The sequence below is a fragment of the Caballeronia sp. S22 genome (assembly GCF_964261745.1).
Lineage (GTDB): Bacteria > Pseudomonadota > Gammaproteobacteria > Burkholderiales > Burkholderiaceae > Caballeronia > Caballeronia jiangsuensis.
This window is the reverse complement of record NZ_OZ180036.1, coordinates 1,299,040-1,356,078: the sequence shown is the minus strand read 5'-3', so window position 1 is coordinate 1,356,078 and position 57,039 is coordinate 1,299,040. Positions and strand designations below refer to the sequence as shown.

Below are 57,039 nucleotides of genomic sequence, written 5' to 3'. Positions count from 1 at the left end.
CGAAGTCCGGGGAATTGCGCTGGTCAGCGGCACATTGCGGAGCGGTCTTTACGATCTTAACGAGGAGGACGTGTCGAGGCGCGCGGGTGAACAGGTTTATGCGATGACAGGTATCGATCCGGGCGACGTTGATTTTGTGGAGATGCACGACTGCTTCACGATTGCGGAGATCGTTCGCATGGAGGGGCTTGGCCTGATTCCTTGCGGAGCTGGCGCCGCGTGGACGGAAAGCGGCGAGACTTCGCTCGGCGGGAAACTGCCAGTGAATCCGAGCGGCGGTCTGCTTTCGCGCGGACATCCCGTAGGTGCGACCGGCATGGCGCAAATCTGTGAGATGTACTGGCAGCTCAACGGCCAGGCAGGTGGGCGCCAGGTGCAGGGCGCACGGTTGGGTCTGTCCTACTGCAAGGGAGGCACTGTCAGCGGTACCGACGGTGCCTCCGTGACTACCGTGGTGATGTCGCGATGATAGAGCACGCTTCTCATTCTCTACTGGTCGCGGGGCGACCGACATTGACCAGCCCGCTCGGCGCTGCACTCGCGCAGCGCAGCATTCATGTCGAGCGTGCAGTGTATGACCTGGCTGACGAACTACTCATGACTTCTGCGTTCGACGGCGTCGCCGTGGTCCCGACGCTGCTTTCGCACGACGCCGGAGTGGCCTGGGATACCGTCCAGCACGAGTTGACTGGCGTATTCCGACTCGTGCAGCAGTACATCCGGGCCGTGTCGGCCGAGGGGCGTGGCGGGCACATCTTTGGTCTGGTACCTGCAAACGCGGCCATGGGCGATCCAGCGGACTGTCACGGCTCGGCGCTCGCCGGAGGCATGCTCAGTTTCTGGCGAACGCTCGCTCTCGAAGTCGTCAAGTTCAGGATGACCGCGAACATCGTGCTCTATGGCGAGCGGACGGATTGGGGGGATCTCGCCGCCATGATCCATACGCTGATGTCGCAGAATCAAGGGACCATCACCGGCCAGGAAATATATGCTGACGCCGGGCGAGATGGCGGGAGGCTGCATCCATGAACAGACCGCTCATTGGAATAGTCACCGGTGCCGCTGGCGGTATCGGCAGCGCGATTGCTCTTCGACTGGCAGCTGAGGGTGCTCGCCTCATTATTACCGACCTCGACCGTGGCGGGTTGGAACGTGTCGCTGACGAGCACGCCTCGCGCAACAGCGGCAGTGATGTCGGCAAGCTCATCCCGGTTGAAGGCGATGCGACGGATTCCGCTCTTTCTGAGAAGCTTGTCTCGTCCGCGCTTGACGCGTTCGGGCAGATCAATGTTCTCGTCAACTGCTCGGGGTGGCTGAAGGACGATCGGGTTCAGAGTATGTCGCCCGATTTATTTGGCCGTCTGCTCGACATCAATCTTGTCGGGCCTATGCGTCTTGCCGGCGCGGTGCTCCCGCATATGAAGGCGCAGCGCTATGGCCGCATCGTTTCGCTATCGTCCCGTGCCTTTCTGGGGAACTTCGGTTCGTCCGGCTATAGCGCGGCCAAGGGGGCACTGGTCGGTGCGACCCGGAGTCTGGCGCTTTCATTTGCGCCTTATGGCGTCACCGTGAACTGCATTGCGCCGGGATTTATCGACACTCCCATGTCGCGGTCGATGCCGCCGCATATCGTGGAGCGTGTCATCGGCTCGATTCCGGTCGGACGGGCGGGAACGGTCGACGACGTGGGCGCGCTGGTGTCCTTTCTTGCAGGGGAGCACAGCGGATACATCACCGGGCAAACGATTCTTGCATGCGGGGGCAGAAGCATCAGTGGCGCGCTAACGGCGCCTCAAACCCCGCCCAAGGGAGCGAGCAAATGAATGATATTCCATGGCGCGAACGCGTTTTCGAAGACTTCGAGGTGGGTGACCGGTGCGAACATAGGCTGGCTCGGACGGTGACCGGCTACGACAACATGCTCGTCACGTTGCTCACGCAAAATCCGGCCCCTTTGCATCTGAATCATCACTTCGTGGCCCAAGCGGGGCATGAGCGGGTACCCTTGAATTCGACCCTGACTCTTGCACTCGTAACTGGACAGTCCGTGGCAGACTTGACCCCGAATGTTATGACGAATCTGGGGTGGAGCGATGTGCGGCTTCCGGCGCCTGCCTACGAGGGCGATACGATCTACAGCGAGTCGCGGATCGAGTCGCTTCGAGAGTCTTCGAAGCGACCGACCGTCGGGATCGTAGGCATAAAGACGCTCGGGTATACTCAGGACGGCACCGTCGTGATCGAGTTCGTTCGGACGGTGATGATGTACCGCCGCGGGTGCGTGCCCGCGCAGGTGAGACCCCAGCCGAACGAGGCCGTGTCGCGTTAGAAAAGGATTCCCTCCACGGACGCGCTCGGCTGTGGGTCTCGCGAAAAAATGCGCAACATGCAGCCGCTACGTTGATCGAGGAGAGCCACATAGATGTCGAAATCTGCATTGCGCGTGCTGGAAATCATGGAGTTCATCGCCGACAAACGCGATGGATGCACCCATACGGCAATCGCCCAGGGACTCAACATTCCGAAAAGCAGCCTGACAGCGCTTTTGCAAGATCTGTTGTCGAAGGGCTATCTGCAGCGGACGCCCGAAAGCGGTATCTTCACGATCGGGGTGCAGGTGCTTTGGCTCTCGAATTCCTATTTGCGCAATCTGAATCTCGTCAAGCTCGGTCAGCCGTTAGTGGCTGAGATTTTCGCGCAGGTGAAGGAATTCTCGATATTGGCTATCCCGAACGGCACAGAGTACGTGACGATCTGCACGGAGAGTGTGCCGTCGATTTTCGGTCACACGCTCCAATTGGGTTCTCGAGGTCCGCTTTTCTGTTCGGCACTCGGTAAAGCGATGCTCGCCTATATGCCGGCCAAGGAGGTCGACGACATTCTAAAAACCGGTCCACGCATAAAAGCGACACAAAAAACAAAAACTTCCCTGACTGAGATCCGCGCCTCGTTGGAAGAGACGAGAAGCAGAGGCTATGCGGTTTCGTTTGAGGAGGCTTTGCCCGGCGTTGTGGGATTCGCGACACCCGTCTTCGGCGCCACCGGTCTTCCAGTGGCCGCGTTCGGCGTCGGCGTCGCATCGTCGCAGTACAAGGAGAGCACGGCACCGTCGATTATCAGGACCCTCAAGGCCGCATCTCAACAACTTTCTCGGCAGTTGGGATGGGTAGCCCCGGTTGCAGCCTGACGATTGCCCTCTGAAACGGTCGAGATCGATTCAAGGTTAGCTTGTTCCAACATAAGCTGAGTCGATACGTCGACGGGCGGTTGGCTTCCATGCAAGCCTTGCTAGCTTAGCCACGACGTAGAGGCTGTAATCTGGGAGGAGAGACATGGTTGACGAAGATCTCGGCATTTTTCGGTGGTCAACACGCGACTACACGCCCGCCCGCCGGTTCGAGGCGTACATGGACATACTTTGTCGGCAGTTGATCCATGCCACGGGCGACAGCCCGAAAAGGACGGGCTTCTGCGCAGAGATATCGTCGGCACAGATAGGGAGCATGCGTGTTGATTCGATTAGCGGCTCGGCGCAGGATGTGCATCGCACGCGCCGTGACATATGTAGACAAGAAAAGGAAGAGTACTACCTGATCGTCAGTATCGGATGCGCATGGCGCTTCGCGTTCGATGGCACGCTTGTTTCGTTGCGCGCTGGGGATCTCGTGCTTTCTGACTCACGCTACCCACAACGTTTTCATTGGCCAGACAATGCTTTAGCGTTGAGTAAGGGTTTGCCTATCGACTGGGTAGAAACATGGTTGCCAAATCCATCGGCTGTCGTGGGGAAGCGGATCAATGGCGACCATGGATGGGGCAAGGTTCTATCGGCGTACGCATCTCAAATGACGCCGGAGCGTGCAGTCACTGCACCGTTAAGCAGCAGTATCTTGACCGATCAAGTCGGTGCATTGCTAGCTTTGGCGACCGGTGAAATCGCAGCTCCTCGCCAGGAGCAAACCCGGTATAGAGACATGCACGTCCGGATTGTCGATTGCATTAATCAACGCAGCAGCGAGTTGCAGTTGACTGCAACGGATGTCGCCGCCTCGCTTGGGCTATCCGTGAGAACCCTTCATCGCATCCTTGCGGTGCACGGCGATACGTTCGGCCGACGGCTTATCGACGCCCGTATTCAAACTGCCGAACGCATGTTGCGATCGCGCCTGTTCGATCAGGTGACCACGTCGGAGATAGGGAGGCGAGCGGGATTCGTTGACCCGACCCATTTCATCAAGGTGTGCAAGAGCCATTACGGCAAGACTCCAGCCGCGCTGCGCCGCGACAGAGGAACATCCACGATTTGATCGTCCGGCGTGGCTTCAGCCGCGATGCGGGGCGTGGCACGCAAAAGCAGTCCTTCGTCGCACACGGCCGATTCGTCCCGTGTCGAGCGCCCTACCATGGTTGTGACTAGACTTCTTTTCCGGTGCAGATAGCTGCACGGAAGTCGTTCAACCAACCGTGGAGAAAGCGTATGCCCGACATCACTCCAACACCCAACGAAGTTGCAGGAAAGGTCGTGCTGGTCACCGGCGCGGCGAGTGGCATAGGTCGTGCGGTAGCCCTGTTGCTTCATTCGAGAGGCGCAAAGGTGATCGCCGAAGATGCGAGCGCGGACGTTGAAAAGCTCAGTCGTGATGGACTGATTCCATTGAAGGCCGACATCACGGAGGACGGCGCTGCAGAAGCGGCCGTGGCGCTTGCCGTAGAGAAGTTTGGAAGGCTCGATGTATTGGTGAATAACGCTGGCCGCATCCTGTACAAGCCGCTCGTCGAGCTGACGCGCCAGGAATGGGAGTGGCAGATGGACACAAACGTCACGGGCGCCTTCATGCATTCGCGTGAAGCAGCGAAGGCAATGATCCCGAAGAAGAGCGGTGCCATCGTCAATATTGCTTCGTACGCTTCCTATTTCGCGTTTCCCGGGATTTCTGCTTACACGGCTTCGAAGGGAGCTTTGGCACAGCTCACGCGTACTCTGGCGCTCGAGGTTATCGAGCACGGTATCCGCGTGAATGCAATCGGCGTCGGCGATGTGGTGACCAACTTGTTGAATCACTTCATGGAAGACGGCCCGGGGTTTCTCGCAGAGCATGGTAAGGCCGCCCCCATTGGTCGGGCGGCAAAACCGGATGAGATAGCGGAGATCGTTGCGTTCCTCGCTTCAGATCGAGCCAGTTTCATCGTTGGTGCGGTTGTGATGGCCGACGGCGGAATGAGCGTGCCCGTGGGTTAGGACGCGATTCCAGAGCGGGCATTGCTTGACCGATGCCCGCAGTGCTGCATGGCCATTCGGTCTCTCTGCAATTAACAGCGCTCGCGACCCCCTTCAAGCGATGACTCTCGACAGTCCTGAAGATATGTTCTAGGTAAAAAACCTAGTTCGTATACAAGAACACAGATCCTACACTTGTTCCTTATACGGAAGGGACTTAACGCTCGTTGGCTTTCGAGTCAGCAATCTCGGGAGGTGTGGGGTCATGCTCAAGCTGAATTTTTGGACTGCTTTCGCCCGAAGCAGGAAAACACGGGCCAGAGAGTCGGCTTTTTCCTGCCCGGCGATGCGGCTGGACGCCCGGATTCTCGGGCCAGCCGTGTTGACTGGTGCGGGGTTGCTGAGCGCAGTGTTGCCGCTTGCCGCACCGGCATCTGACTTGATGGTCGACGAGTCGCGGATCACGGCGCAGAACCGTGACGGCGCTGATTGGCTCAGTTACGGACGGGGTTATACGGAGCAGCGATTCAGTCCACTCAATCGAATCAATGCCGGGAACGTGTCCAAACTGGGTCTGACCGCGTTCGTTGATTTCGATGAGGGGCGAGGTCTCGAGGCGACTCCGCTCGTTGCTGACGGGACGCTGTTTGTGTCCCTGTCATGGAGCAAGGTGATTGCCGCCGATGCCGTCACGGGCAAGATCCTCTGGAAGTACGATCCACAAGTATTCAAGGGAAAAGCAATCGACACTTGCTGCGATGCCATCAATCGCGGGGTCGCGTTGTGGAAAGGCAAGGTCTTCGTTGGCACGCTCGACGGCCGTCTTGTTGCGCTCGACGCAAAGACGGGCAAGTTGCTGTGGGAGGTTCAGACGACGGATACGACGAAGGCATATACGATCACTGGCGCGCCACGCGTGGTGAAGGGGCGGGTCATTATTGGCAATGGCGGGGCGGACTTCGGAACGCGTGGCTACTTCTCTGCGTACGACGCTGACAGCGGCAAAATGCTTTGGCGATTCTACGTGGTTCCCGGCGACCCCTCGAAGCCCTACGAGTCACCCGAGCTAGCCGAAGCAGCCAAGACATGGAGTGGCAACGTTTACTGGAAGTACGGCGGTGGCGGCAATCCATGGGACGGCATGGCCTACGACCCCGATCTGGATCTGCTGTACGTCGGCACCGGGAATGGCGGTCCGTGGAATAGAGAGATTCGGAGTCCGGGCGGCGGCGACAATCTCTTCCTGTCGTCTATCGTTGCGGTCAAACCCGAGACGGGCGAGCTCGTCTGGCACTACCAGGAGACGCCGGGCGATTCGTGGGACTTCACCTCGACACAACAGATCACGCTTGCGACTTTGCCGATCAACGGAAAAGAGCGGCAGGTCATCTTGCACGCGCCAAAGAACGGATTTTTCTACGTACTGGATCGCAAAACGGGCGAGTTGCTATCGGCCGAAAAATTCGGAAAGGTGACATGGGCGGATCGCATCGACATGAAGACGGGCAGACCTGTTGAAAACCCAGCGGCACGTTACGTCGACAAGCCGGTGACCCAATGGCCCAGCGGTTTTGGTGCGCATAATTGGCATCCGATGTCCTATAGTCCGATCACAAACCTAGTCTACATTCCGTATCAGGAAGTACCCGGCGTGCTGCGAAATCAGAAAGACGAGTTTGTCTACCGTCCCCACCGATTCAACACCGGGAACGGTTTCTCCGACGCGCGCTCATTCCCCAGTGACGTGGTCAGCGGGGCGCTTGTCGCGTGGGATCCTGTCGCGCAAAAGGCCCGATGGAGAGTGCCTTACAAGTACTACTACAACGGTGGCACGCTGAGCACTGCAGGGAACCTTGTTTTCCAGGGCACGGCGGACGGGCGCATGATGGCGTATTCCGCCGACAAGGGCCAGGCGTTGTGGGCGTTCCCGGCACAGACCGGCGTGGTGGCTGGACCGATTACCTATAGCGTAAATGGCGAACAGTACATGGCCGTCATGGCAGGATGGGGCGGGGCGGCGGCGACCGTCGGTGGCGACGCCTCCCTGGCTCCTGGCGTGCGTAACGTGAGCCGTCTTCTGATTTTCAAGCTGGGCGGAACAGCTCAACTGCCTGCACTGCAACCATTGGCCAGAGTCGATTCCCTGCCTGCCTCGGCGATGGATATAAAGGCACGCGATGATGCCGAGTCGATCAAGCAAGGGGCCGTCATTTTCGCCAATAACTGTATGGCTTGTCACGGCGTGGGCGCGGTAAGCGGCGGCTTGACTCCCGACTTGCGCAAATCGGCGAGTCAGACATTCGACGGCTATTCGACGATCGTGCTGGGTGGCGCACTTGAGCCTCTCGGGATGCCGAAGTTCGGTGCCTATCTGAGCGAAGACGATGTGGAGAAGATCAAATCCTATGTCGTCTCTCGCAGGCGGGCCGACCTCGGTCCAAAGACAACCCAATCGACACTGTTGACGAAATAGATCACGTATCCATGCGCGTCCACACAAGCGCGTGGACGCTTTGCAATCCGAAGGAGGGTGCCATGAGTGGGCAGCAGAGAGAGTTGGATCCTCGTGGTCAATCGGACACACGATTGACCGCGGGTGTCTTCGATGTTCTTAAGTCGCCGGGACACCTGTTGATTGACGGTGAATTTGTTCCCGCAGCTAGTGGCCGTGTTTTCGACGTCGTCAATCCGGCTAATGAACGTGTAATCGCAACGGTCGCCGAAGCGGACGTCGAAGACGTCGATCGCGCGGTCAAAGCCGCAAGGCGCGCGTTCGACGATGCCACGTGGGGACGCATGCCGCCGGCGGAGCGTGGCAGGGTAATGTGGCGTCTCGCGGATTTGATCGAGCAACACGCAGAAGACTTTGCACAACTCGACTCTCTTGACAACGGCAAGCCGGTCGCCGCTGCGCGCGCGGGCGACGTGCCCATTGCGGTGGGCGTATTCCGCTATTACGCGGGGTGGGCAACAAAGATCACGGGAGAAACGAATACCCTGTCGTGGCCAGGAGACTGGCTCGCTTACACGCGTCGTGAAGCTGTCGGCGTCGTCGCACAGATTATTCCGTGGAACTTTCCTCTGGTCAGCGCTGCGTGGAAGCTCGCGCCAGCTCTTGCTACCGGAAATACGGTGGTCCTTAAAACGGCGGAACAGACTCCGCTGTCCGCGATTCTGCTTTCACGCCTCATTCTTGAGGCGGGGTTTCCGCGCGGTGTGGTGAACATCCTGTCAGGTTTTGGTGAGAAAGCCGGCGCCGCCATGGCGGCGCACGCGGGTGTCGACAAGATCTCTTTCACCGGGTCGACCTCGGTTGGACGGACGATTCTACGAGCGGCGGCTGACAACCTTAAGAAAGTCACGCTTGAGTTGGGCGGAAAATCTCCCGTGCTCGTCTTCGACGATGCCGACCTCGATCTAACTATTCCGGGAGTCGCGCAAGCCATTTTTTCCAACCAGGGGGAAGTGTGTACGGCCGGTTCCCGGCTTTACATTCATGAACGCGTCTTCGATCGTGTCGTGGAAGGCGTCGCTGAGATCGCCGACAAACTCAAGCTCGGCGATGGATTGAACGAGGACACGCAGATGGGACCGCTTGTGTCCAACGAACAGTTGCAGCGCGTCGCCAGCTACGTCGACGTGGGGCGCAAGGAAGGGGCTGAGGTCGTTGCGGGAGGAAAACGTGTCGGCGATATCGGTTACTTCATGGCGCCGACGGTCTTCGCCAACGCGACCTCGGGCATGCGAATCGTTCGCGAGGAGATATTCGGGCCCGTAGTGTGTGCGATGCCGTTCAAGAAGGAAGATGTGGACGCTGTGATATCTGAAGCGAACGACACGCCTTATGGCCTGGCGGCGAGCGTCTGGAGCCGTGATGTGAGCATGGCGCATAAAGTTGCGCATCGACTTCGCGCTGGAAGCGTCTGGATCAATTGCCATACCGTCATAGACCCTGCACAGACCTTCGGTGGGTTCAAGCAGTCAGGCTGGGGAAGAGAACTCGGTGAGGAGGCACTGCGCAGCTATACGGAAGTGAAGGCCATTACGGCGCAGCTTTGAGGCGCGGCGGCGCAAGGTTTCGCATGGTCATGTCTTGTAGTCCAACCGTTGAAGGAGATTGGAAATGAAGTGGGAAACACTGAGCTACGTTGAAATGCGCTTCGGCTTCGAGATCACGATGTACATCGCCAACCGATAGCGTCCAAGGGCGGCCGGCTTCTGGATTCGCCAGGCAGAGGCCGGCCTGCACCTCTCGAGATGATCATTAAAGTACTTGGTCGTGGAGGGTTTATGAGCAACGCAACGCAAGTATGGTTCGTAACGGGTGCATCGAAAGGCCTGGGGCTTACGCTCGTTCGATGTTTGCTCGCGCAAGGCAGGAAGATCGCGGCGACATCCAGGACGCGTGAGGCACTGGAGAGCACGGTGAGTTCGGAGACGCCGAACTTCCTCCCGCTGCAGGTTGATCTCTCTGACGAAGAGTCCGTGGCTGAGGCGATCAAAAGAACGGTCGCGAAGTTTGGGCGCATCGACGTGGTCGTGAACAACGCGGGATATGGTCAGCAGGGCACCTTCGAAGGACTGTCGGATGAGGAATTCAGAAAGAGTTTCGAGGTGAATGTTTTTGCTCCCCTCAACGTGCTGCGCCATTGCCTCCCTTACCTCATTTGATTACACATAAGTCATTCGCCGAGTTCTTGGGCGTACTTGAGGCCGGCGGCGAAATCCGTCACTCGCTGCAGGCCTTGCCAGATGGTTTTGACTCCGGGTTCGCCGTCGCCTTTGCGCGCCAGGAATCCGCCGAGCATGGCGACCAAGCGCACGACCTCATTCAGACGCGGTGAGTTCTTCGGCGGTTTCTTCTTGTTGAGAATGAATGCCGCGCGCCATTCATCTCGCTCGAACAAGAGCGCTGCATCCAGGTCCGGGCAAGTTCGACCGAGTCGCATCAACCGAGCAATGCGCCATGCCACCACCATGAACAGCGCCAAGGCACGTTCAAGCCGTGCCATCGATGCGAGTTGCAACGCCTCGACCCGACAGCCGTTCTTGAGCACATGAAAGAATAGTTCCACCTCCCAGCGCGCGCGGTACCAATCAATAAGCTGCGCTGCCGCCTCCAGGTCGTTCACATCGCGGTTACTCAGCAGGCGCCATTCGATCGGCTTGACGCCTGCCGGCGGGTCGACCTCGCGGGCGACGATGCAAGTAGCACTCACCACGCCGCCTGCAGCATCAGTCAACGCAACCCGCTGCGCCCACACCTGCTGCCGAACCGCGCGCGCAGGCTGAGCCTGACGGGCTGCCAGCGTAAAGTGAATCCTGCCCGCCGGCTCACCCGCAGTCACTTGGTCCCACAGCTTGCCGCCGTCAGGCAAGGTGCGATTGTGCTGCGAGCGCAGTAACCAATCCGCCGGGTGGCCCAACTCCTTTGCTTTGACCATCAGCGCCATGATGTCCGATTCCCGGTCAGCCACATAAACCAGTCGCGTGGCAGGCAGTGCGGCCGCTTGTTCGGCAACCCTCTCATATCCTTCGGTCCAACGGGTGCTTTCCTTGATGCCGGGGCGCACACCGTCCGCACCCTTCGGCTCGCGCGCCCACATGTACGCGTCAAGCACGCCCAGCGGTTCGCGCGATGGCGTCACCGCGTAAGTCGGGTGCAGATACAGCCCGCGTTGCGCCTCATACGACAGCGGTCCCAACCCTGTGATGGTCTGACCGTTAAAGTCCAACTGCGTGGTGTCCTGGATGCATAGCACTACTTCGCACGCCCGCATTCGTTCGGTCGAACTCTGCCAATGTGGCGCCATGATGTCGCGCCAGTCCAACTCATCTTGCGACAGGAAGCGGTACGCTGCTGCCGTTTCCGCCCAGCCGCCGCATGCGTTGGGTATGCTTGCCGTCGGCTTCTCCGCCAGCCGCTCAGCCAATAGCACGGCACGCTTGTTCAGGCGTTGGTCGCCCAAATCGATGCCCTTGAGTTCTGCCGCTGCCCAGCTCGATTTCTCTTGCGTCATGTGCCGCCCAAAATGCAAGAGTTAACGCCAGTCCGAAAGAGTTTACAACCCCACCCGCTATGTCATTGACCGTAAACGACTTTTCGCGGCGTGCCACCGTCGCGACTTATGTGTAATGAGGTGCCCTTACCTGCGTCGCCAGCGGTCCGGCCATATTTTCAATATTTCATCGATCGTAGGCTTTAACGGTGGATACGCGGGATGGGGATGCTACGCAGGGACCAAGTTTGCATTGTCCGGGATGACGGAAGCGTTGGCCGCGGAGGTCAGTGAGTTTGGCGTGAAGGCCACGGCTGTGTATCCGGGACCGATCCGAACGGATTTCCTGTCGAGCGGTTCACTCCTTGTAGCGAAAACGCAAATCGGCGAATACACGCAGGCCAAGGCGTCGCTCGACCTTCACCTTAACGAGCTGGCAGGCAAGCAGGACGGCGACCCGGAGAAGATGGCGCAGGCGATCATCGATGTCGGTGCATCGCCGCGGCCCCCTGTGCATCTTTTCCTCGGGAAGATTGCATCCGACCTAGGCCATGCAAAGATCGAAACGGTCCAGCAGGACTTGCGGGCATGGATGACGACCTCAATCAACGTTGACTATGTCGAGTAGGGACATGACATGCCGAGCGGCATCGGGACAAGGCGGACATGTGCTCCTTCGAGTTGGCCCGGCCGCTGGATGTCGCGAGCAACGAACACGCGATCGCTCGGGAAAGAAAACGAGGCAAAACCGCCGCTCAGCGACCCCGTCGCAGCCGATCCATCGGTAAAGACGATGGATTCCATCGAAATATATAGGCTTCCGAGAAAGCTGGCCATTCTCTAATCTCCAGCCATGTCATCCCCACCAGGAAATCGTCATGGCGCTAGTCACTGATTTACTCGAAGCGGCCGTTTCAGTTACCAAGCCGAGCCGTTTTTCGCGCTCCATTGTGGCGCGTACTCAGGGGCGCCACCACGGGCCGGTCACCCGCATCGTCAGCCCCGGCGACCTGGGCGAACTGATCAAGCCGTTCGTGTTTCTCGACTACTTCGATTTCACTCCGTCGAGCGACGCATTGTTCCCGATGCACCCGCACTCGGGCATCGCGACGATCACGGTCCTGCTCTCGGGCAACCTGAGTTACGAAGACACGACGGGCGCGTCGGGCGTGTTGTCGGCGGGCAGCATCGAATGGATGAACGCGGGCAACGGTGTCTGGCACGACGCCAGCCCGGCGGACCGCGAGCGCTTTCACGGCTACCAGATGTGGGTCGCGTTGCCGCGAGAACTCGAAAACGGGGAACCCCAGACACAGTACCTTCCCGCGCGGGCCATTCCGCATGTTGGGCATGCGCGCGTCATTCTCGGTAGCTACGAGGATGCGCACAGCCCGGTGCTGGCTCCGGAAGGGATCAACTATCTGCACGTACGGCTCAGGGCGGGCGAGCACTGGCGCTATGTGCCGCCCGCCGGACACACCGTGGCCTGGACTCACGTGCATCGGGGCGCGCTTCGCGTTGCTGGCGAACGACTGCTCAACGAACTCGCGGTATTCAGCGAGTCCGAAGACGCCCTCGATTTCGTCGCGGATGGCGATACCGAATTCATATTCGCGTCAGCAGTAAAGCACCCGCATGACCTGGTGCTCGGCTACTACTCGGTCCACACATCGGAGGCCGCGTTGCAAGCAGGAGAAGCCCAGATCGCACGAATGGGCGAGCAGCTTCGCTCTCGCGGCCGCATCCGGTAGTCGTACAAGCAGTCCATTTAATCTTCGCTGTTCTTATCTAAATCCTAAGGAACTCGTCATGAACTCGACCTCTGCATTTTCTTATCAGACCCTTCCACTGATCGGCCGCATTCTCATCGCTGCCATTTTCTTGGTTAGCGGCCTTAGCAAACTCATGGCTCCAGGGGCGACCATCGGCTACATCGGCTCGCTTGGATTGCCCGCACCTTTGCTCGGCTATCTCGGCTCGATGGGTCTTGAACTGGTTGGCAGCATTCTGCTGATCGTCGGCTATCGTACGCGGCTCGTCGCTGTGCTGCTGGCAGCCTATTCGATTGTTACCGCGCTGATCTTCCACCACGCACTCGGCGACCAGAATCAGATGTTCCACTTTCTCAAGAACCTCGCGATGGCCGGTGGTTTGATCCAGGTCGTGGCTTATGGCGCGGGCGCACTCAGCTTCGATAGCCGTCGCGAGGTGCCGGTCGCAAGTATCGCGCACTAACGACGTCGGGGACCGCCTCGGGTCGTCCCGATAAGACACCAGTAGCACTCCCCGCGGCGCTTGATGGCCGCTTTATCACCCTCAGGAGATTTCGATGGCTAAGGTTCTTGTTCTCTACTATTCGTCGTACGGGCATATCGAGCAGATGGCTGAGGCCGTTGCACAAGGCGCTCGCAGCGCGGGCGCGCAGGTCGACGTCAAACGCGTACCGGAGACGGTGCCCGAAGAAGCCGCCAAGGGCGCGCATTTCAAGCTCGACCAGGCGGCTCCGGTTGCAACCGTCGACGACCTCGAGAACTACGATGCGATCGTCGTGGGCACTGGCACGCGCTATGGCCGCATGTCGTCACAGATGGCAGCGTTTCTCGATCAGACCGGGGGCTTGTGGATGCGTGGCGCACTGAACGGCAAGGTCGGTGGTGCGTTCGCGTCGACTGCCACACAGCATGGCGGCCAGGAAACCACGCTTTTCTCAATCATTACGAACCTGATGCATCTGGGCATGGTCATCGTCGGGTTGCCCTACAGCCATCAGGGGCAGATGAACATGAGCGAGATCGTCGGCGGGGCCCCTTATGGCGCAACCACCATCGCTTCCGGCGACGGCTCGCGTCAGCCGAGCGAGATCGATCTGGCCGGCGCTCGCCACCAGGGCGAACTGGTCGCAAAGACGGCGGCCAAGCTGTTTGGCTAACGCGTATCCACACATTCGAACCGTTCTGGAGCATGACATGACTCATGGCAACGCAAGCGAAGAAGCAAAGGCTGTAGTTCGACGCAATACCGAAGAGGTTCAAGGCGGCGGTGACTTCGACTTATTCGAAGTACTCTTCGCAGACGATTTCGTCGACCATACGCCGCAACCGAATTGCACCCCGGACAAGGATGGTGCACGTGGCCTCTATCACGCACTGCGGGCCGCGTTCCCTGATTTCCACGCGGACATTCATTGGCAGGTTGCAGACGGGGATCTGGTGACGACCTACAAGACGTATCACGGCACGCACGAAGGCACATTCCTTGGCGTGCCGCCCACCGGTCGAAAGATCCATTTTGAAACGGTCGACGCGATGCGCGTGCGCAGCGGCAAGATTGCCGAGCACTGGGGTGTCGCCAATCTCTTCTCGCTGATGCAGCAACTCGGCGCTTTTGCCGCCGGTGAAAAGAAGGCGTGAAGGACAGGCCACGCCAGCGCGGGGGCGCCGGTTCAGGCGTTGAAGCTTGCCAATGACCAAGGATGACAATATGAGTGACGTTCTAAAAGGAAAGGTCGTGCTGGTCACCGGTGCGGCCAGCGGAATCGGTCGGGCCATTGCAATTAGTGCGGCTCGGCACGGAGCGAAGGCAGTGATTGTCTCCGACGTCACTGAAACCCCTCACGAGGGTGGCATACAGACGACTGCCGAGATCGAAGCGCTGGGTGTGGCCACTCGATTTCAACGCACCGACGTAACGCAGCACGCGCAAGTCGACGCGCTCGTCGAGGTGGCGGGCGAGTTTGGCGGTGTCGACGTGATGGTTTGCAACGCCGGCATCACGTTGCGCGAGGATGGCCCAGAGGTCGCCGAAAGCGATTACCGGCGCTTGATGGCGGTCAATCTCGACGGCGTGCTTTTCGGTGCGCAAGCCGCGGCACGGCAGATGAAGGCACGCGGCAAGCCTGGCAGCATCGTATTGATGGCGAGCATGGGCGGGATTTCGGGCGCCGGCATGACTGTCGCTTACTCGACCAGCAAAGGTGGCGTCGTGCTGATGGCCAAGGCGCTGGCGGACGCGCTCGGGCCCGACGGTATCCGCGTCAATGCGCTCTGTCCCGGCACGATCGACACACACTTGCTGCGCACGAATCCCGGCATTGCCGCGGCCTCCGAAGGCTTTCGACAGCGCACTCCATTGCGCCGCTTGGGCCGACCGTCCGAAATCGGCGACGCCGTTGCGTGGCTCGGTTCGGACATGTCGAGCTATGTCACTGGTATCGCCTTGCTTGTTGATGGCGGCCTGCTGTCGGTGATCTAACATTTCAAAGCAGCTGCGCCTTTACGGTCGCTTAATCAGGAGTTACCCATGAAAGCAATACTTGCCTACGCCTATGGCGGCCCCGAAGTTGTGACGCTTGAGGATATACCCGATCCGGTACCGGGAGAGGGCGAGGTGTTGATCGACGTCGCGGCAAGTGGCGTCAACCCGGTCGACTGGAAAGTCCTGGAAGGCGGGTTTAAAGCATTCCTGCCGCTGTCAATGCCCTACACACCTGGCGTCGAAGTGTCGGGAAAGATTTCGGCATTGGGCGCCGGAGTCACGGGTTTCGCCTTGGGCGACGACGTCTTCGGTTTCATCGGGATCGTTGGCGGATACGCGACCAAAGTGGTTGCCTCAACGGAGCGCCTTGCTTTAGTGCCGAAGAAACTTTCGCTGCTTGAAGCGGCGGGCGTGCCTGCGACAGCATTGACTGCATGGCAGGCGTTGCATGAGCACGCTAACGTTAAGCCGGGTCAGCACGTGTTGATTCACGGAGCGGCGGGCGGCGTTGGCAGCATGGCGGTGCAGTTGGCGAGAATCGCTGGCGCAAATGTAATCGGAACGGCGTCGTCCGCCAATCTCGACTACGTCAGACGGCTTGGCGCGACACAGGTCATCGACTACCGAACGGAGTCCTTCGAGCACGCCGTATCGTCAGTAGACATCGTCCTGGATCTGGTTGGCGGCGAAACGCAGGATCGTTCGTGGTCGGTGTTAAAGGCGGGTGGCACTCTGGTGTCGCCGGTCAGTCCCCCGGACGTCGAGCGCGCCAATCGAACGGGTGTAGTGGCAAGGCATTTCGCAACCCGCTCCGACGGCCAGCAGTTGGCTGCACTCGCGGCACGCTTCGAATCGGGCGAGCTCAGGGCTGAAGTCGAGACGGTCTTTCCGCTGTCATGTGCCGCCGATGCTCTGAAAAAAAGCTTGAGCCGTCATGCGCGCGGCAAGGTCGTGCTCGACGCGACTCGGTGATCCTGGTTGGGCGGTCTACCGGATTCAACTTCGACGAGGACTTTGGCGACCTGTGTCGCTCTCAATCATGGATCTGCGTAGACTTCGGTATTTCATGGCCGTCGCCGAGGAGTTGCATTTCGGCCGGGCCGCACAGCGAATGCATGTGGTGCAGTCAGCGGTGAGCCATCAGGTGAAACTGCTTGAAGAAGAGCTTGGCTTCTCGCTGCTGGAGCGTTCACGCCACAACGTTCGGCTCACTGGTCCGGGTGAGATATTCTTGCCTGAAGCGCGTGACCTGCTTCGTCGGGCGGATGAGGCCATGCGTCGCGCCCGCGCATCGGCGGATGGTACGGTCGGGCGGCTAGCGATCGCCTTTGTCGACAACGTGCTTTGGTCGATCTTGCCGCCAATACTGCGGGACTTCCGCCAGAGGTGGCCGCAGGTCGAATTGACGTTGCACCCGCTCGATCGAGGCGCGCAGATCGAGGCGCTCCGTACGTCAGTCATCGATATCGGCATCATGCCCTCACCGTTTCCTGGCCATGCGCTCGAGTCTGCAACGCTCGCCGCGGGCCCTTTGATGGCCGCAATCCCGGAGGGTCATCCGCTCGCCGCACGGTCGACGCTGTCGATCGTCGAGCTTGAGCGCGAGCCGTTTGTCCTATTTCCCCGAAGCATGAACAGTCGGATTCTGGAGATCATCGTCGGGTGCTGCGCTTCAGCCGGATTTATGCCTCGAATCGTCCAGGAAGCCGAGCAGCTTCATACGCTCGTGGCGCTTGTTAGCGCGGGCCTTGGCGTTACGCTGGTGCCTCAGTGGGTAGCACGTGTTCAGCAACTCGGCGTCATCTACATACCCATCGACGATCTGGGCACGCCTTATGAGCTGATCGTCGCATGGAATCCCAATCCGGCCAATCCGGCAGTCGCGAACTTTCTCGAGCTCGCAGCCGGGATCGCGGGCGAGATGCCTTTGTAGCCCCTACGCGCTCACCTCAAGTCGGTTCTTCCATCCGAAATGGGGATGCGGTGATCGCTCATCGAGATCACGTAGTTAATTTTAATCGTTAGACAGCGATCACGGCTACACCGATAGTTTCCAGCAATGCAAAAAACAATGCGGAGACAAAGACGGTCGTAAGCCCTCCCATGATGGGCGCTTCAGTTTTGCCTTAAACCCCAAACGCGTCAATTTCCAGATTCCTTGAATACCCGCATCTGACGATGTCCGGGAGGTCCCTGCGCGCCTGAAATAAAGGCCGGTGACGAAGGTTTGCCGCAAGCACTACAACTGCCGAAAGTTTCAGGCGACCGAAAGTGCGCCCGCCACAAAAAAAACTAATACGTGGGATACGAAAAGTTTCGCGTTTGCAATTCCAAATGGAGGGGACATTGATGAAGAGGCAGATGTTAGCCGGTCTGGCGGCGGGGACGTTTGCGGTTTGTGGCCATGCCCAATCGAGTGTAACGCTCTACGGCATTCTCGACACCGCAATTGAGTTCACCAATCATTGGCCAATTAATCCCGACCAGTCCTCGGCGTCAGGCAACCGCTGGTCGATGGCGGACGGGGCTCGCTCCGGTGGCTCCCGGTGGGGCTTTACGGGCAATGAGGACCTCGGAGGCGGTCTTAAAGCGGAATTCCAACTCGAGAGCGGGTTTCTGGTTCCTAACGGCGCTCTAATGCAGGAATTTTTCGGTCGTAGCGCGTGGCTCGGTTTGAAGTCGCCGACGGCTGGGACGCTTCGCTTTGGGCGGCAGTACACGTCCCTCGTGGATGCACTTTATCCGTCGTCGCCTACGGACCTCTCGGGCACATACGAGCCCGTCGTCGCGGAAGTCGGCGCCAACCTTTGGGAAAGCAACGTCATCAAATACAAGAACGCTTTTGGACCGGTGACGCTGATTGGCCACTATTCTCTTAGCAATCTTGCAGGGCAGTTCTCGAATGGTTCGGGATATGGCGGTGCTGCCTCATACGACAACGGCACGATCACCGTAAGCGTGGGTTACGACAACTTTCATCGCTCCACCGGTGTCGACGGCAGCTATACGCGCTTCGAAAAAGCAGCTATCGGCGTCACGTATTCGGCCGCCGCATTCAAGCTCATGGGAGGCTATCGCTATGGAAAGAATGATCCGCTCGCCGGGTACACGGCGCGCGACGATTACTTCTGGGTGGGTGCGCGCTACCTGTTCGCGGTCGACAAGACTCTGACCGTTGCGTACTACTACGACCGCATCCGAACAGCGACCGGTGCCAATGGTGAGGCGACGAGGCCGGCCAGCCCACAGCAGGTTATGGCCATTGGCGATTATTTCCTGTCGAAGCGCACCGACTTGTACCTGGTTGTGGGTTATTCACGCCACTCGGCGCTTAACTTCGACTCGTACAACGGAACGGCTGCTGCGTATAGCACAGCGTCTTCCGATAGCGGTCAGACCGGTGTGCAGATTGGCATGCGGCATACGTTCTAAAGGATGAAAGAAGTCAGACGCTCAGCTTGACGAATGGTGACCTGTTTTGAGGGAGGTGCTGCATCTATTGCGCCTCCATCACGGAAGATACAGGCTTTGAGCTCGCAAGGTGCGGCGTAATCAATCCGCTTTCGAATATTTCCAACATAGAGAAAACGCAAATGAGAGCACATGTACAGATTGGATTTGCTGTCGTATTGGCAGCCGCTATCGCACCGTTCGCTGTGTTCGCCCAGGACGGCGATAGCAGCGGCGTAGTCGCGTCGGCGGACGCCGGCAGCGCACCGAGCGCTAAGTCGGTCAGGGAGGCCAACCGGAGGCTCGCCAAGAGCGTGCGCACCGCAATGGCGAAGGCGAGGGGGATCGACATGACGCAACTGTTCGTCTACGCGAAAAGCGGCGTTGTGACGTTGTCTGGTTCCGTGCCGAAGAGCAATCAGGTGGATCGCGCTGGTGAGATCGCCAAGAACGTGCCGGGAGTCTCGGCGGTCGACAATCGGCTCAGCATATATGCGATAGAGCGGTAATCGCGAGGGTCGCTACAAATCGCTAGCGCGAGGTGCGCGTTGAGTTCGGATATCCGGTAATCGATTGTCGAGATCACGTGGTCGATTTATATCGTTAGACAGTGATCACGTTAGCGTCGATAGTCGGTAGCAACATGATACGAGCAGGAGACGAAGATGATCGATGAACCTCCGGTATCGGACACGGCCGTCCATGCCTACAGTAGAGACGCGTCCCGCTTCGCGGACCGCTTTGCAAGGCTCGTATGTGACCTTGTCTGCGCGCCGGCGCGGACCGACGAATTGCCGCAATTGACGGATTCGATCTCATGAAAGAGCCCGTCACACTTCACGGCTACTACCGGTCTTCCGCATCATTTCGCGTGCGGATAGCGCTTAACCTCAAGGGGATCGCCTACGCAGATGCGTTTCATCATCTGCGGCGCGGCGAGCAGCGGGCACCAGCCTACGTAGAGTTGAATCGTCAAGGGCTCGTGCCAACGCTGCAAATGGATGGCCGCGTGCTGGTCCAGTCGTTATCCATTCTTGACTACCTCGATGAGACGCGTCCCGATCCGCCATTGCTACCTATCGATGCGGCCGCGCGTGCACGCGTTCGTGCGCTGGCACAGATTGTCGCTTGCGACATCCATCCCATCGACAATCTGCGCGTTCTCGACTATCTGCGCAAAACGCTTCATCAGCCGGAAGATGCGATCAGGAGTTGGTACAACCACTGGATAGCGGATGGCTTTGGCGCCATCGAGTCCATGCTTTCCACAAGCCCCGAAACAGGGCGCTTTTGCCACGGCGACAACGTCACCATGGCGGACATCTGCCTCGTTCCTCAGGTGATCAATGCCCGTAACTTTGATCTGGACATGACTCCCTTTCCTAACTTGCAGCGAATCTCGGATGCGGCGCTGGCACTGCCGGAGTTCGAACGCGCGATGCCCTCGAACCAGAAGGATTTCGAATGAACATCAACCCTCCGCTGACGCCCTCTACGGACGCGCCGTCACATGTCGAGCCGTCAAAGAGGTACGAATGGAAGACCGTCACCCTGATGGCCTTCGGAATGGGGCTGGTCGGCATCGATCGTTTTCTGATCGTGCCGTTGATGCCGGTACTGATGCGCGACTTGAAGCTCGACTATCAGGATCTCGGTCATATCACCGGAGCCTTGGCACTCGCATGGGGTTTGTCGGCGCTCCTGACAGGCAATCTCTCGGACAGGATCGGCTTTAAGCGGGTCATCGTACCAGCGATGATCGGTTTTTCGTTGCTGGCAGGTCTCGGCGGACTTGCGACGGGGGTCGGCAGCCTGATCGCGATCCGCGCATTCATGGGGGTGGCGGAGGGCGCGTTCACGCCGGCGAGCATTATTGCGACCATGGATGCGTCGCCGCCGAGCCGGCATGGACGCAATGTCGGATTCCAGCAAATGATGCCGGCCCTGCTTGGACTTGGTCTCACACCGATCGTGGTGACGCAGCTTCTCAAGGTGATGAACTGGCCATGGATTTTCCTGCTCGTGGCACTTCCGGGTTTCATCGTAGCCTTCCTCGCACAACGGGTGTTGCGTCGGCCATCACCGGCTGATATTGCGATGCACACGGCGACGCACGACACTTCCCAACATCGCTGGTACGAAGTGTTTCGTTATCGCAATGTGCCGCTTGGCATCATATGCATGCTGTGCTGGCTCGCTTGCCAGATCGTCATTGCTGCGCTGTTCCCCAATTATCTTGTCGACTACTTGCATCTCGACATGCAGCAGATGGGCTTCGTTCTTTCGTCACTCGGCTTCGGCGGCGCGCTCGGCGCGCTCGTGCTGCCGGCGTTATCAGACCGGGTCGGCCGCAAGCCCGTCATGCTGCTTTCAGCGGCCGGCGTATTTCTGTCGCTATGGCTTTTCCTGCGAACGGGTGCGGCGCCAGTTCCGTTGTTCGTCTGCCTGATGGTCGCAATGGGTTGTCTGTATAGCCTGATCACACTGACTGTCGGCCCGGTCGCGGCGGAGGCCGTGCCGGCGCAACTGATGTCCACGGCATCGGGCATGATCATCGGTATCGGCGAAGTATTCGGCGGCGGCGTAGCGCCTGCTTACGCGGGCTATCTGGCCAAGCATTTTGGCATCGAACATGCGGTGAGCATGCCGCTCTGGACGATCTGCGCGGGAGCCATCGCAGTCGTCGCATTGAAGGAAACGGCGCCTGCGCGGGTATTCGGTAAGCGCGTGAGCGAGTCGGCCGAGAGAGGAGTACATGATGTCCGATAGCACCGGTACGGCAGGCCTGATTGAGACGTCCGAGCGCAAGGCCTTTTACGAACGAATCGGTCAGAAGAATCTCGCGCCGCTTTGGACTTCGCTCAATGACCTGATCACGCCCGAGCCTCGCAGCAAATGCGTGCCGGCCCACTGGAGCTTCGAGGATGTCCGCGAAGCGATGATGGAAGCGGGCACCATTATTACGGCGAAAGAGGCTGAGCGACGCGTGCTCGTGCTGGAGAATCCCGGCCTCCGCGGTGAATCGAAGATCACAACCGATCTGTACGCGGGCGTGCAACTCGTCCTTCCCGGCGAAGTTGCGCCGGCCCACCGCCATGCGCAAACAGCCTTGCGTTTTGTGTTGGAAGGCAGTGGCGCTCACACATCGGTGAATGGCGAGCGCACCATGATGGACGAAGGGGACTTCATTATCACGCCACCAATGGCGTGGCACGACCATGGCAATGAAAGCGACAGGCCAATCATCTGGCTCGACGGTCTTGACATACCCATGGTGCAGTTCCTTGATACCTCGTTCGCCGAGCATCTTGACGAGGACGAGCAACCGATTACGCGCCCCATCGGAGACAGCGATGTCCGCTATGGCGCGAACCTTCTTCCGGTTGATCATCATTCGGGTGGCGGCACTTCCCCGATCTTCAACTATCCATACGCGCGGACGCGCGAAGCGTTGGAACGGATGCGCCGTACGAACGCGTGGGATCCTTGTCACGGGCTGAAAATGAGGTACGTCAACCCGAGTAACGGCAAGTACGCGATGGCGACCATGGGTACTTTCATGCAATTGCTGCCTCGTGGCTTTTCTACTGCCTCATATCGTTCCACCGACGCGACGGTCTTTGTGCCGATCGAAGGACGGGGCCGTAGCCGCATCGGAAAAAACGTAGTCGTGGAATGGTGCAAGCGGGATATCTTCGTGGTTCCGTCCTGGCATCAGGTGAGCCATGAGGCGGACGAAGACAGCGTGTTGTTTTCTTTTTCCGATCGGCCTGTTCAGGAGGCGCTTTATCTGTTCAGGGAGGACAGGGGACCAGCGTGAAGCATCCTGGCTTCAGCACGGTATTGTCATGTTGCGCAGCGGGTCGCGTAACGCGTCGTGAGACGAAAGCGCTTTATAAGGGCCATTGCTATCCGGTAGTCGTCATCGGTTGCGCGGTTCGCGGGTCCTTTCGGTTTCAGTTGAGTCTGCGCCGCAAATCACTAAGGTCGCGCCGCGCTGAGCCTGGACAAGGCTCCGCCGGCCGGTTCCGCGCCGAACCAAGTGCGAGCCTCAAGCGTCTCGGCGACGAGGCTGAAGACCAGTCGGCGCCCTTCACGCAAAGCTTGCGAGTGAGTCCTACTTTGATTCTCGCAGACAGCCCAGGTCATATACATACCACGTATCGGAGCCCATCTGACGGCTGCGCCGAAATCGAGGCCTGTCAGCGCGCATGCTGGAACGACAGTGAACCCCATACCTTTCCTGGCAAGGTCGAGGCATAACGTTAAGGTATCCGTCTCGACCGCCAGGCGAAAGTCTTGCCCCTTCCGAATCAGCGTGTTCTCGATTTGAAGTCTAAGGAAGTTTGGACGACCCGGTAGCACCAACTTTGTACCCGCAAGGCGCGAAATGCTAACCGGTTCGTCCGGCTCAAGCTGCTCTGTCTCTCCTCCTACGAGGACCAAGGGCTCTCGCAAAAGTGGCGTTTGGCGATATCCCGCCGCCGTGTTGTTGTCGAACGGAGCGATACAAAGATCAAGAAGGCCGGCATACATGTAGTCGCGTAGTGTGTTACTGACACCCTCGTAAACCCGCAATGACACTCCCGGATAGCTGGCGGTGATCTTTTCTACGAAGCGAGAGGTAAAGATTCGTTGCCATGACGGTGGGATGCCAACCGACAATTGGCCCGCTGCCCTCTCGCCAACTTGCTCTTTGAGAATTGCGTACTGCCTCAGTAGGGACCGGCTGCGATCCGACAGCAATTTCCCGGAGTCAGTCAAAGTCACACCGCCTTGGGTGCGAACTAACAGCGTTGCTCCCATCTCGTGTTCCAACGCGGCTATGTGCCGCGACAACGCGGGTTGCGATAGACCCAGATCGGCGGCGGCTTTGTTAATGCTCCCTAGTTCGGTCACACGCAGGAAATACTCAAGCAGACGAGAGTCCATCGCCGTTCTCCGTTTTTTGGATAACAAGTATAGCTGCGTAGCATTATCCAATTAACCCGGAGGCCGTCAAGATTCAACCTGAAGCCAGCCACGCTCGTGGTGCAGGCATTATTGGAGACAACAATGAACGCAAGCACAATCGGCGCCGACGTGTCAGGCCGACTGGACAACCTCCGTCTAGAAAATCTTCGGCGATTACTGAGCCCGCGCTCGATCGCCGTCGTAGGCGCCTCATCCGATCCTTCAAAGGCGGGGTCCCAGGCGCTCAAGTCACTCAGTAATTTTCCAGGAACGCTGGTAGCCGTTAATCCGCGCGAACGCGAGGTTCAGGGATTTCCGTGTTACCCGACGCTTGCGGCGTTGCCGGAACCTGTGGACCTGGCCATCTTCGCTATCCCAGCCCAGCACTGTGTGAAAGCGGCGGAGGAGGCCGCCGCAGCCGGCGTCGGAGGAATTTTCATAATCTCGGGGGGATTTAGCGAGATCGGCGGCGCAGGGGTTCACCTTCAGGAGCAATTGGCTCGAATCTGCAGTCAAACTGGCTTGCGTCTTCTGGGTCCTAATACGTCTGGCTTTATTAACCCACATCAAGCGTGTGTCGCCAGCTTTGTTCCGGGCGTGGACCGATTGAGGAAAGGAAAGATTGCCGTTGTTGCTCAGTCGGGCGGGGTCAATCTGACGTTGTCCTTCCTGATACACCGCTTGGGAGCAGGCCTTTCATTGGCAGTAGGGTTAGGAAACGCCGTCGACGTCGGAACGAGTGACGTAGTCAGAATGCTGGCCGACGACCCCAACACAGATGCAATCGCATTGCATCTTGAAGGCGTGCCTCGAGGGCGCGAGTTGTTCGACTTATTGAGGGATGTGACGCGACGCAAACCAACGGTAGCGCTGATCGCGGGCAAGTCCGACATCGGCGAGTTCGCGGTCTCTCATACGGGAAACTTGATGGGCTCACATCAGCGAACCGTTGCCGCCCTTACGCAAGCAGGCGTCGTTGTGGTCGACTCGACCGATGCACTTGCCGAAGCCGCCGTTGTGCTCTCTCAGGGTCGCCTGCCCGCAAAGGCGAATAGCGGAGTCGCCCTTGTTACGGGGCAGGCCGGCCCGGGACTCCTGATTGTCGACGGGTTGAAGGCAGCCGGTTTACATGTTCCGGAGTTCACCCACGAAACCGTCGATCGTCTTCGGACTCTTCTTCCGCCGATGACTTATGTGAAGAATCCGGTAGACACTGGACGACCAGGCTCAAACTTTCCGGATGTCGTTGCAAGCGTCGCGAACGACGAGAAAATCGACGCAGTATTGGTGTTCGCCCTGAGCGAACCATCAGTGCTCGATCCGTTGGCGGCCCTGCAGCCGGCACTAGCTCAGACAAGGAAGTCGATTTTGTTCGGAACGCTTGGCATGCCCGAGGACGTGGAGCCTGCACTCAATGCCCTCGCGAAATCTGGCATTCCTGCTGTCACTGGACCGGAGCGTTTGGCTAAGGCGGCGGCCGCGTTGGTATCAGATTCCAACGCGCAATCTCGTCTCAGCAGGCCACGGTTGAATCATGCGCGACAATCTAATAAGCGGACCGCAAGTCCTTTCAACGAAGACAGTGCCAAGCAGTTGCTCACACGCTATGGCGTTGATAGCCCCAATCGTCGGCTCTGCGCCGATCGGGACGAGGCGTTCACGGCATTTCACGATCTTCGCCAGCCGGTAGTTGTCAAAATTGTCGCAACCGACATTGCTCACAAGACTGAGGCGGGCGGTGTATTCCTTAACGTATCCAACGAAGCTTCGCTCACCGCCGCACTGGACGCCATTGCGCTCATCCCGACTTCAACGCCGGCCCAGGTGCTTATCGAAGAGATGGCGCCGCCCGGCGTGGAGTTAATTGTCGGCGGGGTTCGCGACCCATCGTGGGGGCCTTGCGTTGTTGTCGGGCTCGGCGGAGTAATGGCGGAGGCGCTCGCTGATTCAGCGGTACGCCTCGCGCCGATTGATGACATGGACGCCGCCGAAATGCTGAGCGAGCTTCGAGGAAGACAACTTCTGGATGGCTTCCGCGGGTTGCCTCGATGCGATCGCGCTGCCATCGGACGCGTAATAATCGCCGTCGGCAACATCCTTCTTGACCATCCTGATATATCGGAGCTGGAAATCAATCCGTTGCGGGTGAGCGGAACAAGTGCTCTGGCCTTGGACGCACTGATTCTGGCGGATTCATAGAATTCGAACCTTCGGTTACACGATAAGCTCAGTTTGTCGCGCTAATCAGGTAGACCATTTAATTTTGAGCTACTCGTACCGCTGAATTTCTTCAACCCAGTGCGACTTGCGCAGGCCACGAAGCTTATCCAGTCAGCGGATAGCGGCTATAGCTAGGCGGCATTCCTCTGAAAAGCCAAAAAGCACTACATTCATAGCATACCGCAAGCCATCGCAATGACTTGCAAGGAGACAAGCGAATGACTAAGCCAAAGGTGATCGTTACGGTTGCACCCACCGGTGGTATGGCAAGCAAACGGCAGAATCCCAACCTGCCGACGCAGCCAGATGAGATTGCCAATGATGTGCACCGTTGCTTCAATGCTGGCGCGAGCGTTGTCGCAGTGCACGCCCGCCGTGCAGATGACGAGGCCACTTGCGATCCGGCTATTTATACGAGCATTAATCGGAAGATCCGCGATAAGTGCGACATAGTGTTGAACAACTCGACTGGGGGCGGGATCGACGGCGATATGGTCCATCAAGTCGGTGCCAGCGAGTATTGGGAGATCCGATGGGAAGAACGGCTCAAGGGCATGGAAGGCGAAGGCGTGGAGATGTGCACGCTTGACGCGCAATCAGTCTTTGCGAGCTTCGGAGGCAAAGAGATCATGGTCGCAACTATGCCTTCGCGGATCCGCCAATTGGCAGGAATGCTCAAGGAGCGTGGCATTAAACCGGAGTGGGAAGTTTTTGGTCTCGCTGATATCGTGCAGGATGTCAGTCGGATGATTGCCGAGGGACTCGACGAGGCTCCGCATTTCGTCAACATCGTGCTTGGCGTTAACGCTTTCCAAGGTGCGCTTCCTTACACGCCGCGACTCTTGCAGACAATGGTCGATCACCTTCCTAAAAACTCTGTTTTCAATGTAAGTGCGATTGGTGCCGCACAGCTTCCCGCCGCCATGAATTCGCTGCTCCTGGGCGGTCACGTTCGGGTAGGTCTTGAAGACAATTTGTACTACTCGCACGGAGAATTAGCCACTAACGTAAAGCTTGTCGAGCGATTGGTGCGGTTAGTTCGTGAAATGGGCTTCGAACCGGCAACGCCCACAGAAGCGCGCGAGATCATGGGCCTGCGGCCACGACAGTGACGCGTATCTTGGCTCAACTGCTGTTCAACATAAGCGTTACGGGATGGTCATGTCGGAAACAATTTATACCCCCCCCCAAGACATCCGGTCGGTTGCCGTCATTGGAACCGGATCGGTAGGATGCGGTTGGGCTGCGTTATTCCTGGCACGCGGAATGAGGGTGTTCGCATACGATTCATCGCCACAGGCGGAATCGCGGGTGAGAGAGTTTGTATCCAACGCTTGGGCGGGGTTGTTCAGCTTGGGTATAGCCGGGGTCCGAAGCGCGCCGTTAGATCTACTTCAGTTCGTTTCGACTCCGACAGAAGCGGTTCAGTTGGCCGATCTTGTTCAGGAGAACGTTCCGGAACAGCCCGATTTAAAAAGGACTGTGCTTACCGAACTCGACGCTGCGGCTACACCAAATAAGGTGATTCTATCGAGCACTGGAGGAATGTCACCGACTGCTTTGCAGGCGTCATGTGTACATCCGGAGCGTCTGGTGGTGGTTCATCCATTTCATCCGTCGCATCTAATTCCCTTAGTGGAGGTGATTGGCGGGAAACATACGACGCCTGAGGTCATTGATTGGGCTCTTGAATTTTCACGCCTTATCGGCAAGCGCCCAATAAGACTGAATGCTGAGGCGAGCGGACATTTGACCAATCGCCTGCAATTCGCCTTGGTGCGGGAGGCGGTTGCGTGCCTTTTAGAGGGCATTGCCAGCGCTGGAGATATCGACGCAGCCGTTAGGTATGGCCTCGGTCCGCGCTGGTCGCTAATGGGTAGCCTGCTTACGCTCCACCTCGCTGGAGGGGCTGGAGGTATGCGGGGCATTCTTGATCACGCCGGTGGATCCATTCAGGAATGGTGGACCCCAATGGCTGTCCCGCAGCTCACGCCGGAGGTTAAAGCTCGCCTCGTCGCCGCCAGTGAGGAGCTATCAGAAGGCTTGGGAGTTGACCAATGGGCGGCATGGCGGGATACCAATCTGGTCGATGTGTTGAAGTTGCAAATGGCGCGCGAGCATCCCGACCGCGAGCCGGATCAAGGAGTAACGTATGAATGAGAGCGACGAAGTATGGCCGACCGCACTGCCTTCCTGCTTGCACATCGAACGTCAGGGCCCTATTGCGGTATTGATCTTAAACCGTCCAGCTAAACGAAATGCACTAAGCGACGAACTTGTGCTCGGCCTCCAGAGCTTCTTTTCATCAATTCCTTCCGATGTTAAAGGCATCGTTTTGCACGGCGCCGGCGACAACTTCTGCGCTGGCCTTGATCTCAACGAACTCAAAGATACTGGTGTCGCGGAAAGCTTCGAAAAAGCGCGAATTGGCCAGCGACTAAATGACCTGGTGCAGTTCTGCAAAGTACCCGTGATTGCGGTGCTTCACGGCGCAGTCATCGGCGGAGGCTTGGAACTCGCGGCTGCCGCCCATGTCCGGGTTGCAGAGACAAACGCATACTATGCATTACCGGAGGGAACACGCGGCATTTTTCTCGGTTCAGGTGGGTCGGTGCGTCTCCCCCGGCTTATTGGCGCGTCGACCGTCATCGAGATGATGCTTACAGGCCGGGTCTATGGAGCCGAAGAGGGACATCACCTATTGCGGCTGTCTCATTACTTGACTGAGCCAGGCGCCGGTGTCGCCAAGGCCCTGGAATTGGCTCAAAAAATTGCCGGCAATGCGCCGCTCGCCAATTTCGCGATCATACAAGCCATCCCTCGCATCTCTGAACAGGATCCAAATGGCGGTCTGTTCACAGAAATGCTCATGGCGGGAATTGCTCAGGGAGATGAGGAAGCGAAACTTCGCTTGCGCGACTTCCTCGAGCGCAAAATGGACAAAGTGGTGCGCAAATGACGATCATCGATCACGCCCGTACACTGTCTGATGTATTGCAAGGCCATGCTGCCGCTCGCGCCGATAAGATCGCGTTTGAGACCGTAGACGGCCATGAGGTTACGTTTGGCGACTTCAACAAACGCGTCAATCGGCTTTGCAATGCGGCTTCCAGTCTAGGGCTGCGTAAAGGCGCGCGGGTTGCAATCTTGTCTCTCAATCGGCCGGAGTACGTTGAGGTCTACGGCGTTGCGAAATCGGGATTAATCGTGGTTCCCCTGAACTGGCGGTTAGCACCAGGTGAACTGGTCAAACTGTTGGCGCATAGCGCGCCCGACATGCTGATCGTTGACGAAGCTAACCTCGAATTGGTCGAAAGCATACGCAGTGCCTTGCCGAGCGTGAGCCACTACGTACTGCTGGGTGAAGCACGAAGTGGCTGGACAGGGTTCGAAGCGTTGTTGGCCTGCGGATCGGACGAAGAACCGATAGTGGCTGCTACGCCCGATGACATTCTCTGCTTGATCTACACCAGCGGAACTACGGGAGAGCCAAAAGGCGTGGCCATTACACACTCCGGTGCGTTAGGTAACAGCCGCGCGGCGGCAACAGACATTCTGTCTCTGACCGATCGTGATCGGACCATGGCTGTCATGCCGCTGTTTCACGCTGGGGGTATGTGGTATCACTTATTTCCCAGTTTCTTGAGCGGCTGTACCACGCTCATACTCGCCGAGTTTGAGCCTCCCACCGTACTGCGGGAATTGGAGGCCAGGCGAATTTCTAATGTTCACCTCGTGCCTACGATGATTGGGTCTTTACTGGCGCATCCATCGGCCAAGACCGCCGACCTGAGTCATCTCCGAATTCTCTTTTACGCGGCGTCTTCTATGCCGGCGATACTTTTGCGTCAAGCAATGCAGGTGTTCTCTCAGTGTGGATTCGTTCAGTCGTACGGTTCCACGGAGGCCGGGGTCATCTCTGTCTTTGACTCAGTAACGCACTTGCGCGCACTAACCGCAGATAACGAGCACCTACTTCTTGCTTGTGGCCGTCCCATTGTGGATCGCGAGGTGCTGGTGCTCAATGAGGATGGCCATAGCCTGTCTGCAGGCGAAGTCGGCGAAATAGTGGTGCGAAGCAAAAGCGCTATGAAAGGGTACTGGCACAACGAAGAGGCAACATACCGGGTGATGCGCAATGGTTGGCTGAAGACCGGCGACCTTGGCTATTTCGATAGCGAAGGGTTTCTCTACATCGTCGATCGAACGAATGACATGATCGTGACCGGCGGCGAGAACGTCTTTCCCACAGAAGTAGAAGGACTTCTTTACGGCGACCCGGACGTGCTGGAGGCTGCGGTATTCGGCATTCCCGACCCTGTATGGGTCGAAAAGGTTGTAGCAGCTGTCGTATTGAAGACTGGCTCAGGGGTGTCGAGCGAAGAGATTATCAATCGTTTGCGCGGCCGGCTCGCCTCATACAAATGTCCCAAGACGATTTTCTTTACATCGGCGCTACCGAAGAACGCATTAGGAAAAGTTCTGCGGAAAGAGTTAAGAAAGCAGTACAGCCCGAAAGGCTAAAAACACCCTTCGCGACGATCCTTTTTTGCATACCGCAGCCTGATGGAGCACGCATTGTAGCGCTACTGTTTGCGTCGCTCGCGATGAAGCCGAGAGAACGCCGCTGCGCAAAGCCGGACCCTGTGTCCGGGGGCGAGGACGCGCTCTGATTTTCGGAAACGCGATGAGAACCGGTGAAAAGGCAAAGCGACCAGGGCGGCACCATATGAGGTTCGAGCTCGGCGAAGTGTTGCTGAGATTAAAGATAGCATTCCTAAATTTCTGGAGACGGTTGTGGAAAATACTGAAGCCTTGTCGACGACAAGCTCTGAACCTGAGACCTTGCCCAAACAAGTAAATGGTTTCCCAAAGGCAGGATACGCGTGGTGCGTAGTCGGCGTCCTTTTATTCGCGTACAGCGTCTCGTTTGTAGACCGGCTAATACTAAGTTTAATGGTTACCCCTATAAGATCTGATCTGCATATTAGCGATACTGGAATCAGTTTATTGCAGGGGCTTGCGTTTGCTCTCCTGTACACGTTCTTCGGGCTAATTCTCGGCCGTTGGGCGGACCAGCACAACCGCATCCGCTTAATTGTAGCTGGCATTACCGTGTGGTGCCTGGCGACAGTGGCATGCGGCTTCGCACATACATTTGCCCAGCTTTTCGTCGCACGCATTTTTGTTGGAGTGGGCGAAGCAGCTCTTTCGCCAGCCGCGTATTCACTGATCGCAGATTCATTTTCAAGGGAAAAGCGAGGAAGAGCGGTCTCAGTCTACGGAATGGGAATATTTATCGGCTCTGGCACCGCACTGATCTTTGGAGGGTTGGTTGTCAAAGCGCTGTCTACCGCGAAGATGGTCGATTTTCCGCTCCTTGGCGAACTCGCTCCGTGGCGCGTCGCCTTTATCGTTGTGGGCGCGTCCGGTCTACTGGCGGCGGCTCTTGCCTTGACGATTCGCGAGCCGAGTCGGAAAGAACTCACCAGCCGCAGCCCGAACATGCGAGATTTTCTTGGGTTTGTTGCCGCTCGAAGAGCGGCCCTCGGCACGGCAATCATAATTAACTCTTGTATGGCGATGGTGAATTTCTCGATCGCAGCGTGGCTCCCGGTATATTTCATTCGAGTTTTTAAATGGAGTCCGCTCCAAATTGGCACAGCCTACGGAACCATACTTTTAACCGCCGGCTGCGTTGGCATGGCGACCGGCGGCGTTCTTGCGGACCGACTGGTCAAGAAGGGAAATGCTGGGGGAGCCATGGTGGTGATTCGATGGGCAACGGCTTTTATCCCGCCCTGTGTTTTATGGGTAGGGTGGGTTGAATCGCCCGCGGTAGCACTCTGTTCGCTTGCTGCCGCAAGCTTTTTCCTTGGGGTTCCGACTGGACTCGGTCCTTCCAGTATTCATGCTATCGCGCCGAACCAGTTTCGAGGGCAGACTGTGGCGTTACTTCTGTTTTCAGCCAGTGTTTTTGGTCTAGGCATGGGTCCGACATTCGTCGCGATTATCACCGACTATGTTTTTCATTACGACTTATCCGTCGGGCACTCGCTTTCGATTGTCGTTTTTGCTGCAAGCTTGCTGAGTGTTGTAGTGGCCTTTTACGGGAGAAAAGCATACGAACTCGCATTGTCGTCTAACACGAGCTTTTAAGCTGAATCAGGTCCAACGGGTGTCATCTGTGTAGATTGATAACTTTATAAGTATCAAAATTGACAGAAAGATGCGACGCCCACGGCACAATATGTTAGTCGGACCTTCAGGTATCGGAGACGCAGATGATCCCAGAGTCACAGCGCGAGGATCGCGCGACCTATTATGAAAAGATAGCATTTGAACGACTGGCACCCTTGTGGGAATCACTACATAATCTCGTCCCCAGGCAACCGAATCCGCAGGCCCAGGCGGCAATCTGGAAATATGCACAGGTGCGGGATCTGGTGATGCAGGCTGGCTCTCTGATCAGCGCGGAAGAGGCGGTTAGAAGGGTGCTGATACTAGAAAATCCGGGTTTGCCAGGTAAGTCTAGCATGACGCCCAGTCTATACGCCGGTCTGCAACTGATATTGCCTGGCGAAATCGCCCCTAGTCACCGGCACACGCAGTCAGCGCTGCGCTTTATCGTGGAAGGACAAGGTGCCTGGACGGCGGTTAATGGCGAGCGCACAACAATGCGTCCTGGCGATTTCATTATCACGCCGTCCTGGACATGGCACGACCACGGCAATCCACCATTGGAGGAGGGCGGTGAACCGGTCGTTTGGCTTGACGGCCTCGATATTCCGCTGCTTTTGCACCTCGACGCGGGCTTTGCGGAGAACTACCCGGAGGTGATGCAGCCCGTCAAGCGGCCTGAGGGTGACAGTTTTGCGCGCTTCGGCCATAACATGATGCCGGTTCGCGACGTGATCAGCGATCCCACGTCACCAATCTTCAGCTATCCGTACGAACGAAGCCGAGAAGCACTCGACACCCTTTACCGCAACGGTGAGCTAGACGACTGGGACGGCGTGAAGCTGCGCTACGTTAATCCCGCCACCGGCGGTTGGCCAATGCCGACGATGGGGACCTTCATGCAGTTTCTGCCGAAGGACTTCAAGGGCAAGGAGTACCGGAGCACTGACTCCACAGTGTATTGCGTAGTCGAGGGTCGGGGCACGGCATATGTCGGTGAGACGACGTTGCGCTTCGATCCGCACGATGTTTTTGTGATTCCTTCGTGGCAACCGGTGCGACTCGAAACAGACAGCGAGGTGGTGCTTTTCAGCTACTCCGACCGCCCTGTGCTGGCCGCGCTGAATGTGCTGCGCGAAGAACGGCGCGGCTAACCAGCGCTGCGGCATGCGCGCCGCGCGAGCGGTTCACGGCCCGAACCCGAAGCCCGCGAGGGACGTGCGTCTTCCTCCATTTTTCGATTGAGTAGAGTAAACATCATGGTTTTCATTTTTCCTCCGGAGCCGCCCGTCGCTCTTCCCGTAGCAGGAGCCGAGGGGCAGTTCCCGGTGCGGCGGGTTTATTGCGTGGGCCGCAACTACGCCGCGCACGCCCGCGAGATGGGGTTCGATCCCGATCGCGAGCCACCTTTTTTCTTCTGCAAGCCGGATAACGCGATAGTGCCGGTTGCCCACGGAGAAGCGCTCGAACTGCCGTATCCCGCGCAGACGCAGAACTATCACTACGAGGCCGAGTTGGTGGCTGTGATCGGGAAACGCGGCGCAGACATCGTGCCCGAATGCGCGCTTGAATACGTTTGGGGATACGCCGTCGGTCTCGACATGACCCGCCGCGATCTGCAGATGAAGATGCGCGAGATGGGGCGCCCCTGGGAGATCGGGAAGGCGTTCGATCTCTCGGCCCCGGTTGGCCCGATCTATCCCGCCAGCATCGTAGGTCACTTCGACGGTAATGCTGCCCTGTGGCTCACCGTCAATGGCGAGACGAAGCAGCAGAGCGACGTTTCGCACCTTATCTGGTCGGTTGCCGAGACGGTCGCACATCTGTCGAAGTTTTTCACCCTCGAACCGGGCGACGTGATCTTTACCGGGACGCCCGAAGGCGTTGGCCCGGTGAAGGTTGGCGATACGATCACGGTCGGCGTTGAGCGCCTTGGCGAAATGACGGTGAAGGTCGTTTGATCGGTTCTCTACAAGCAAGCAACCATATGCAACTCTATAGCTTCTTTAACCGTTCCACTTCCTATCGGGTTCGCATCGCGCTCGAACTCAAACGGATCGCGTACGAATACGAAGGCGTCGATAGCCGGGTCGGCGCGCATCGCAATGAGGCGTATGTGGCTGGCGTGAATCCGGGCGCCGCCGTGCCGCCCCTCGTTGAGGTGACTGCTGCAAAGGACGCCTGGTATCGCCACTGAGTCGCGGAAGGCATGGCGGCGGTTGAGCGCCTGCACGTTCGCGCCGCGCATACGCATGATGGCCCGTGGTGCGTCGGTCATGAACCGGCGCTCGCCAACTGTTGTCTCGTGCCGCGGACCTCGAACGCGCTTCGCATCGGCTGTGATCTGGACCAGTACTCTCGCAGCCTAGCGGTTTTTCGGCATACGCTCGAGCATCCCGCGTTTATCGCCGACGAGCCGACACGGCAACCGGATTATGTGGCGTAAGCAAAGCGACGCAATCGACGTGGGCTCGCAAACGGTGCTTGTTATCGAAGCTTTCCAGCGTGGCAGTCCACAGAAGGCGTAATTGGCACTGGTTATGTCGGCGCTCAACCTCCCGGGAATGTGCTTCATCGTTTTCAGTTGGTAGTACTACGTTCGTGACTTTCATATCAGTAATTGGGCGCGGCGAAGCTCATCTCCAACCGCCATGCGATGCACTGATCGCCGAACTCACTACAAATGCACCTAAAACAAACCTTATTGGAGGCTGACTCAATGAAGAAAATGTGGATGATCCCTTCGCTGATGCTGAGCGGCATTGCGCCCGCATTTGCCCAAAGTTCCGTCACGCTATACGGAATCGTAGACACCGGTGTCGAGTACGTTTCCCACGCGAACGCTGCAGGAGATAGCGTTGTCCGAATGCCCTCCATTACTGGTTCATTCCCGTCTCGATGGGGGATTCGCGGCGCTGAAGATTTGGGGGGCGGACTCAAAGCGGTTTTCGTGTTAGAGAATGGCTTCAATACCCGCGGCGGTGACATCGGCCAAGGCGGCCGCCTGTTTGGACGGCAGGCATGGGTCGGCCTGCAGTCCACCTACGGCACGCTGAGCTTCGGACGGCAATACACAATGACGTATCTCGCACTATTGGAAAACGACGTCATCGGGCCCGCCATCTACAGCCTCGGTTCTCTCGACGCCTATGTCCCCAGCGCACGCAGCGACAACACCGTCTCCTACAAAGGAACCTTCTCCGGCTTGACCATTGGCGCAACGTATTCCTTCGGACGCGACTCCGCAGGCACCGGCAATTCCCCAGGTCAAGGCACATGCGTCGGCGCGGTGCCGGGCGATTTTCAGCAATGTCATCAATGGTCCGCGATGCTGAAGTACGACGTCAACCATTTTGGCGCTGTATTGAGCTACGATCAGCAGCGCGGGGGGACTAATGCAGCAGCGAATTTTTTCGATGGATTCCCCGCGAGACCTATCACTAGCAGCGGAGACAAGGACACTCGTATCCAGGCCAATGCCTATTTTTCATACGCGGGCGCAAAAGTGTCGGCGGGGTGGCTCGGCCGATTGGTGGAATCAAGCAACGAAGCGGTCGCTAGCGTGCGCTCGGACATCTACTATCTTGGCGCTCAGTATTTCTTTACTCCGTCGTTCATCGTTGATGGAGAGGTTTACCGAGCGCTAAACGCCCAGCATGATACTCGAGCTACGCTTGGGACCATTCGCGCAACCTATTTGCTCTCGCGGTCGACGGCGATATATGCGCAGTCGGGATACCTTGCAAACAGCGCACGCGCTCGCTACAGCGTTAGTGCGGGAGGTGGTGGCACGACGCCTGCTTCCGGTTCGAACCAGACCGGCCTATTGCTCGGCATGAGGCACCTCTTCTGACGTGTTGTCAGTAGCATCATAGGCCGTCAAGAAATCGCCGCGTCGCACCGCTCTATACGCGAGGAGGCGCGCCCGCGGGGTGGCTCTCGCGGACTGCCCAGCGAACCGGCCTATCCAGACGATCGCTCGGTCGACGCGTTCTGTTCCAGTCATATAGGCCTACGCACTGGCGACGAGGCCCGGGTTGCAGGCCCATTTCATAGGCCGACTGGCTGTGTTCGGTCACTCGGAGTCCGTCAAAACTCAGCGTCCCGCTCGCCTTAGCACGAAGAAAGTCACGCATCGAAGAACAAACGCCGTCGCTCGCAGTCAGCGCGTACGGGGTACCGCAGACAGGTTATTACGTTCGTTCGAACAGTCTGGCGAGTTTGGGTAGGGGCTTGCGAGAAAAGGGCCATTTCCACGTCTCCTTCATAGATCCGAAGAGTTCGTGCTGTCGGAAAGGCGACGCCTCACGGATGGACGGTGGCCCCGGTTTTAAGTCGGTTCCTGATGGATAGATCAGAAATCCTCTATTACAGAGATATTCAAACGGGGAGTTGGATATGCCGAGCGTACTGCAGAGGTCGGTGCTATCCAGAACTGGTGGGTGAAGTGGATTGCACTCTTTTCCGAGTGATGACCCGATCGACGCGAGCATCGCAATCATTCATCAGGAGCAGGGCGCCCTCAGGGACGAGTGGTTCCTTTGGCCGCGAGCGGCGGCAGGAGAAAGTGAGAACTGCCGGGAGCAGGAACGAGGGCAATCACGATTGGTGCACTGTCATGGGGGCGACTACGATCGACGTGCGATTTTCATGGCAGCCAGTTCGTAAAACTTCCGATCGATGCCGCTATCGTTGAAGACCAACGGCTACCAACGAGGCATCACGAGAGCGGTCGGTGCGTCAGCGGTAACCTTGCGTGCTTCAGTGCGGTTCATCTCCCGCAACGTGGCGACCGCATCCAGCAGATTATGGCGGGCAGGCGCCGCGCGGAAATTGAAAGTATCAAGGAACATCGGCGCGTAGCGTCGAAGCTGCGCGTAGTGGTCGACAAGAGCAGCGTCGTCGAATCGAACTCGGCATCGCGCGCCAGTTGCGCCGCTTCCCGCACGCTAGCTGCGACGTCTCCCAAGGGACGATGGCCTCAATTGCCGTGAAGGGATCAGAGCCCGCTTGCTTCGCGTCGATCAGTGCGGCGCCGATCTTCGCATAGAGTCGGACCTTTTCATTGACCGCCTCGCCCTCGGCCGCGAAACGCTTTTCGTACTCGTGGTTGGCTCTGGTAAAGAATGAACCGATCAGGCGGTCATGCCGGTTGAGGATCTCGTCGGTCAGCGGCGCTGACGTATCGAGCAGGATCGCAATCAACGTGGCATGGCGTCGGTCGGTTTCATATTCCTCGAACTGGTAGACCGCGGTCTGGCCGCTTTCCCGCGCCAGACGCACCGGCCGGTTCTGATGGACGTTGCAGCCAATGTCTGCGGGCACGCCGAGCGTCCGCATGACCTGCAATCGCTCGATATGAGCGAGTATGGCTTTCGCGCTGGGCTCGCAAGGCGATTGCCGCAACTAGGCCAATTTGCTAACCGGCCGATCGGGCAGTAACGACAGAAGCTCATCGAGCGACGTGCGCTGTTCGGCCGTCAACGGCGCGGTCAGCAGCCGGAACACCTCGCGCTGCGCGCGGGTCGCGACGGCGGCACACAGTTTTTCGAGCGCAGCAACCGGCGGCGGCAGCACACGATGGCGTCGGAGTTCGTCCACGGCGGCCTGCGCAAGGACGATGCCATGCGTGGTCCGCATAGCCACGGGCAACAGAAACTCGACCAGCGCACGATAGAGCGGTCGAGTGAATTGCACGACGCCGAGCCGGCCCAGCAGCTCCTGCACTCTATGAACTGAAGAGAGGCGGTATGACCACGTCACTATGTTTATCGGCGGCGGTCAGGGATCGCGGCGATCTACGTAATTTTCAGTGACTGCGCTGAAAAGGCTTCGCGAACATAAAACCGATTGGCGTAGTCGGCGCGGAATCGCGCGCACGGCGACCGGTAGCTGGCCCGATGTCATGAAAGTCGCGATCACCGGCGCCCCCTTGGCAAGGGGGGCGGCGGCCTGGCCTCCTCGGACGACGTGTCACATAAACTCTTGGCGGATTCCTCTATTAACTACCGAGATAGGTGCCCCAGTTCCCGCAGACCGGTCATCCAATCTTCCGTGTGCCAAGTGCGCGCGATCTGGCCATTTTCGATTTCGTGAATGTCAACGGCCTGTATTCTCATCGATCGCCCAGTGGCCGGCAGTCCCGCAAATGCTCGGCGCTGTGTTCCGGTTATGGTCGACCGAACCACTACCTTGTTTCCGTCCTGAACGACGTCCTCGATCTTGATGTCGAAATCGGGAAATGCACTGATCAGCATGGCCATTGCCGCTTTTGCGGCCTCGGGGCCATGCGGACCGTTCGGTGGCGAAGGGATGTCGACCCAATTCGGCGCGAGAACCTTTCCGAGCAGTTCGGCGTCGTGACGAGCAAACGCCTCGTACCATCTGGATGCAATTTGCTTTGGTTCATTCGCCGCTGCCGTGGCGCTCGCCTGAACTGCGAACAAAATGCCGGCGATAAGTGCGATGAGTAACTTCACGGGTGCACCTCAACCCTGAGGTGGACGCGCGATGGCGTCCACCTGTTGCATGACCGAACAGGCGTTCTCCACGCACCGCCGTGGCCGGTGATTCCGCGATCGGCACTACGGCGAGGGATGTCCTCGGCGGCTTCATTGATGCGAACGGTCGTCGATACCTTCGTCATTTGAACTCGATTTTCGTCTTCTGTCGGGGGCGGTGTTGATATGTTGCGCACGAGACCCAACGGTCTTGGTGCCGCGGTGAGAACCTCGGCAACCGTGAAAGCTATCCGTGATTGGCCGCCCGGCTAGTTAGGCGAGCCTCGTCACGACCATGAATGCGCAGGAAAGTCATGCCTCTCGCCGTCACGTCGACCGGTAGCAACTATGGTCGTTGTGTTGTGTCCTCGTCCAATGATAAATGCTGATAGTGCGATCTCGAATCGAGATCATCGCGCCTCTCTTGAGGTTGTTTCCCAGGCTGTTGCGGCGTGACGCTTACACATTCAATGTCATAGCGGTGCCCGGGTGATAGTGCGATCGCCACTTCTATCCGCAAGTCTGCCTTGTCCCGGAGGTCACGATAGATCACCCCGTCACGCGCAATGGATTTCAGCGATGACGGTCAGCGCAACACCTTGACCTTCGGCGATCAGGCTAAGGAGCACGTGGCGATCAGTCGGTTCGGCGACGCGCCGGATTGAAGCCACGTGTGCGGAAAGCTTCTCAAACGTCCGGCCGGCGTCGCTGCGCGACTACGAAGCCCTGCTTGACCTGGAAACGGAGGTCACAGCATGAGTCACGATTTCGACGCTACCCGCCTGTCGCTGCTGCTTAATGATTTGCGGTTGCCAGCCATCAAGCAGATCTGGTCAACCGCCGCCATTTAGCGGTGTGTGCGCCGTTGCAAGATGGATGTTCTGTCAGGCGACGATGACTATCGTCTACTTAGCCCTCACGCCTTGGCGGCCAAGGCCGGGCCGGAACGATGCTTGCGCGACGAGGTTCGATCCGCAATGCTGGCGCCGTCGAAAGGAGGGGAGGCGTACTATGACGAAGTCGCCCTCACCAAGATTGATAGTTCTCGCCGTAGTGCTTTTGCTTGCCGGCTGCGCTGCCGGAGTCGCGCCGTACGGCGGCGTGCCATATGCTGCGACCTCGCGGCGCTCAGGACCAACGCGCCTCCCACCATGGCGCAGCACTACAGCGAACTCGCCGCGCTGAGGAAAGCGGGGTACGAACCGTCCCCTTGGTATGACAATCCGTACTACCCGGACGACCTGCAAGCGGCGCAGCGCCTGGTCGACTATTGCTTCAAACGGAGTGCCAGCCTCACGGGTAGTCGGCTGGGCGTGGCGGCGCGACTTTTTTGGTTCGCGCACGGCGGTGTGCCCGATTCGCGAAGCTCTTCTTGTAATCGTGCTACGGCTTTCCGCCAATCCGAGGCTGGCGCCCGGAAAGTCTTCTGCAGTGAGGATCTGTTCGAGAACCGGGAGCGGCCTTCCCTCCGCTAGCACCCCGACCGTCTGGCCTCCCGTCGTTGCACACTGCAACTTCTCGGACAGCGGGCACCGCCCGGCTCGGCGCGCATGCCGCGAAGGCTTCTTGCGCCGTTCGCGACCGCAACGGCGTCCGCCGGCGCGCCATCGACGGGAGCGAATCCCAGTAACATGCACTCTTCGGACAGTTTGGCGTGTGTTTCATACACTTTTCGGACAAGCCGGCCCGGCCGATGCTCGCAATCGCTCAGGATCCGGACAGCACCTCTGAACACGGAGGAGGCCGCGAGGTCGTCCAGGGCCTTCGTGGAACGCTATGCGCTATACCTCACCGGCTTGAAAACCGGTGCGTCCCGCGCAACCATGCCGCGCGTCAAACAAGATGAGAGCAGCGCGTCGATCAGGATGAGAGTACTGGCGTTGCGGCAGCGGTGGAGGGCGTAGCCCGGAACCGCTGCCGCAACGCCGCGCCGAGGAGTTCACCCCGCTACCGGGGTGCCTTGTCGGTGGTCGCGGTAAATCGGGTATGAACAGCTCTTCCATGTAGCGAAGGGAGGCTGAGTTGCCCGGCCGACACATCAACGACCATCAGATGAGGCTCTACATGAAGTACAGACTCAAGGAAGGACCAGCTCAAGCGGCTGCGCGCGCCGGGTTCAGCGCCGCCACGGGGTATCGCATCGATCAGGACCGGCGACTGCCATCGCAGAAGAAGGCGCCACGTGCGCGTCGCCGTCCCGATCCCCTGGCGGCAATCTTTGACACCGACATCGTGCCGCTGCTCCAGTCCGCTCCCGGCATCCGGCCTATAGCCGTACTGGACGAGATGCTTCGGCGCCATCCCGACCTCCCGGGCAACGTGCGCCGCACACTGGAGCGCCGTATTCGCGACTGGCGCGCACTCCATGGCGAGGAGCATGACGTTATGTTCCGTCAGGTTCACGAACCCGGTCGTCTCGGGTTGTCCGACTTCACAGAGATGGACAGCCTGGGCGTCACCGTGGCGGGTGTCGCGCTTGACCACCGCCTCTATCACTTTCGGCTGGCCTGCTCGGGCTTTGAGCACGCTCACGTCATTCTCGGCGGCGAGAGCTATGTCGCGCTGGCTGAAGGGCTGCAGAATGCCATCTGGGCACTCGGGGGCGCGCCGCGCGAGCACCGCAGCGACAGCCTGTCGGCGGCGTTCCGCAATCTCGATGCCGACGCGCGCAAGGATCTGACCACGCGTTACGATGCACTGTGCGCCCACTACGGCATGCAGCCCACACGCAACAACCGTGGCGTTGCCCACGAGAACGGCTCCATCGAGAGCCCTCATGGCCACCTCAAGAGCGCAGTGCGTGATGCGTTGCTTCTGCGCGGCAGTCGCGACTTCGACAATCTCGGTTTCTATCGCTGCTTCATCGACGAGATCGTCGGTCGCATCAACGCGCGTAATGGCAAACGCATTGAGGCCGAGCGGGCACTGCTTCAGCCGCTTCCGGCCCAGCGTACGTGTGACTACGAGGAAACGCGCGTATACGTCACGACCACCTGCGGCTTCGTCCTGCGCAAGGTGTTCTATACCGTCCCGTCCCGGCTGATCGGCCATCACCTGCGCGTGCGCCTGTACGACGACCGGCTGGAGCTGTTTCTGGGCAGTACGGCCCTGATGACACTACAGCGCGGCCGTGCGGGTCCCAATGGCAAGCACGGCCACGTCATCAACTACCGGCACATCATCCACGCGCTGCGCCGCAAGCCCATGGCGCTGCTCAACCTGGTCTATCGCGATCAGGTCTTTCCGCGCGAGGCGTATCGACTGACCTTCGATCGCCTGCTCGAGCAGCTCCCGGAGCGTCAGGCATGCAGGACCACGGTTGAACTGCTCAGCCTGGCCCACGAGCACAACTGCGAAGCGCAACTGGCCCAGGCGCTGCAGCAGTGCCTGGACGATGGACAGTTACCCGACCTGGACGCACTGCGTTCGCGTTTCGAAGCGAAGCGCACGAACAGCATGCCGGAGGTGAACGTCCAGCTAGCACCGCTGAGCGACTACGAAGCCCTGCTTGACGACATGGCAACGGAGGTGACGGCATGAGTCTCGACATCGACGCCACCCGCCTGTCGCTGCTGCTCAACGATTTGCGGCTGCCCGCCATCAAGCAGATCTGGTCCAGCTTTGCCGAGCGCTCCGACACGGAAGGCTGGCCGGCAGCGCGCCTGCTGATGGCGCTGGCCGAACACGAGATCGCCGAGCGCGATCGACGCCGAGTCGAACGTCACCTCAGGGACGCCAAGCTGCTGCCGGGCAAGACACTGGAGAACTTCGATTTCGACGCGGTGCCGATGGTATCCCGCGCGCACGTCTCGGCGCTTTGCGCGGGCGATGGCTGGTTGCGTAACGGCACCAACCTGATTCTTCTGGGGCCGAGTGGGGGTGGCAAATCCCACCTGTCGTCGGCCATTGGACTGAGCCTGCTGGAGAAGGGCTGGAAGGTCCTCTTCGCTCGCACTACCGACCTCGTGCAGCGGTTGCAGCTCGCGCGCCGCGAGCTCGCGCTGGAGTCAGCCATCAACCGGCTGGATCGCTTCGACCTGGTCATCCTGGACGATTTCGCATATGTCAGCAAGGATCAGGCAGAGACGTCGGTGCTGTTCGAGCTCATCAGCGCTAGGTATGAGCGCCGTTCTCTTTGCATAACAGCAAATCAACCATTCGGCGAATGGGACAAGGTCTTCCCCGACCGGGCCATGACGGTGGCCGCCGTCGACCGGCTGGTACATCACTCGACCATCTTTGAGCTGAATGTCGAAAGCTACCGTCGCCGTACTGCCCTGCAGCGCAAGCAGCAGGGACCGGGACGCCCGGCCAGTAGAGCGACCCCAAAGAACGTTGGCGTGCCACCGACACAGGAGGATCAGCACGGCATCGACCTCACCGAATGACCCACTGTTCTCATCCTGATTGACGCGCGGCTCGTAGGCAAAGCTAGCCGGCGTCAATCAACTCCGGCATCATCTTCCACGCCAACACATTCTCATCCTGATTGTCGCGCAGCCAGAATACCTGCGGCGTCACCATTACACAGCAATCCAAAACGACTGGTGGCTTCAGCTTGATTGTCGCGCGACACCCACTCGCCCGCGTCAATCAACGCCGCGCGTCAATCAATAAACGCTTGCCAGCGTCAATCAACATCGGCATCATCATTTCTGCCGCGACATTCTCAACTTGATTGTCGCGCGTCTCTCATCCGGATTGTCGCGCCACACAACCAGGTGAATCGATTGGCGCCTGACTTTAAAGTTCGGTGCCATCGAATGGTGCTCGGCGATCGGTCGCTTCCCGAATTTCAGCGAACGCTGTTCTCGAATATCGCGCGACTGGCAGCGCAGCCACGCGACATCAAAGCGGTGACGTAGGGCAGCCTGGACGACACGGAACGCCACAATCGCACGTCCGAGTGCCCCAGCTCTCTCAGGCGTTGCAACTGTCGTTCTGGCGCTCAGCCAAGACCCGGTTGCGCCAGGTCCGGGCGACGCTCGTTCCGATTCTCTCGAACTCAATCCCACTTGCAACGCGCTCGAGGCAGTGCAATTCCTGCAGAGCGCCTTCGCCGCAACGTTTGCCAAGCCGTTCCGCAAATCTCAGCTCTGCGTCGAGGTTCCGCTTGCGAAGCTCCGCGCAAATCCAATCGACGGCTGCTTGCCATTCAGTTGGGCGAGCGTGCTTGGGGACACCCATCATCATCTCCGCATTCGCTTCGTCGAATGCCTTGGAGTGCAGGACTTCTTCGACTTCGCGCAGTACATCATCAGCGTTCCCGTCCGGCTTCTCAACGGCAGAGCGCCAATTGGGAAAGCGCGCTGAGATGGCCTCGACGAGCGCTTCCATGTCGAAGTCGCGCCAAAATCGCGGTAGCGGATTGTACGCAAATTCGAATGCGAAGAACAGGTGGCCCGCGTTCACGTCGGCGTCTCCGAGTCCGCAGTCGGACATGAAGTCGACGATGGCTCTGGCCACTTCGTTGCTGGTGGTCGTTTCGGCTTGTTGCTTGGATTCTTGGCTGTTCATGGTGTTTATCGTGGGAGAGACGCCGCGCAACTTCGTTGCTGATGCCGTCATATGTTGGTCACGCTGGAGGGCGTTTGAACTAGCAAGTGCGCGAGCTGGGATCGCGCGGGCGCAATTCAATACTCTTCTCGCAGCATGTCGTCGAACGCCTTATCGCCGCGATTGAGTACGAACGACGTTACATCAAGCTCGCATCTCGCGCTTCCAGCGGTTACCTCGAGCAACGCTATGGCCATGTTGTCGAGTGAAGTGCAGGGAAACCCGAGTACCGCATGTTCGGGCTGAATCCCGCCAGATGCTCGTTTCTTCGAACCCTTGATGAGATTCACGAGCGGATTGACTGTCGAGCCTCCGTTCCGCAAGCGCCGTCGAGCGAGCGTTTGCTCAGCTTCTACCGCTTCGGCCAAAACGTGAAGCCAGTTTTCGAAAGATGAGAGGCTGAACGTCTCACCATACGCTTGGGCGAGACCGCCCGTGAGCTGCACGCAATTGGAGTTCGATTGATAGCCGAATCTCTCAAGGTTAGCCAACACTTCCTTTTCTAACGTAGCGCGATGGAATCCGGCCCTACCGAGTCGTTGCCGAAGAGTGTCTGCGTTCGTCGAATAAACGAATTCGATGTCTACTGTTTCTGCGTCAGATTTGTCGGTGGTCATGCCGTAGGTCAGCGGATTGAAGTGCTTCTTCGGTCGGCAACGTACGATTCTGTCTTCCGGCTAGAAGCGCCAAGGGCTGTAGCAGTTCAGCGTGGTCGCGATTTGATAGCCGCCGATAGTGGCGTGTGCAAAGCAGTCCATTCTTGTTCCTGTGTCTTGTTCGTGAGCAAGCGCGGTCCCGTTCGCGCGGAAATGCATAGCGTCCGTTGCTCTAGTCGATACGTCGCTTGGTCGACAAATCTCAGCAAAGCAGCGACAAATCAGATGTCGTCGTACTGAGCCTGAGGCTTTTTCAGGAGCCGCATGTCGTCGAATGTCATATCGCCCTTGAACTCGACGAACATTGTGACTTCCTGCTCGCATAGCGCATCACTGGGAACGACTTCCAACATAGCCACGGCCATGTTGTTGAGCGAACTGCACGGAAAACCATAGAGGCAGTGCTCTGGCATCAATTGACGACAATCAAACCATTCGGGCGCGTCAGAACCACTTATTATGTCGACCAAGATGTTCTTGGGTTGTGCGAACTCGCCTGCATTGCGCCCAACGCGAGTCACACCCATCTCCACAGTTTTCGCGAGCGCGTCCATCCAATCGTTCAGCGTCGCAGCCCGAAATGCTTCTGCACGAGCCAGTGCTCTTTCAGCGTCGGGATATTTGTCGAAGAACAACGTGCCTTGACGTCGGCAAACGGCGTGGTAGTGCTTCTGGAACTCCTGCTCCAACGTCGTCCAGTTAAAGCCCGCACGCGCTAAGCGTCGGCGTAGGACGTCAGCGGTTATCGAGTAGACGAAGTCGCGCCTGAGATAGGGGATGTCTGGGCGGGGATGAGCCGGAACGGGTCGGCTGCGTATAACCCATTTGATTACACATAAGTCATTCGCCGAGTTCTTGGGCGTACTTGAGGCCGGCGGCGAAATCCGTCACTCGCTGCAGGCCTTGCCAGATGGTTTTGACTCCGGGTTCGCCGTCGCCTTTGCGCGCCAGGAATCCGCCGAGCATGGCGACCAAGCGCACGACCTCATTCAGACGCGGTGAGTTCTTCGGCGGTTTCTTCTTGTTGAGAATGAATGCCGCGCGCCATTCATCTCGCTCGAACAAGAGCGCTGCATCCAGGTCCGGGCAAGTTCGACCGAGTCGCATCAACCGAGCAATGCGCCATGCCACCACCATGAACAGCGCCAAGGCACGTTCAAGCCGTGCCATCGATGCGAGTTGCAACGCCTCGACCCGACAGCCGTTCTTGAGCACATGAAAGAATAGTTCCACCTCCCAGCGCGCGCGGTACCAATCAATAAGCTGCGCTGCCGCCTCCAGGTCGTTCACATCGCGGTTACTCAGCAGGCGCCATTCGATCGGCTTGACGCCTGCCGGCGGGTCGACCTCGCGGGCGACGATGCAAGTAGCACTCACCACGCCGCCTGCAGCATCAGTCAACGCAACCCGCTGCGCCCACACCTGCTGCCGAACCGCGCGCGCAGGCTGAGCCTGACGGGCTGCCAGCGTAAAGTGAATCCTGCCCGCCGGCTCACCCGCAGTCACTTGGTCCCACAGCTTGCCGCCGTCAGGCAAGGTGCGATTGTGCTGCGAGCGCAGTAACCAATCCGCCGGGTGGCCCAACTCCTTTGCTTTGACCATCAGCGCCATGATGTCCGATTCCCGGTCAGCCACATAAACCAGTCGCGTGGCAGGCAGTGCGGCCGCTTGTTCGGCAACCCTCTCATATCCTTCGGTCCAACGGGTGCTTTCCTTGATGCCGGGGCGCACACCGTCCGCACCCTTCGGCTCGCGCGCCCACATGTACGCGTCAAGCACGCCCAGCGGTTCGCGCGATGGCGTCACCGCGTAAGTCGGGTGCAGATACAGCCCGCGTTGCGCCTCATACGACAGCGGTCCCAACCCTGTGATGGTCTGACCGTTAAAGTCCAACTGCGTGGTGTCCTGGATGCATAGCACTACTTCGCACGCCCGCATTCGTTCGGTCGAACTCTGCCAATGTGGCGCCATGATGTCGCGCCAGTCCAACTCATCTTGCGACAGGAAGCGGTACGCTGCTGCCGTTTCCGCCCAGCCGCCGCATGCGTTGGGTATGCTTGCCGTCGGCTTCTCCGCCAGCCGCTCAGCCAATAGCACGGCACGCTTGTTCAGGCGTTGGTCGCCCAAATCGATGCCCTTGAGTTCTGCCGCTGCCCAGCTCGATTTCTCTTGCGTCATGTGCCGCCCAAAATGCAAGAGTTAACGCCAGTCCGAAAGAGTTTACAACCCCACCCGCTATGTCATTGACCGTAAACGACTTTTCGCGGCGTGCCACCGTCGCGACTTATGTGTAATGAGGTGCGTATAACCCTGTCTTCCGGCTTGAAGTGCTCCCAGACGGTGTACGAGTACCTCATTACATCGAACTCGTGCCCGCCAATCGTGATTTCTGAACTGCAAGCCATGTGTTACCTCTGCAAATGAAGAATGCGACGATCGAACAGATGTGATGTCTCGATTAGGCGGCATCACTCTGCGCGTACGCCCTCGAGTTTCGACAGGCGAGTCGAAACCGCACGCCAATATGGCGTGCTTGAGGACGCGATCTGGGCGAAATCGGCGGTTGAGCCCAAGGCCGATTTGCTGGAGCATTCTTCAAAGGCGAACGCAAGACTTCTTCCGCTCTGCGCGGCGCGACGGCTCCGTTTGGGCTGAGCATCGTCGTAGATGTCGTCGAACGACGAATTCACCGCGCGTCCTGTCGCGATAGATCGTTATGTCCGATGGCTTCAATATAACATAAAATTCTCGTTTTTTCCATAAGATGCGTGGAAAATTATAAGAAATCTGCGTTAATCAAGAAAACAAACCGAAAATAAGCGGCGTTTTTTTAGCGGGCGCTTCCCTCCGCCAGCGGATTCGCCCGCTTTTACGCCAGCCGGTGGGCGGTCGAAGAGGCGGCAGCCAAGAATGCGATGGCGCGCACAACCGGTGGGGACAAAGACGAAGAGCGCGGCATCGTCCGAGAGACAGCGGCGGCCTAGAGCCTCGGACCCTGGCTGCTGATCAAGAAGCATCGCGATGAAACGCCGACTACCCAACCCGCCTCCCGAACGCCGTCATGCGACTGCGAAGCGGTCCGTCCCGATCTTGTATTCCAGTCGACGGATTTTTTTTGGCGTGCTGCCTCTGACGCTCCATCGGCGTAGCTCGCGAAGCCGGTTAGAGTAAAACGCCTAATCAGAAAATCGACCATCGGACATGCGGAGTTTTCAGGATAGGCCTTTCTTGCACGTCTTTTTGTCGCGCCAGGGAGCTATTCAACATAATCCTCTCGCATTAAACTGCGAGCCATTCCTGAGTTACCGTTTGCCGGAACCGATAGGGTCTTTATCAATATCTTAAAATTCGAAGATTTGCTGTCAATACATGTTTTACATTGCCACTTCGCTAAAACCGTGTTTCCATGTGTGCGGTGTGAAGTTTGTCGTGCTAAGACGCAATCTAAAATGACATTGCCGTTCTAAAAAATTTCTTATTTATCGGGGTGTTTATGAGTGGTCCGATTTTGTTTGTTGCTTGCAGAAATATGAAGAAGTTCGAAGGTGAACTGCCGGAGGAAATTCGGAGCGAAGAGAAGTGCGTCAGCGCGAGCTCTAACCCGGACTGTCCGAACATCACGAATGGGATGGAGGCGGGCGCGACCTATGTGTTCGAGGAGGACAATTGGTATCGTGTCGCTGATAAGTGGTGGGAGTATGTGGATTGGGTCGTCAAGCTTTCCAATCTCGTTGGTCTGAATGGAGATATGCCTGAACAAAACAGCAATGTCGCATTTCGGGACCTTTTCCGATATGGCAACCACGCCGGAATAATCGGCCCGGTCGCCTGCAAGAAGCTGGCAGAGGACTTTTTCCTTTGGGACAACTGGGCACGCGCTTTGGACGACCGTTATTTCTATAAGATGTTCCGGCTGATGCGAAGGATGTTCGAGTTCGGTGCTGAAGACGGCGCGGTCTGGTTACGCTCATGCTGAGGCTGGGCGGGACCTCCTGCGCCTTGGGCGGATAGCTCCTCAAGCGAGCACGCTCGGTTACTTTCGGATGATGCGTTCCGCCGTGGACGAGAGCGGATCGCCCAATCGCTCCGAGCGTTGACAGCAAGGGCGCAGCGTTGTTGTTCACTCGCTGTGAAACGTCAGCCCAGACCCACGAATCTAGCCGTCGATGAGAACCAAGTCGACGCTGGCGAAACTCGAAACAACTCGGAAGCCTCGAGATGCGTCCGCAATCGACGTTTAGTGTGATTTCTCTAATTTGAAAATCGCTTAGAGATAGTCGGAGATTTTTGGAAGCGAATCTTTTCAGTGTTTTTTTGCTGCGCTAGAGACCTTTTCAACTGAATTGCTCTTACGTTAGAATTTGAACCATCACTTAATCAATCGATTCGCGAGAAGGCTGTCTGGGGTTAGCAAAAAAATGCGAAGTTTGAATTTTCTCCACCAATACGTGTTTTACATTGTAACTGCTCTCAATACAAGCTGCGTTCGCCGTCTCTGTCTTAACCGAGAGGGGCACCGGTTTCGTCGCTCCCTTGATCAGCGCGCCAAGAAATTGGCTTATTCGAGCCTGCGGCGCGCTTTTCAACTATTCAAAGGGAGCAGCACCGATGTCCGTAATGTTTGTGGCATGCAAAGGTCTTAAAAAATTCGAGGGTATCGTCAATGACGATTTTCGACGGGAGCACATCAACGTGGACGCGCTTGAAATAGAAGTGAAAGCTGGTTGGCCATGTCTTGCTGACGGCCTGGACATCGGCTCCGTCTACCTGTTCACAGAAAGCGTTGGGTTCGGCTTCAAGAGCAGATTTGATTTTGTCGTGAACCTGAGCAAGCTCGCCGTATTCGCTGGCTATGACTCCCGGATGCCAGCTGTCAACGACCCAGAACCGTTCCGCGAACTGTTTCGTTGGGGAGCCGAAGGAGCGATTGGTCCTGTTGTTTCCGCGAAGTTGGTGGCTGATTTCGTCGAATGGGAAGAGCCGATTAAGGCGCTCGGGGACGATGACTTGTATAAGTTCTACCGTCATATGCGCAAGATGTTTGAATTCGCAATGAACGATGGTTGCGTGATTCTCAGTTGGTCGGATGGAACCGCTGCCTGACTGAATTGTTCTTGGCTGGTGGTATCCCTGCGGCTCGACGTTGCTGAGCCGCTGCGGATGCCGAGTGCTCGCGCTAGGCGATGAGCTCAACCGCGAGCCCAATATGTTCCCGGATGCGTTAGCTGCCGTTTCTTCAGACGCCTGATGGACCTTGGCCGCCGTGTCGGGAAAGCAGGGGGGCGCCGCCTCAATCGCCTCGAGCGGTGACATGCGGCTTGGCGTTCTCGCTGATGTTCCGAGCGGCGAGGGCCGCCGCCGCGGCGTCTCCGGTTTGTGCGGGTAACCAGGAAGGCAGCAGCAACAAAGATCACGGCAGGAAAGCGGCTCGAGAAGCGAAAGAGGTTGGCGAATCTACCTCGAAAACCCCTTCCCATTCGCGGCTGTATTCATCCCCGAGGAAATCTTCCGTTCTACTTGTTAGTTTCTCGGCCCGTCATGCTCCTCCGATTGCGCTATACGACTCCAATGAAATCTACTGATGGGACGAAGATGTATGTCAAGTATTAACGCAACTAGCGACCGTAGAGACTACACGGCAAGTGCTGCCTTGGTACGGCTTTCCTGTTTCGACCGAAGGCCCGAGGGAATGGCCGAAATGTCGGATGTCACACCAGTGTTGGCATGCCGCATAGAATCATCGGTGGCCGACCACATCAAGACGAATGGCAGTCCGTCAAACGTCGCGGTCGGGTATTTTGGGAAAACCTCCCTGATGATGATTCATTTTCACTTCGGCGACCTCCAGGTCTGTTGGGTTGGGGATATACAAAATAGAACAATCTGGGAAGCAGTGGAACAATGGCTGCAGGAGGGACGAGTTCCAATCGTGTTTTGCGTCGGCGAGGGGAAGCATGTATCCAATGCAGTTTATGTAGAGATGTCAGGGAACTCCTTGCCAATGCGTTTGACCTGGGCTAGGCAGGGACCCGATGAAACGCACGCAGCGGGGCAATTTTTCATTTCCGATAAGCCGTTAGCCTCCTGAGCGTTGTCCTTCTGGGTGATGGAACCGGCAGGGACGAGCCTAGTGGATGGGCGAAAAGGCGAGGCCGGCCGCCAGCAGACGGCTTGCGATCACCACGGTGAGAATTCCGGCAAATGCAGCGACGCGTCTAACCGATGAGTCAATCAGATTTTTGGCACGCGGCTTACTGGCGCGCTGCCGCGGTGTGCCCAGCGGACGCAATCGCCGAGTTTCTCCGGACCTCTGACCTGATTGGTCGCCGGCTGCTGCTACCACGTGGCGTGCTCGTCAATCGGCTTGAGCAATTACATGCAACCTGGCGGTCGCGGCGGTGTTTTGAGCGGGGAGGTCGCATTGAGTCGCTGCCATACCGCATGTTCGAAGAGGAGGCAGCCAAAAAAACATCAGCGACAAGGACCGCAGCCAAGAAAGTGGACCGAGAAGTGAAAAAAGTCGGCGAATTCGCCTTCCAAAAACCCCCTTCTGCTCCCGGCTGTTTTCCTACCGCGGAAAATCTCCTATTCCACTCGTGGGTTTCTCAGCCCGTCATGCGCCCGCGATCGCACTATACGATCTGCGACGATTAATTCAGATTGATCGTCGATGCGCCTTGTGCCCAGCCCACTGAGGGAGGCGGTTCTTAATCAATGATTGAAGGAATTTGTTATGCCGGTAGTTTTTGTTGCCCGCAAGGGTTTGACGAAGTTGGATGGGAAGTTCGACGCAGATTTCTGGGCGAAAACCCTCGACAACGTGGTTGAAGTGATTGGTAACCCGGATTGCCCGCAGGCTGCAGACGGACTGGAAGTCGGCGGAGCGTATCAGTTCGAACAGGAGCAATCGTTCTCGGTTGCGAAGAAAGAACGCGACTTCGCCAAGCACATGGAGCAGTTGGCGGATATGGTCGGTTACCACTGGCGGATGGCGGGAGCGGATGGCCCCGGCCCATTCCGTGATTTATTTCGTCATCCTGGTCAGTTCGGTACTATCGGTCCGGTAACCTCCACAAAGTTAGCTGCCGATTTTGCGAACTGGGACGAGTGCGCGGGGGCACATGGGAAGCGAAGCTTCTATGCGTGGTTCAACTCGATGCGAGAGATGTTCGAGTACGCGAAGACGAATGGCGGCGTGTGGTTGCAATACGAGTAATGCGTCTCGTCGGTCACATGTTCACTTTGCACGGCTCTTGGGTTAGGCCGGATGCGTACGCGTTAGTTGATAAAGATGCAGAAAGAAATGGACGACATTGATGTGTGTGGCGGAACGGTCGAATCGGGAGCCTTGTTACCGCTGTGGGCGCTCGAAAGTCGAGCGCGTGAGCTGGCCGGATTGCGAGACGATACCCCGGTCTTGACCTGCAAGATAGATGCGTCGCTGGCGGATTTCGTGGCGTCGTGTGATGAAGGAGGGCAGCTCACCTTTGGATGGTTCGAGACTCGCCAACCAGATTTCATCCGTCTGCGTTACCGCGACGTTGAAATTTATTGGCTCGTCGACCACAGCGACCCAGAAATCTGGGAGACTGTTCGGAGGTGGACGCTCGCTGGACGAATACCGATTAGGTTTGAGATTTCCGATGCGGTGCAAAGGGAGTTTTTAGTCGTTACAGCGGATATGCCAACAGACACCGGCGGTTTCGACGATGCGTATCGTTACGCCGGAGGGGAGGAAGCGAGCACACACATGTGGATATGCCTGACAGCGCTGGCCGGAAACGGAAATTGGCAATACGACGAGGAGGACGGCGAGATATATGACATCTGGACGGTACCACTTCGACACAGTCTTTTTAGAGTGCTCTTGACTCGGCGCCGGGAGGAATACCTGAACCATCGAAATGATGTTCCGGTCGACGTGGACTAAGACGTGAGCACCTCAAGCATCATGGTGGCGTTGCTGCCTTGCTACATCAGATGCGGACCTGTTCACAAAAAACATTGGCGAGGGCAACACAAGCGGGAGGCCCCTCATTCGTCGCCGGGCGCGTCTCGTTCTTGTGGCGGGATGCTCGAATCTGGTCCTGCACGTGCTTGGGCCGCGATGGCATCCGTCAAGATTTGACCGGTACGCTCGATCGTCCAGGGTTCCCTCCGCGGGTGAAAAGTCCCATATTCCACTGTGGACCTTTGAGCAACCCTGCCTCGAAGCGTGTGGGCTAGACGCGCAAATACCACTCATCGAAACCAGTACGGCAGTTCCGAGTGTCAACGTCGCGTTTGTAGCCAAGTTCCTCTGTGAAGCCCAACGTTCGCAAGACATCGCGCGTGTGCATAAGATCTTGCACGTTGGACCAATTATCGGTGTACACGCAGATGACGTGAACGCTCCCGTGCGCCATGCTGTGTAGGGTGGTGGAAACCTTGGCACACAGCAGTTGATTGTGCTCGAGGGCGTCTTTGATTTTGTCCCACGCCGCATCGATGTCCGCTCGGGGCACGAAGATGCACCATTTGCCCGTCATGTCGCCAGAGACGAAGTCCTTGCAGTGCGGCGACATTTTGAGATGCCAATTGCGACTGAGGTCTTCTGAAGGCTTGTCCGACTTCCGGAGCAGGCGCTCTGACAGTGGTAATTGCTCGCTCATTTGAACCCACTTTCACGTGCTCGGGCCGCGGCAGCATCCGTCAGAATCTGACGCGTACGCTCCATCGTCCAGGCTACCTCCGCAGTCGAGAAGTCCCATATTCCACTGTCAACCTTTTTGAGCACTCCTGCCTCGACCTTAGACAGCGCTGTCTGCAGAGACCAAGCGTTCGCCGTCATCTTCCGGTAAGCATACGCTGCAAGTTGCTCTGCGAGGTCATCGCATGCGATGTATCTCTCATACACCTCATCATCGGTCGGTCCCGCATGGTACGTGTCACCCACCTTTCGCAGCAGAAGTTTGGGCTGCGCCCCGGAAATCGCGCCCTGTGAGGGGCTCCTTGGGAAGTCGACGGGAAGATGCTTTTGGCTCATGGGGACACCTAGGCGCAAATGAAGCATTCACGGTATCAAGGCCGATCGATCCGCGCAAGAGAAACGACGCTGGCGCTTCAACGGAGCAGTGAGCCTACTGCGGGCTGGAGTCCGCTTTCGTTATGGGGCAGCTTCGGTCTGCATCAATATGAGCTGGGCGCGGGCTGCTTCAGCGAAACTAGTACAACATCCCCTAAATAGCTTGATTAAATAATTGTCTTGGCTATCATTTCGGGATGAGCCAAGGCCGTCATGGAACGCCAGTGAAGTTGGCGAAGAAAGAACGAGAAGAACTCCTGTCGCTGATCGAGCGGAAGACCGCGACTCAGCGAGATGTGATGCGGGCACGCATCGCGCTGTGGGCGCACGAGGGACATCCGAATACGGTGATTGCTCGAGAACTGCGCGTATCGGTGCAGACGGTCTGCGCGTGGCGCAAGCGCATCGCACAGCACGGTGCGCAGGGCCTGCGCGAGGGTGAGCGTAGCGGCCGTCCGCCACGCATCACACAAGAAACGCGACTGCAGTTGATTGCGTTGGCATGTGAAGCACACGAACCCAAGGGACGGGTTACGCCGACATTGGACGAGATAGTGGCGCGCGCGATCGAGCGTGGCATTGTCGAACAGATCAGCCGCAGCCATGTGCAGCGCATTCTGCAGGCTGGCGACGTTCGACCGCACCGGGTCCAGCAATGGCTACACAGTCCCGACCCGGCCTTTCGCGAGAAGGTCAATGTGATTTGCAAGCTGTACCGCAAGGCGCCCAAAAACGCGGTGGTGCTCAGCATCGACGAGAAGACGGGCATTCAAGCCATAGAGCGCAAGCACCCGGGACGCGCGCCGGCAGCGGGACGGCTGCGTCGTCAGGAGTTTGAATATATCCGGCACGGCACTCAGGCGCTGATTGCCGCGCTTGATGTGCATTCCGGTCAGGTGCTGGCCGACTGCCGCGAGCGGCGCACCCAGGACGACCTGGTCGCCTTCATGGAGCACGTAGCGGCTGCGCACCCGGGCAAACAGGTGCACGTGATTTGGGACAATCTCAATACGCATCGCGCTCAGGCCGTCTGGCAGGCGTTCAACGAGCGGCATGATCAGCGGTTTCACTTCCACTTCACCCCGCTGCACGCGAGTTGGGTCAACCAGATCGAACTGTGGTTTGCCCGCTATACGCGTCGGGTGCTACGCCATGCCAGTCATACCAGCACCGCGCACCTGCGCGAGCGCACCGCGCAGTTTACGCACGAGCATAATCCGAGCTTTGGCTTCTCAAGTAGCCGAGATCCGCGTCAGCGCTGGGTTTCGGCTATTTTTTAAGCTATCATGTACCCATGTAAATGAGTATTTTTGTATTGCTTTTCTGTGCATATATGCTTGAATGAGTGTTCATGTATATCGAACACGTCCCCAACCGTAACTCCCCTCCGGCCGTGCTATTGCGCGAGTCTTATCGCGAAGGCAACACGGTTAAGAAGCGCACCCTCGCCAACATCTCAGCGCTGCCCGCCGAAGTTATCGAAGGCTTGAAGGTTCTGTTACGCGGCGGCGTCGCGGTGGCCTCCGCCGAGGAGGCTTTCGTGATCGAGCGCAGCCTGCCACACGGACACGTGGCCGCCGTGCTCGGCGCGGCGCGCGCCTGCGGCGCCGAGCAGTGGTTTGCGGCCGCGCCTGCTGCGCTACGCTCGGTGGTGATGGCACTTCTGGTGGCGCGGGTGGTTTCGCCTGCCTCCAAGCTCGCCACCCATCGCATGTTGTGCGAACAGACCGCGACTCACTCGCTGTCGCGACTGCTGAAGTTGGACGATATCGAACTCGAGCAGCTTTATGCCGCGCTCGATTGGCTCGGCGAAGCGCAGGAAGGCATCGAGAAGCGACTTGCGCAGCGCCATCTGAGCGGCAGCATGCTGGTGCTCTATGACCTCACCTCCACGTGGCTGACCGGGCGCTGCTGCGAGCTCGCCGCCCACGGTTATAGCCGCGATGGCAAGCGCGACGATCCGCAAATCGTGTTCGGCTTGATCTGCACGAGCGACGGTTGTCCGGTGGCCGTCGAAGTCTTCGCGGGCAATACTGCTGATCCCGCTACCGTGGCCTCGCAGGTGGACAAGCTCAAGCACCGCTATGGCATCGAGAAGCTCGCCTGGGTGGGCGATCGGGGCATGCTCACGCAGGCGCGCATCGACACGGTCTTGCGCCCGGCGGGCCTTGACTGGGTGAGCAGCCTGCGCGCCCCGCAAATGGCCGCACTCGCTCAGGACAAGGGACCCTTCCAGCCCTCGCTATTCGATGAGCGCAATCTGCTGGAGGTGACCAGTGAGGCGTTTCCCGGTGAGCGACTCATCGTATGCCGCAATCCGCTATTAGCCGAGGAGCGTAGTCGCAAACGCGAGGCGCTGCTGCAGGCCACTGAAGCCGAATTGATGAAGATCGCCGAGGCGACCCAGCGCATGCGTAATCGACTCAAGGGCATCGAAGCGATTGCTTTGCGCGTGGGCCGCATCATCGATCATTTCAAGATGGCCAAGCATTTCGAGTTGAACATCACCGACTCGAGCTTTACGTGGCTGCGTAAGTCCGAACAGATCCAGCAAGAGGCCGCGCTTGATGGCCTGTATGTGGTGCGCACGAGTCTATCGGCAACGGAACTGCCCGCCGAGGCGGCCGTGACGGCCTACAAAGGACTCGCGGTCGTGGAGCGCGCTTTCCGTTCGCTTAAGACGGTCGATTTGCAGGTGCGCCCAGTATTCCACTGGAACGCCCAACGAGTGCGCGCGCACGTCTTTCTATGCATGCTTGCCTATTACGTCGAGTGGCACATGCGCGAGACCTTAAAGCCGATGCTGTTCGATGACGAATATATCGAATTCGCGCGTGCAACGCGGGTCTCACCAGTGGCTAAAGCACGGCGCTCGGATCACGCGAAAGCCAAGGATGCCACCCGGCTTAGCGAGGACGGCTTGCCGCTCCATAGCTTTCGCACGTTGCTCGATGATCTGGCTACGCTTGCCTACAACGTCTGTCACACC

The 57,039-nt window shown here is 58.2% G+C and carries 56 protein-coding genes and 1 pseudogene (2 of these 57 cut by a window edge); 45 read left to right on the top strand and 12 right to left on the bottom strand.

The genetic code is table 11. From position 1 onward, the window contains the following. The 11 genes from ACEN42_RS21655 to ACEN42_RS21605 form a co-directional block, all read left to right on the top strand. A protein-coding gene (locus ACEN42_RS21655) for a thiolase family protein (protein WP_371881408.1) crosses the window boundary here: on the top strand, positions 1–469 show its 3' portion. It extends 680 nt beyond the left edge of the window; 469 of the gene's 1,149 nt are visible here — the last part of the coding sequence; its start codon lies off the left edge, out of view; the stop codon is at positions 467–469. A 44-nt stretch (positions 470–513) separates the two neighbouring features. After that, positions 514–1,029: a hypothetical protein gene (locus ACEN42_RS21650; protein ID WP_371881407.1), complete on the top strand. Its 516-nt coding sequence runs from the start codon at positions 514–516 to the stop codon at positions 1,027–1,029. Further along, positions 1,026–1,823, top strand: coding sequence for an SDR family NAD(P)-dependent oxidoreductase (locus ACEN42_RS21645; RefSeq protein ID WP_371881406.1), 798 nt, complete (start codon positions 1,026–1,028; stop codon positions 1,821–1,823). Before ACEN42_RS21650 ends, ACEN42_RS21645 begins: the two co-directional genes overlap by 4 nt. Continuing rightward, positions 1,820–2,329 (top strand): MaoC family dehydratase, encoded by a 510-nt coding sequence (locus tag ACEN42_RS21640; RefSeq protein ID WP_371881405.1) that lies wholly within the window; start codon positions 1,820–1,822, stop codon positions 2,327–2,329. Before ACEN42_RS21645 ends, ACEN42_RS21640 begins: the two co-directional genes overlap by 4 nt. Before the next feature lie 93 nt (positions 2,330–2,422). Then, positions 2,423–3,187 carry an IclR family transcriptional regulator gene (locus ACEN42_RS21635; RefSeq protein ID WP_371881404.1) on the top strand — a complete coding sequence of 255 codons (765 nt, stop codon included), beginning with the start codon at positions 2,423–2,425 and terminating at the stop codon, positions 3,185–3,187. A 145-nt stretch (positions 3,188–3,332) separates the two neighbouring features. Then, on the top strand, positions 3,333–4,307 hold the full coding sequence (locus tag ACEN42_RS21630) for a helix-turn-helix domain-containing protein (protein ID WP_371881403.1): 975 nt from the start codon (positions 3,333–3,335) through the stop codon (positions 4,305–4,307). A 170-nt stretch (positions 4,308–4,477) separates the two neighbouring features. Beyond that, the gene (locus tag ACEN42_RS21625; protein ID WP_371881402.1) at positions 4,478–5,239 is read left to right on the top strand and encodes an SDR family NAD(P)-dependent oxidoreductase; all 762 of its coding nucleotides are present in this window, start codon (positions 4,478–4,480) and stop codon (positions 5,237–5,239) included. A gap of 325 nt (positions 5,240–5,564) precedes the next feature. Next, on the top strand, positions 5,565–7,691 hold the full coding sequence (locus ACEN42_RS21620; RefSeq protein ID WP_374191203.1) for a PQQ-dependent dehydrogenase, methanol/ethanol family: 2,127 nt from the start codon (positions 5,565–5,567) through the stop codon (positions 7,689–7,691). A gap of 62 nt (positions 7,692–7,753) precedes the next feature. Beyond that, positions 7,754–9,277, top strand: a complete 1,524-nt coding sequence (locus ACEN42_RS21615) for an aldehyde dehydrogenase family protein (protein WP_371881400.1) — start codon at positions 7,754–7,756, stop codon at positions 9,275–9,277. A gap of 64 nt (positions 9,278–9,341) precedes the next feature. Then, positions 9,342–9,416 (top strand): pyrroloquinoline quinone precursor peptide PqqA, encoded by a 75-nt coding sequence (gene pqqA / locus ACEN42_RS21610; protein ID WP_371882272.1) that lies wholly within the window; start codon positions 9,342–9,344, stop codon positions 9,414–9,416. A 92-nt stretch (positions 9,417–9,508) separates the two neighbouring features. After that, positions 9,509–9,889, top strand: a complete 381-nt coding sequence (locus ACEN42_RS21605; protein ID WP_371881399.1) for an SDR family NAD(P)-dependent oxidoreductase — start codon at positions 9,509–9,511, stop codon at positions 9,887–9,889. A gap of 11 nt (positions 9,890–9,900) precedes the next feature. Here ACEN42_RS21605 and ACEN42_RS21600 read toward each other — a convergent pair whose 3' ends face one another. Continuing rightward, positions 9,901–11,238 (bottom strand): IS4 family transposase, encoded by a 1,338-nt coding sequence (locus ACEN42_RS21600; protein ID WP_371880870.1) that lies wholly within the window; start codon positions 11,236–11,238, stop codon positions 9,901–9,903. A 115-nt stretch (positions 11,239–11,353) separates the two neighbouring features. Between ACEN42_RS21600 and ACEN42_RS21595 the strand changes: the two genes are divergently transcribed. Further along, positions 11,354–11,845, top strand: a complete 492-nt coding sequence (locus ACEN42_RS21595) for an SDR family NAD(P)-dependent oxidoreductase (protein WP_371881398.1) — start codon at positions 11,354–11,356, stop codon at positions 11,843–11,845. On the opposite strand, the gene ACEN42_RS21590 is transcribed toward ACEN42_RS21595, so the two are convergent. Next, positions 11,833–12,054: a hypothetical protein gene (locus ACEN42_RS21590; RefSeq protein ID WP_371881397.1), complete on the bottom strand. Its 222-nt coding sequence runs from the start codon at positions 12,052–12,054 to the stop codon at positions 11,833–11,835. The genes ACEN42_RS21595 and ACEN42_RS21590 overlap by 13 nt on opposite strands. A 41-nt stretch (positions 12,055–12,095) precedes the next feature. On the opposite strand from ACEN42_RS21590, the gene ACEN42_RS21585 reads away from it, so the two are divergent. The 12 genes from ACEN42_RS21585 (at position 12,096) to gtdA (ACEN42_RS21530) (ending at position 22,741) form a co-directional block, all read left to right on the top strand. Further along, entirely contained in the window at positions 12,096–12,968 is an 873-nt protein-coding gene (locus ACEN42_RS21585; protein WP_371881396.1) for a pirin family protein, read from the top strand. Between the two features lie 58 nt (positions 12,969–13,026). Beyond that, on the top strand, positions 13,027–13,452 hold the full coding sequence (locus ACEN42_RS21580) for a DoxX family protein (RefSeq protein ID WP_371881395.1): 426 nt from the start codon (positions 13,027–13,029) through the stop codon (positions 13,450–13,452). 94 nt (positions 13,453–13,546) lie between these two features. Then, positions 13,547–14,146, top strand: a complete 600-nt coding sequence (gene wrbA, locus ACEN42_RS21575) for an NAD(P)H:quinone oxidoreductase (protein ID WP_371881394.1) — start codon at positions 13,547–13,549, stop codon at positions 14,144–14,146. A 37-nt stretch (positions 14,147–14,183) separates the two neighbouring features. Beyond that, positions 14,184–14,627: an ester cyclase gene (locus tag ACEN42_RS21570; RefSeq protein WP_371881393.1), complete on the top strand. Its 444-nt coding sequence runs from the start codon at positions 14,184–14,186 to the stop codon at positions 14,625–14,627. A 70-nt stretch (positions 14,628–14,697) separates the two neighbouring features. Then, positions 14,698–15,468 (top strand): SDR family NAD(P)-dependent oxidoreductase, encoded by a 771-nt coding sequence (locus tag ACEN42_RS21565; protein WP_374191202.1) that lies wholly within the window; start codon positions 14,698–14,700, stop codon positions 15,466–15,468. 48 nt (positions 15,469–15,516) lie between these two features. After that, a complete protein-coding gene (locus ACEN42_RS21560) occupies positions 15,517–16,443 on the top strand; it encodes an NADP-dependent oxidoreductase (RefSeq protein WP_371881391.1) in 927 nt (308 codons plus the stop codon). Further along, positions 16,406–17,404 (top strand): LysR substrate-binding domain-containing protein, encoded by a 999-nt coding sequence (locus ACEN42_RS21555; protein WP_371881390.1) that lies wholly within the window; start codon positions 16,406–16,408, stop codon positions 17,402–17,404. The genes ACEN42_RS21560 and ACEN42_RS21555 overlap by 38 nt, the downstream gene beginning before the upstream one ends. A 416-nt stretch (positions 17,405–17,820) precedes the next feature. Continuing rightward, positions 17,821–18,903 carry a porin gene (locus ACEN42_RS21550; RefSeq protein WP_371881389.1) on the top strand — a complete coding sequence of 361 codons (1,083 nt, stop codon included), beginning with the start codon at positions 17,821–17,823 and terminating at the stop codon, positions 18,901–18,903. Between the two features lie 161 nt (positions 18,904–19,064). Beyond that, complete coding sequence (locus ACEN42_RS21545; protein ID WP_371881388.1) at positions 19,065–19,430, top strand: BON domain-containing protein; 366 nt, start codon at positions 19,065–19,067, stop codon at positions 19,428–19,430. Between the two features lie 308 nt (positions 19,431–19,738). After that, entirely contained in the window at positions 19,739–20,389 is a 651-nt protein-coding gene (gene maiA, locus ACEN42_RS21540) for a maleylacetoacetate isomerase (protein WP_371881387.1), read from the top strand. Then, on the top strand, positions 20,386–21,690 hold the full coding sequence (locus ACEN42_RS21535) for an MFS transporter (RefSeq protein ID WP_371881386.1): 1,305 nt from the start codon (positions 20,386–20,388) through the stop codon (positions 21,688–21,690). The genes maiA and ACEN42_RS21535 overlap by 4 nt, the downstream gene beginning before the upstream one ends. Next, a complete protein-coding gene (gene gtdA, locus ACEN42_RS21530; protein WP_374191201.1) occupies positions 21,680–22,741 on the top strand; it encodes a gentisate 1,2-dioxygenase in 1,062 nt (353 codons plus the stop codon). The genes ACEN42_RS21535 and gtdA (ACEN42_RS21530) overlap by 11 nt, the downstream gene beginning before the upstream one ends. A gap of 161 nt (positions 22,742–22,902) precedes the next feature. Here gtdA (ACEN42_RS21530) and ACEN42_RS21525 read toward each other — a convergent pair whose 3' ends face one another. Further along, positions 22,903–23,853, bottom strand: a complete 951-nt coding sequence (locus ACEN42_RS21525) for a LysR family transcriptional regulator (protein WP_371881384.1) — start codon at positions 23,851–23,853, stop codon at positions 22,903–22,905. 123 nt (positions 23,854–23,976) lie between these two features. Between ACEN42_RS21525 and ACEN42_RS21520 the strand changes: the two genes are divergently transcribed. From ACEN42_RS21520 to ACEN42_RS21475, 10 genes and pseudogenes are all read left to right on the top strand, one after another. Then, positions 23,977–26,073 (top strand): acetate--CoA ligase family protein, encoded by a 2,097-nt coding sequence (locus tag ACEN42_RS21520; protein ID WP_371881383.1) that lies wholly within the window; start codon positions 23,977–23,979, stop codon positions 26,071–26,073. Between the two features lie 239 nt (positions 26,074–26,312). Next, positions 26,313–27,206 carry a 3-keto-5-aminohexanoate cleavage protein gene (locus ACEN42_RS21515; RefSeq protein ID WP_371881382.1) on the top strand — a complete coding sequence of 298 codons (894 nt, stop codon included), beginning with the start codon at positions 26,313–26,315 and terminating at the stop codon, positions 27,204–27,206. A 43-nt stretch (positions 27,207–27,249) separates the two neighbouring features. Then, on the top strand, positions 27,250–28,254 hold the full coding sequence (locus ACEN42_RS21510) for a 3-hydroxyacyl-CoA dehydrogenase NAD-binding domain-containing protein (protein WP_371881381.1): 1,005 nt from the start codon (positions 27,250–27,252) through the stop codon (positions 28,252–28,254). Further along, the gene (locus ACEN42_RS21505) at positions 28,247–29,053 is read left to right on the top strand and encodes a crotonase/enoyl-CoA hydratase family protein (RefSeq protein WP_371881380.1); all 807 of its coding nucleotides are present in this window, start codon (positions 28,247–28,249) and stop codon (positions 29,051–29,053) included. The genes ACEN42_RS21510 and ACEN42_RS21505 overlap by 8 nt, the downstream gene beginning before the upstream one ends. Then, the gene (locus ACEN42_RS21500) at positions 29,050–30,618 is read left to right on the top strand and encodes a long-chain-fatty-acid--CoA ligase (RefSeq protein ID WP_371881379.1); all 1,569 of its coding nucleotides are present in this window, start codon (positions 29,050–29,052) and stop codon (positions 30,616–30,618) included. Before ACEN42_RS21505 ends, ACEN42_RS21500 begins: the two co-directional genes overlap by 4 nt. A 273-nt stretch (positions 30,619–30,891) precedes the next feature. After that, positions 30,892–32,253 (top strand): spinster family MFS transporter, encoded by a 1,362-nt coding sequence (locus tag ACEN42_RS21495; protein ID WP_371881378.1) that lies wholly within the window; start codon positions 30,892–30,894, stop codon positions 32,251–32,253. A 125-nt stretch (positions 32,254–32,378) separates the two neighbouring features. After that, complete coding sequence (gene gtdA, locus ACEN42_RS21490) at positions 32,379–33,428, top strand: gentisate 1,2-dioxygenase (protein WP_371881377.1); 1,050 nt, start codon at positions 32,379–32,381, stop codon at positions 33,426–33,428. Positions 33,429–33,533: 105 nt separating this feature from the next. Continuing rightward, positions 33,534–34,235: a fumarylacetoacetate hydrolase family protein gene (locus tag ACEN42_RS21485; RefSeq protein WP_371881376.1), complete on the top strand. Its 702-nt coding sequence runs from the start codon at positions 33,534–33,536 to the stop codon at positions 34,233–34,235. A gap of 26 nt (positions 34,236–34,261) precedes the next feature. Beyond that, positions 34,262–34,720, top strand: a pseudogene (locus tag ACEN42_RS21480) (hypothetical protein). Between the two features lie 273 nt (positions 34,721–34,993). Then, the gene (locus tag ACEN42_RS21475; protein ID WP_371881375.1) at positions 34,994–36,127 is read left to right on the top strand and encodes a porin; all 1,134 of its coding nucleotides are present in this window, start codon (positions 34,994–34,996) and stop codon (positions 36,125–36,127) included. Between the two features lie 989 nt (positions 36,128–37,116). Here ACEN42_RS21475 and ACEN42_RS21470 read toward each other — a convergent pair. The 3 genes from ACEN42_RS21470 to ACEN42_RS21460 form a co-directional block, all read right to left on the bottom strand. After that, positions 37,117–37,614, bottom strand: coding sequence for a hypothetical protein (locus ACEN42_RS21470; RefSeq protein WP_371881374.1), 498 nt, complete (start codon positions 37,612–37,614; stop codon positions 37,117–37,119). A 66-nt stretch (positions 37,615–37,680) separates the two neighbouring features. Then, positions 37,681–38,001, bottom strand: a complete 321-nt coding sequence (locus ACEN42_RS21465; RefSeq protein WP_371881373.1) for a DUF4158 domain-containing protein — start codon at positions 37,999–38,001, stop codon at positions 37,681–37,683. A gap of 278 nt (positions 38,002–38,279) precedes the next feature. Then, positions 38,280–38,753: an ester cyclase gene (locus ACEN42_RS21460; RefSeq protein WP_371881372.1), complete on the bottom strand. Its 474-nt coding sequence runs from the start codon at positions 38,751–38,753 to the stop codon at positions 38,280–38,282. A 1,172-nt stretch (positions 38,754–39,925) separates the two neighbouring features. On the opposite strand from ACEN42_RS21460, the gene ACEN42_RS21455 reads away from it, so the two are divergent. The 3 genes from ACEN42_RS21455 to istB all read left to right on the top strand — a co-directional run bounded on the left by ACEN42_RS21455 (position 39,926) and on the right by istB (position 43,162). Beyond that, positions 39,926–40,249 carry a hypothetical protein gene (locus ACEN42_RS21455; RefSeq protein WP_371881371.1) on the top strand — a complete coding sequence of 108 codons (324 nt, stop codon included), beginning with the start codon at positions 39,926–39,928 and terminating at the stop codon, positions 40,247–40,249. Positions 40,250–40,826: 577 nt separating this feature from the next. Then, complete coding sequence (gene istA, locus ACEN42_RS21450; RefSeq protein WP_371880031.1) at positions 40,827–42,314, top strand: IS21 family transposase; 1,488 nt, start codon at positions 40,827–40,829, stop codon at positions 42,312–42,314. Next, a complete protein-coding gene (gene istB / locus ACEN42_RS21445; protein WP_371880030.1) occupies positions 42,311–43,162 on the top strand; it encodes an IS21-like element helper ATPase IstB in 852 nt (283 codons plus the stop codon). Before istA ends, istB begins: the two co-directional genes overlap by 4 nt. Positions 43,163–43,694: 532 nt before the next feature. On the opposite strand, the gene ACEN42_RS21440 is transcribed toward istB, so the two are convergent. The 5 genes from ACEN42_RS21440 to ACEN42_RS21420 all read right to left on the bottom strand — a co-directional run bounded on the left by ACEN42_RS21440 (position 43,695) and on the right by ACEN42_RS21420 (position 47,676). Continuing rightward, positions 43,695–44,291 carry a hypothetical protein gene (locus ACEN42_RS21440; RefSeq protein ID WP_371881370.1) on the bottom strand — a complete coding sequence of 199 codons (597 nt, stop codon included), beginning with the start codon at positions 44,289–44,291 and terminating at the stop codon, positions 43,695–43,697. Between the two features lie 116 nt (positions 44,292–44,407). Then, a complete protein-coding gene (locus ACEN42_RS21435; protein ID WP_371881369.1) occupies positions 44,408–44,947 on the bottom strand; it encodes a HEPN/Toprim-associated domain-containing protein in 540 nt (179 codons plus the stop codon). Between the two features lie 260 nt (positions 44,948–45,207). Beyond that, the gene (locus ACEN42_RS21430) at positions 45,208–45,765 is read right to left on the bottom strand and encodes a HEPN/Toprim-associated domain-containing protein (RefSeq protein ID WP_371882271.1); all 558 of its coding nucleotides are present in this window, start codon (positions 45,763–45,765) and stop codon (positions 45,208–45,210) included. 61 nt (positions 45,766–45,826) lie between these two features. Beyond that, complete coding sequence (locus ACEN42_RS21425) at positions 45,827–47,164, bottom strand: IS4 family transposase (protein WP_371880870.1); 1,338 nt, start codon at positions 47,162–47,164, stop codon at positions 45,827–45,829. A 290-nt stretch (positions 47,165–47,454) separates the two neighbouring features. Beyond that, on the bottom strand, positions 47,455–47,676 hold the full coding sequence (locus ACEN42_RS21420) for a hypothetical protein (RefSeq protein WP_371881368.1): 222 nt from the start codon (positions 47,674–47,676) through the stop codon (positions 47,455–47,457). An 839-nt stretch (positions 47,677–48,515) separates the two neighbouring features. Here ACEN42_RS21420 and ACEN42_RS21415 point away from each other — a divergent pair. The 6 genes from ACEN42_RS21415 to ACEN42_RS21390 all read left to right on the top strand — a co-directional run bounded on the left by ACEN42_RS21415 (position 48,516) and on the right by ACEN42_RS21390 (position 52,916). Next, positions 48,516–48,962 carry a hypothetical protein gene (locus tag ACEN42_RS21415; RefSeq protein WP_371881367.1) on the top strand — a complete coding sequence of 149 codons (447 nt, stop codon included), beginning with the start codon at positions 48,516–48,518 and terminating at the stop codon, positions 48,960–48,962. Positions 48,963–49,594: 632 nt separating this feature from the next. Further along, positions 49,595–50,089, top strand: coding sequence for a hypothetical protein (locus ACEN42_RS21410; protein ID WP_371881366.1), 495 nt, complete (start codon positions 49,595–49,597; stop codon positions 50,087–50,089). Positions 50,090–50,675: 586 nt separating this feature from the next. Continuing rightward, entirely contained in the window at positions 50,676–51,074 is a 399-nt protein-coding gene (locus tag ACEN42_RS21405) for a hypothetical protein (protein ID WP_371881365.1), read from the top strand. Positions 51,075–51,208: 134 nt separating this feature from the next. Beyond that, positions 51,209–51,640, top strand: coding sequence for a hypothetical protein (locus ACEN42_RS21400; protein ID WP_371881364.1), 432 nt, complete (start codon positions 51,209–51,211; stop codon positions 51,638–51,640). A gap of 79 nt (positions 51,641–51,719) precedes the next feature. After that, positions 51,720–52,202 (top strand): hypothetical protein, encoded by a 483-nt coding sequence (locus ACEN42_RS21395; RefSeq protein ID WP_371881363.1) that lies wholly within the window; start codon positions 51,720–51,722, stop codon positions 52,200–52,202. A gap of 87 nt (positions 52,203–52,289) precedes the next feature. Then, on the top strand, positions 52,290–52,916 hold the full coding sequence (locus tag ACEN42_RS21390; RefSeq protein ID WP_371881362.1) for a hypothetical protein: 627 nt from the start codon (positions 52,290–52,292) through the stop codon (positions 52,914–52,916). 292 nt (positions 52,917–53,208) lie between these two features. On the opposite strand, the gene ACEN42_RS21385 is transcribed toward ACEN42_RS21390, so the two are convergent. Beyond that, positions 53,209–53,637, bottom strand: a complete 429-nt coding sequence (locus tag ACEN42_RS21385; protein ID WP_371881361.1) for a putative phosphothreonine lyase domain-containg protein — start codon at positions 53,635–53,637, stop codon at positions 53,209–53,211. 610 nt (positions 53,638–54,247) lie between these two features. On the opposite strand from ACEN42_RS21385, the gene ACEN42_RS21380 reads away from it, so the two are divergent. Together ACEN42_RS21380 and ACEN42_RS21375 are read left to right on the top strand one after the other, a co-directional pair. Then, the gene (locus ACEN42_RS21380) at positions 54,248–55,330 is read left to right on the top strand and encodes an IS630 family transposase (RefSeq protein WP_371881360.1); all 1,083 of its coding nucleotides are present in this window, start codon (positions 54,248–54,250) and stop codon (positions 55,328–55,330) included. Between the two features lie 71 nt (positions 55,331–55,401). Next, on the top strand, positions 55,402–57,039 hold the 5' portion of the coding sequence (locus ACEN42_RS21375; protein ID WP_371879634.1) for an IS1634 family transposase. Its footprint extends 105 nt past the window's final position; only the first 1,638 of its 1,743 coding nucleotides appear in the window; the start codon lies at positions 55,402–55,404; its stop codon lies beyond the right edge, outside the window.

Coding starts and splice junctions, on each gene's coding strand:
- ACEN42_RS21405 (WP_371881365.1), top strand. CDS start 50,676: ATGGCCGAAATGTCGGATGTCACACCAGTGTTGGCATGCCGCATAGAA.
- ACEN42_RS21620 (WP_374191203.1), top strand. CDS start 5,565: ATGCGGCTGGACGCCCGGATTCTCGGGCCAGCCGTGTTGACTGGTGCG.
- ACEN42_RS21630 (WP_371881403.1), top strand. CDS start 3,333: ATGGTTGACGAAGATCTCGGCATTTTTCGGTGGTCAACACGCGACTAC.
- ACEN42_RS21555 (WP_371881390.1), top strand. CDS start 16,406: ATGCGCGCGGCAAGGTCGTGCTCGACGCGACTCGGTGATCCTGGTTGG.
- ACEN42_RS21390 (WP_371881362.1), top strand. CDS start 52,290: ATGGACGACATTGATGTGTGTGGCGGAACGGTCGAATCGGGAGCCTTG.
- gtdA (WP_374191201.1), top strand. CDS start 21,680: ATGTCCGATAGCACCGGTACGGCAGGCCTGATTGAGACGTCCGAGCGC.
- ACEN42_RS21570 (WP_371881393.1), top strand. CDS start 14,184: ATGACTCATGGCAACGCAAGCGAAGAAGCAAAGGCTGTAGTTCGACGC.
- ACEN42_RS21435 (WP_371881369.1), bottom strand. CDS start 44,947: ATGACCACCGACAAATCTGACGCAGAAACAGTAGACATCGAATTCGTT.
- ACEN42_RS21525 (WP_371881384.1), bottom strand. CDS start 23,853: ATGGACTCTCGTCTGCTTGAGTATTTCCTGCGTGTGACCGAACTAGGG.
- ACEN42_RS21645 (WP_371881406.1), top strand. CDS start 1,026: ATGAACAGACCGCTCATTGGAATAGTCACCGGTGCCGCTGGCGGTATC.
- ACEN42_RS21520 (WP_371881383.1), top strand. CDS start 23,977: ATGAACGCAAGCACAATCGGCGCCGACGTGTCAGGCCGACTGGACAAC.
- ACEN42_RS21560 (WP_371881391.1), top strand. CDS start 15,517: ATGAAAGCAATACTTGCCTACGCCTATGGCGGCCCCGAAGTTGTGACG.
- ACEN42_RS21395 (WP_371881363.1), top strand. CDS start 51,720: ATGCCGGTAGTTTTTGTTGCCCGCAAGGGTTTGACGAAGTTGGATGGG.
- ACEN42_RS21545 (WP_371881388.1), top strand. CDS start 19,065: ATGAGAGCACATGTACAGATTGGATTTGCTGTCGTATTGGCAGCCGCT.
- ACEN42_RS21565 (WP_374191202.1), top strand. CDS start 14,698: ATGAGTGACGTTCTAAAAGGAAAGGTCGTGCTGGTCACCGGTGCGGCC.
- ACEN42_RS21615 (WP_371881400.1), top strand. CDS start 7,754: ATGAGTGGGCAGCAGAGAGAGTTGGATCCTCGTGGTCAATCGGACACA.
- ACEN42_RS21425 (WP_371880870.1), bottom strand. CDS start 47,164: ATGACGCAAGAGAAATCGAGCTGGGCAGCGGCAGAACTCAAGGGCATC.
- ACEN42_RS21415 (WP_371881367.1), top strand. CDS start 48,516: ATGAAGAAGTTCGAAGGTGAACTGCCGGAGGAAATTCGGAGCGAAGAG.
- ACEN42_RS21470 (WP_371881374.1), bottom strand. CDS start 37,614: ATGCGGACGCTCGGCGTGCCCGCAGACATTGGCTGCAACGTCCATCAG.
- ACEN42_RS21410 (WP_371881366.1), top strand. CDS start 49,595: ATGTCCGTAATGTTTGTGGCATGCAAAGGTCTTAAAAAATTCGAGGGT.
- ACEN42_RS21585 (WP_371881396.1), top strand. CDS start 12,096: ATGGCGCTAGTCACTGATTTACTCGAAGCGGCCGTTTCAGTTACCAAG.
- ACEN42_RS21380 (WP_371881360.1), top strand. CDS start 54,248: ATGAGCCAAGGCCGTCATGGAACGCCAGTGAAGTTGGCGAAGAAAGAA.
- ACEN42_RS21625 (WP_371881402.1), top strand. CDS start 4,478: ATGCCCGACATCACTCCAACACCCAACGAAGTTGCAGGAAAGGTCGTG.
- istA (WP_371880031.1), top strand. CDS start 40,827: ATGAGGCTCTACATGAAGTACAGACTCAAGGAAGGACCAGCTCAAGCG.
- ACEN42_RS21590 (WP_371881397.1), bottom strand. CDS start 12,054: ATGGCCAGCTTTCTCGGAAGCCTATATATTTCGATGGAATCCATCGTC.
- ACEN42_RS21640 (WP_371881405.1), top strand. CDS start 1,820: ATGAATGATATTCCATGGCGCGAACGCGTTTTCGAAGACTTCGAGGTG.
- ACEN42_RS21385 (WP_371881361.1), bottom strand. CDS start 53,637: ATGAGCGAGCAATTACCACTGTCAGAGCGCCTGCTCCGGAAGTCGGAC.
- maiA (WP_371881387.1), top strand. CDS start 19,739: ATGAAAGAGCCCGTCACACTTCACGGCTACTACCGGTCTTCCGCATCA.
- ACEN42_RS21455 (WP_371881371.1), top strand. CDS start 39,926: ATGGCGCAGCACTACAGCGAACTCGCCGCGCTGAGGAAAGCGGGGTAC.
- ACEN42_RS21475 (WP_371881375.1), top strand. CDS start 34,994: ATGAAGAAAATGTGGATGATCCCTTCGCTGATGCTGAGCGGCATTGCG.
- ACEN42_RS21510 (WP_371881381.1), top strand. CDS start 27,250: ATGGTCATGTCGGAAACAATTTATACCCCCCCCCAAGACATCCGGTCG.
- ACEN42_RS21500 (WP_371881379.1), top strand. CDS start 29,050: ATGACGATCATCGATCACGCCCGTACACTGTCTGATGTATTGCAAGGC.
- gtdA (WP_371881377.1), top strand. CDS start 32,379: ATGATCCCAGAGTCACAGCGCGAGGATCGCGCGACCTATTATGAAAAG.
- ACEN42_RS21400 (WP_371881364.1), top strand. CDS start 51,209: ATGAGTCAATCAGATTTTTGGCACGCGGCTTACTGGCGCGCTGCCGCG.
- ACEN42_RS21440 (WP_371881370.1), bottom strand. CDS start 44,291: ATGAACAGCCAAGAATCCAAGCAACAAGCCGAAACGACCACCAGCAAC.
- ACEN42_RS21600 (WP_371880870.1), bottom strand. CDS start 11,238: ATGACGCAAGAGAAATCGAGCTGGGCAGCGGCAGAACTCAAGGGCATC.
- ACEN42_RS21550 (WP_371881389.1), top strand. CDS start 17,821: ATGAAGAGGCAGATGTTAGCCGGTCTGGCGGCGGGGACGTTTGCGGTT.
- wrbA (WP_371881394.1), top strand. CDS start 13,547: ATGGCTAAGGTTCTTGTTCTCTACTATTCGTCGTACGGGCATATCGAG.
- ACEN42_RS21535 (WP_371881386.1), top strand. CDS start 20,386: ATGAACATCAACCCTCCGCTGACGCCCTCTACGGACGCGCCGTCACAT.
- istB (WP_371880030.1), top strand. CDS start 42,311: ATGAGTCTCGACATCGACGCCACCCGCCTGTCGCTGCTGCTCAACGAT.
- ACEN42_RS21505 (WP_371881380.1), top strand. CDS start 28,247: ATGAATGAGAGCGACGAAGTATGGCCGACCGCACTGCCTTCCTGCTTG.
- ACEN42_RS21515 (WP_371881382.1), top strand. CDS start 26,313: ATGACTAAGCCAAAGGTGATCGTTACGGTTGCACCCACCGGTGGTATG.
- ACEN42_RS21485 (WP_371881376.1), top strand. CDS start 33,534: ATGGTTTTCATTTTTCCTCCGGAGCCGCCCGTCGCTCTTCCCGTAGCA.
- ACEN42_RS21635 (WP_371881404.1), top strand. CDS start 2,423: ATGTCGAAATCTGCATTGCGCGTGCTGGAAATCATGGAGTTCATCGCC.
- ACEN42_RS21605 (WP_371881399.1), top strand. CDS start 9,509: ATGAGCAACGCAACGCAAGTATGGTTCGTAACGGGTGCATCGAAAGGC.
- ACEN42_RS21580 (WP_371881395.1), top strand. CDS start 13,027: ATGAACTCGACCTCTGCATTTTCTTATCAGACCCTTCCACTGATCGGC.
- ACEN42_RS21595 (WP_371881398.1), top strand. CDS start 11,354: ATGAGGTGCCCTTACCTGCGTCGCCAGCGGTCCGGCCATATTTTCAAT.